This is a genomic window from Paenibacillus etheri, assembly GCF_001012825.1.
GTDB lineage: Bacteria > Bacillota > Bacilli > Paenibacillales > Paenibacillaceae > Paenibacillus_AQ > Paenibacillus_AQ etheri.
In genome coordinates this window covers 382,789-440,459 of the sequence record NZ_LCZJ02000026.1, presented here as the reverse complement: position 1 = coordinate 440,459, position 57,671 = coordinate 382,789, and the positions used below count along the sequence as shown (strand labels likewise).

Annotated in this window: 58 protein-coding genes and 3 pseudogenes (2 of these 61 only partly in view); 42 read left to right on the top strand and 19 right to left on the bottom strand. The window is 41.8% G+C overall.

Annotated elements, in window-relative coordinates; all coding sequences use genetic code 11:
• Together UQ64_RS17130 and UQ64_RS17125 are read right to left on the bottom strand one after the other, a co-directional pair.
• Window positions 1-946, bottom strand: partial view of a DUF7507 domain-containing protein gene (locus UQ64_RS17130; RefSeq protein WP_156417586.1) — the 5' end (the start) only. 5,792 nt of this gene lie to the left of the window's left edge; the window shows 946 of its 6,738 coding nt (coding positions 1-946); it begins with the start codon at window positions 944-946; its stop codon lies beyond the left edge, outside the window.
• 120 nt (window positions 947-1,066) lie between these two features.
• Window positions 1,067-1,711: a methyltransferase domain-containing protein gene (locus UQ64_RS17125; RefSeq protein WP_060624644.1), complete on the bottom strand. Its 645-nt coding sequence runs from the start codon at window positions 1,709-1,711 to the stop codon at window positions 1,067-1,069.
• Between the two features lie 206 nt (window positions 1,712-1,917).
• Between UQ64_RS17125 and UQ64_RS17120 the strand changes: the two genes are divergently transcribed.
• A complete protein-coding gene (locus UQ64_RS17120; RefSeq protein WP_060624642.1) occupies window positions 1,918-2,385 on the top strand; it encodes a hypothetical protein in 468 nt (155 codons plus the stop codon).
• Between the two features lie 87 nt (window positions 2,386-2,472).
• On the opposite strand, the gene UQ64_RS17115 is transcribed toward UQ64_RS17120, so the two are convergent.
• Complete coding sequence (locus UQ64_RS17115) at window positions 2,473-2,934, bottom strand: hypothetical protein (protein WP_060624640.1); 462 nt, start codon at window positions 2,932-2,934, stop codon at window positions 2,473-2,475.
• 169 nt (window positions 2,935-3,103) lie between these two features.
• Here UQ64_RS17115 and UQ64_RS17110 point away from each other — a divergent pair, with 169 nt between their 5' ends.
• Window positions 3,104-3,490 carry a DUF423 domain-containing protein gene (locus UQ64_RS17110; RefSeq protein ID WP_060624638.1) on the top strand — a complete coding sequence of 129 codons (387 nt, stop codon included), beginning with the start codon at window positions 3,104-3,106 and terminating at the stop codon, window positions 3,488-3,490.
• A 78-nt stretch (window positions 3,491-3,568) separates the two neighbouring features.
• Here UQ64_RS17110 and UQ64_RS17105 read toward each other — a convergent pair whose 3' ends face one another.
• Complete coding sequence (locus tag UQ64_RS17105; RefSeq protein ID WP_060624635.1) at window positions 3,569-4,096, bottom strand: hypothetical protein; 528 nt, start codon at window positions 4,094-4,096, stop codon at window positions 3,569-3,571.
• Between the two features lie 216 nt (window positions 4,097-4,312).
• On the opposite strand from UQ64_RS17105, the gene UQ64_RS17100 reads away from it, so the two are divergent.
• From UQ64_RS17100 to sufB, 7 genes are all read left to right on the top strand, one after another.
• Window positions 4,313-4,615: a YunC family protein gene (locus tag UQ64_RS17100; protein ID WP_060624633.1), complete on the top strand. Its 303-nt coding sequence runs from the start codon at window positions 4,313-4,315 to the stop codon at window positions 4,613-4,615.
• A 243-nt stretch (window positions 4,616-4,858) separates the two neighbouring features.
• Window positions 4,859-5,320 carry a Dps family protein gene (locus UQ64_RS17095; RefSeq protein ID WP_042125852.1) on the top strand — a complete coding sequence of 154 codons (462 nt, stop codon included), beginning with the start codon at window positions 4,859-4,861 and terminating at the stop codon, window positions 5,318-5,320.
• 285 nt (window positions 5,321-5,605) lie between these two features.
• Window positions 5,606-6,388: a Fe-S cluster assembly ATPase SufC gene (gene sufC / locus UQ64_RS17090; protein ID WP_042186351.1), complete on the top strand. Its 783-nt coding sequence runs from the start codon at window positions 5,606-5,608 to the stop codon at window positions 6,386-6,388.
• A 27-nt stretch (window positions 6,389-6,415) separates the two neighbouring features.
• Window positions 6,416-7,717 carry a Fe-S cluster assembly protein SufD gene (sufD, locus tag UQ64_RS17085; RefSeq protein ID WP_042186353.1) on the top strand — a complete coding sequence of 434 codons (1,302 nt, stop codon included), beginning with the start codon at window positions 6,416-6,418 and terminating at the stop codon, window positions 7,715-7,717.
• Window positions 7,714-8,940: a cysteine desulfurase gene (locus tag UQ64_RS17080; protein WP_060624630.1), complete on the top strand. Its 1,227-nt coding sequence runs from the start codon at window positions 7,714-7,716 to the stop codon at window positions 8,938-8,940. The genes sufD and UQ64_RS17080 overlap by 4 nt, the downstream gene beginning before the upstream one ends.
• On the top strand, window positions 8,927-9,358 hold the full coding sequence (gene sufU / locus UQ64_RS17075; protein ID WP_036684339.1) for a Fe-S cluster assembly sulfur transfer protein SufU: 432 nt from the start codon (window positions 8,927-8,929) through the stop codon (window positions 9,356-9,358). Before UQ64_RS17080 ends, sufU begins: the two co-directional genes overlap by 14 nt.
• 24 nt (window positions 9,359-9,382) lie before the next feature.
• Complete coding sequence (gene sufB / locus UQ64_RS17070) at window positions 9,383-10,780, top strand: Fe-S cluster assembly protein SufB (protein WP_042186357.1); 1,398 nt, start codon at window positions 9,383-9,385, stop codon at window positions 10,778-10,780.
• 64 nt (window positions 10,781-10,844) lie between these two features.
• Here sufB and UQ64_RS30170 read toward each other — a convergent pair.
• Window positions 10,845-11,054: pseudogene (locus UQ64_RS30170) on the bottom strand (tyrosine-type recombinase/integrase); the annotation flags it as partial.
• Between the two features lie 223 nt (window positions 11,055-11,277).
• Window positions 11,278-11,571 (bottom strand): annotated as a pseudogene (locus UQ64_RS17065) (ATP-dependent DNA ligase); the annotation flags it as partial.
• A gap of 315 nt (window positions 11,572-11,886) precedes the next feature.
• Here UQ64_RS17065 and UQ64_RS17060 point away from each other — a divergent pair.
• The 4 genes from UQ64_RS17060 to UQ64_RS17040 all read left to right on the top strand — a co-directional run bounded on the left by UQ64_RS17060 (window position 11,887) and on the right by UQ64_RS17040 (window position 14,816).
• The gene (locus tag UQ64_RS17060) at window positions 11,887-12,318 is read left to right on the top strand and encodes a DUF7689 domain-containing protein (RefSeq protein ID WP_060624625.1); all 432 of its coding nucleotides are present in this window, start codon (window positions 11,887-11,889) and stop codon (window positions 12,316-12,318) included.
• Window positions 12,319-12,404: 86 nt separating this feature from the next.
• Window positions 12,405-13,085 (top strand): hypothetical protein, encoded by a 681-nt coding sequence (locus UQ64_RS17055; RefSeq protein ID WP_060624624.1) that lies wholly within the window; start codon window positions 12,405-12,407, stop codon window positions 13,083-13,085.
• A gap of 1,018 nt (window positions 13,086-14,103) precedes the next feature.
• The gene (locus UQ64_RS17045) at window positions 14,104-14,337 is read left to right on the top strand and encodes a hypothetical protein (RefSeq protein WP_209445819.1); all 234 of its coding nucleotides are present in this window, start codon (window positions 14,104-14,106) and stop codon (window positions 14,335-14,337) included.
• A gap of 11 nt (window positions 14,338-14,348) precedes the next feature.
• Window positions 14,349-14,816 (top strand): YhjD family protein, encoded by a 468-nt coding sequence (locus UQ64_RS17040; protein ID WP_060624620.1) that lies wholly within the window; start codon window positions 14,349-14,351, stop codon window positions 14,814-14,816.
• Window positions 14,817-14,863: 47 nt separating this feature from the next.
• Here UQ64_RS17040 and UQ64_RS17035 read toward each other — a convergent pair whose 3' ends face one another.
• The 4 genes from UQ64_RS17035 to UQ64_RS30930 all read right to left on the bottom strand — a co-directional run bounded on the left by UQ64_RS17035 (window position 14,864) and on the right by UQ64_RS30930 (window position 16,021).
• On the bottom strand, window positions 14,864-15,286 hold the full coding sequence (locus UQ64_RS17035) for a type II toxin-antitoxin system HicB family antitoxin (protein ID WP_060624619.1): 423 nt from the start codon (window positions 15,284-15,286) through the stop codon (window positions 14,864-14,866).
• A gap of 37 nt (window positions 15,287-15,323) precedes the next feature.
• Complete coding sequence (locus UQ64_RS17030) at window positions 15,324-15,512, bottom strand: type II toxin-antitoxin system HicA family toxin (RefSeq protein ID WP_060624618.1); 189 nt, start codon at window positions 15,510-15,512, stop codon at window positions 15,324-15,326.
• A 119-nt stretch (window positions 15,513-15,631) separates the two neighbouring features.
• Window positions 15,632-15,838, bottom strand: a complete 207-nt coding sequence (locus UQ64_RS17025) for a hypothetical protein (protein ID WP_060624617.1) — start codon at window positions 15,836-15,838, stop codon at window positions 15,632-15,634.
• A 6-nt stretch (window positions 15,839-15,844) separates the two neighbouring features.
• Window positions 15,845-16,021, bottom strand: a complete 177-nt coding sequence (locus UQ64_RS30930) for a hypothetical protein (protein ID WP_156417585.1) — start codon at window positions 16,019-16,021, stop codon at window positions 15,845-15,847.
• Window positions 16,022-16,731: 710 nt separating this feature from the next.
• Here UQ64_RS30930 and UQ64_RS17020 point away from each other — a divergent pair.
• Both UQ64_RS17020 and UQ64_RS17015 read left to right on the top strand, forming a co-directional pair.
• The gene (locus tag UQ64_RS17020) at window positions 16,732-18,492 is read left to right on the top strand and encodes an ABC transporter ATP-binding protein (RefSeq protein ID WP_060624616.1); all 1,761 of its coding nucleotides are present in this window, start codon (window positions 16,732-16,734) and stop codon (window positions 18,490-18,492) included.
• A gap of 5 nt (window positions 18,493-18,497) precedes the next feature.
• Window positions 18,498-20,357 carry an ABC transporter ATP-binding protein gene (locus tag UQ64_RS17015; RefSeq protein ID WP_060624615.1) on the top strand — a complete coding sequence of 620 codons (1,860 nt, stop codon included), beginning with the start codon at window positions 18,498-18,500 and terminating at the stop codon, window positions 20,355-20,357.
• 69 nt (window positions 20,358-20,426) lie between these two features.
• Here UQ64_RS17015 and UQ64_RS17010 read toward each other — a convergent pair whose 3' ends face one another.
• The 3 genes from UQ64_RS17010 to UQ64_RS17000 all read right to left on the bottom strand — a co-directional run bounded on the left by UQ64_RS17010 (window position 20,427) and on the right by UQ64_RS17000 (window position 23,104).
• On the bottom strand, window positions 20,427-20,675 hold the full coding sequence (locus UQ64_RS17010) for a DUF7667 family protein (protein WP_060624614.1): 249 nt from the start codon (window positions 20,673-20,675) through the stop codon (window positions 20,427-20,429).
• A 597-nt stretch (window positions 20,676-21,272) separates the two neighbouring features.
• Window positions 21,273-22,313 carry an HD-GYP domain-containing protein gene (locus UQ64_RS17005; protein ID WP_060624613.1) on the bottom strand — a complete coding sequence of 347 codons (1,041 nt, stop codon included), beginning with the start codon at window positions 22,311-22,313 and terminating at the stop codon, window positions 21,273-21,275.
• Between the two features lie 77 nt (window positions 22,314-22,390).
• Window positions 22,391-23,104, bottom strand: coding sequence for a molybdenum cofactor biosynthesis protein (locus tag UQ64_RS17000; protein WP_060624612.1), 714 nt, complete (start codon window positions 23,102-23,104; stop codon window positions 22,391-22,393).
• Between the two features lie 136 nt (window positions 23,105-23,240).
• Here UQ64_RS17000 and UQ64_RS16995 point away from each other — a divergent pair, with 136 nt between their 5' ends.
• The 16 genes from UQ64_RS16995 to UQ64_RS16925 all read left to right on the top strand — a co-directional run bounded on the left by UQ64_RS16995 (window position 23,241) and on the right by UQ64_RS16925 (window position 38,060).
• The gene (locus UQ64_RS16995) at window positions 23,241-24,680 is read left to right on the top strand and encodes a bifunctional metallophosphatase/5'-nucleotidase (protein WP_060624611.1); all 1,440 of its coding nucleotides are present in this window, start codon (window positions 23,241-23,243) and stop codon (window positions 24,678-24,680) included.
• Between the two features lie 72 nt (window positions 24,681-24,752).
• Complete coding sequence (locus UQ64_RS16990; RefSeq protein WP_060624610.1) at window positions 24,753-25,580, top strand: undecaprenyl-diphosphate phosphatase; 828 nt, start codon at window positions 24,753-24,755, stop codon at window positions 25,578-25,580.
• A 145-nt stretch (window positions 25,581-25,725) separates the two neighbouring features.
• Window positions 25,726-26,829 (top strand): HD-GYP domain-containing protein, encoded by a 1,104-nt coding sequence (locus tag UQ64_RS16985; RefSeq protein ID WP_060624608.1) that lies wholly within the window; start codon window positions 25,726-25,728, stop codon window positions 26,827-26,829.
• Between the two features lie 230 nt (window positions 26,830-27,059).
• Complete coding sequence (gene yfkAB, locus UQ64_RS16980; RefSeq protein ID WP_060624607.1) at window positions 27,060-28,196, top strand: radical SAM/CxCxxxxC motif protein YfkAB; 1,137 nt, start codon at window positions 27,060-27,062, stop codon at window positions 28,194-28,196.
• Between the two features lie 51 nt (window positions 28,197-28,247).
• Window positions 28,248-29,567 carry a hemolysin family protein gene (locus UQ64_RS16975; protein WP_060624794.1) on the top strand — a complete coding sequence of 440 codons (1,320 nt, stop codon included), beginning with the start codon at window positions 28,248-28,250 and terminating at the stop codon, window positions 29,565-29,567.
• 130 nt (window positions 29,568-29,697) lie between these two features.
• Window positions 29,698-30,378: a response regulator transcription factor gene (locus UQ64_RS16970; protein ID WP_060624606.1), complete on the top strand. Its 681-nt coding sequence runs from the start codon at window positions 29,698-29,700 to the stop codon at window positions 30,376-30,378.
• Window positions 30,375-32,129 carry a sensor histidine kinase gene (locus UQ64_RS16965; protein ID WP_060624605.1) on the top strand — a complete coding sequence of 585 codons (1,755 nt, stop codon included), beginning with the start codon at window positions 30,375-30,377 and terminating at the stop codon, window positions 32,127-32,129. The genes UQ64_RS16970 and UQ64_RS16965 overlap by 4 nt, the downstream gene beginning before the upstream one ends.
• A gap of 40 nt (window positions 32,130-32,169) precedes the next feature.
• Entirely contained in the window at window positions 32,170-32,694 is a 525-nt protein-coding gene (pssA, locus tag UQ64_RS16960; protein ID WP_060624604.1) for a CDP-diacylglycerol--serine O-phosphatidyltransferase, read from the top strand.
• Between the two features lie 7 nt (window positions 32,695-32,701).
• Window positions 32,702-33,196: a DedA family protein gene (locus tag UQ64_RS16955; protein WP_060624603.1), complete on the top strand. Its 495-nt coding sequence runs from the start codon at window positions 32,702-32,704 to the stop codon at window positions 33,194-33,196.
• 48 nt (window positions 33,197-33,244) lie between these two features.
• A complete protein-coding gene (locus UQ64_RS32210; RefSeq protein WP_245238044.1) occupies window positions 33,245-33,817 on the top strand; it encodes an AI-2E family transporter in 573 nt (190 codons plus the stop codon).
• Window positions 33,818-33,820: 3 nt separating this feature from the next.
• The gene (locus UQ64_RS32205; RefSeq protein ID WP_342447592.1) at window positions 33,821-34,270 is read left to right on the top strand and encodes an AI-2E family transporter; all 450 of its coding nucleotides are present in this window, start codon (window positions 33,821-33,823) and stop codon (window positions 34,268-34,270) included.
• A gap of 210 nt (window positions 34,271-34,480) precedes the next feature.
• Window positions 34,481-34,699, top strand: coding sequence for a spore coat associated protein CotJA (locus tag UQ64_RS16945; RefSeq protein ID WP_036684070.1), 219 nt, complete (start codon window positions 34,481-34,483; stop codon window positions 34,697-34,699).
• Window positions 34,700-34,702: 3 nt separating this feature from the next.
• Window positions 34,703-34,969 carry a spore coat protein CotJB gene (locus tag UQ64_RS16940; protein WP_060624601.1) on the top strand — a complete coding sequence of 89 codons (267 nt, stop codon included), beginning with the start codon at window positions 34,703-34,705 and terminating at the stop codon, window positions 34,967-34,969.
• 50 nt (window positions 34,970-35,019) lie between these two features.
• Window positions 35,020-35,589, top strand: a complete 570-nt coding sequence (locus tag UQ64_RS16935; RefSeq protein ID WP_060624600.1) for a manganese catalase family protein — start codon at window positions 35,020-35,022, stop codon at window positions 35,587-35,589.
• 189 nt (window positions 35,590-35,778) lie between these two features.
• Window positions 35,779-36,438, top strand: a complete 660-nt coding sequence (locus UQ64_RS16930; RefSeq protein ID WP_060624598.1) for a histidine phosphatase family protein — start codon at window positions 35,779-35,781, stop codon at window positions 36,436-36,438.
• Window positions 36,439-36,620: 182 nt separating this feature from the next.
• Window positions 36,621-38,060, top strand: coding sequence for an amino acid permease (locus UQ64_RS16925; protein WP_060624596.1), 1,440 nt, complete (start codon window positions 36,621-36,623; stop codon window positions 38,058-38,060).
• Here the strand turns inward: UQ64_RS16925 and UQ64_RS16920 are convergent.
• The 4 genes and pseudogenes from UQ64_RS16920 to UQ64_RS16910 all read right to left on the bottom strand — a co-directional run bounded on the left by UQ64_RS16920 (window position 38,057) and on the right by UQ64_RS16910 (window position 40,299).
• A complete protein-coding gene (locus UQ64_RS16920) occupies window positions 38,057-38,689 on the bottom strand; it encodes a LysE family transporter (RefSeq protein WP_060624594.1) in 633 nt (210 codons plus the stop codon). The two genes, UQ64_RS16925 and UQ64_RS16920, sit on opposite strands and share 4 nt — an antisense overlap.
• A 115-nt stretch (window positions 38,690-38,804) precedes the next feature.
• Window positions 38,805-39,305, bottom strand: a complete 501-nt coding sequence (locus UQ64_RS16915) for a spore coat protein (RefSeq protein WP_060624592.1) — start codon at window positions 39,303-39,305, stop codon at window positions 38,805-38,807.
• Window positions 39,306-39,384: 79 nt separating this feature from the next.
• A pseudogene (locus tag UQ64_RS30165) lies at window positions 39,385-39,627 on the bottom strand (manganese catalase family protein); the annotation flags it as partial.
• A gap of 156 nt (window positions 39,628-39,783) precedes the next feature.
• Window positions 39,784-40,299, bottom strand: coding sequence for a DUF3231 family protein (locus tag UQ64_RS16910; RefSeq protein ID WP_060624591.1), 516 nt, complete (start codon window positions 40,297-40,299; stop codon window positions 39,784-39,786).
• A 300-nt stretch (window positions 40,300-40,599) separates the two neighbouring features.
• Here UQ64_RS16910 and UQ64_RS16905 point away from each other — a divergent pair, with 300 nt between their 5' ends.
• From UQ64_RS16905 to UQ64_RS16865, 9 genes are all read left to right on the top strand, one after another.
• Window positions 40,600-40,959 carry an MmcQ/YjbR family DNA-binding protein gene (locus tag UQ64_RS16905; protein ID WP_060624793.1) on the top strand — a complete coding sequence of 120 codons (360 nt, stop codon included), beginning with the start codon at window positions 40,600-40,602 and terminating at the stop codon, window positions 40,957-40,959.
• Window positions 40,960-42,339: an MATE family efflux transporter gene (locus UQ64_RS16900; protein ID WP_060624590.1), complete on the top strand. Its 1,380-nt coding sequence runs from the start codon at window positions 40,960-40,962 to the stop codon at window positions 42,337-42,339. It begins immediately after the preceding gene.
• A 453-nt stretch (window positions 42,340-42,792) separates the two neighbouring features.
• Window positions 42,793-43,041, top strand: coding sequence for a phosphopantetheine-binding protein (locus UQ64_RS16895; protein WP_060624589.1), 249 nt, complete (start codon window positions 42,793-42,795; stop codon window positions 43,039-43,041).
• Between the two features lie 283 nt (window positions 43,042-43,324).
• A complete protein-coding gene (locus UQ64_RS16890; protein WP_060624588.1) occupies window positions 43,325-45,154 on the top strand; it encodes a DUF1611 domain-containing protein in 1,830 nt (609 codons plus the stop codon).
• Window positions 45,155-45,173: 19 nt separating this feature from the next.
• Window positions 45,174-45,962, top strand: coding sequence for a hypothetical protein (locus UQ64_RS16885; RefSeq protein WP_060624587.1), 789 nt, complete (start codon window positions 45,174-45,176; stop codon window positions 45,960-45,962).
• Window positions 45,963-46,018: 56 nt separating this feature from the next.
• On the top strand, window positions 46,019-47,821 hold the full coding sequence (locus UQ64_RS16880) for an ABC transporter ATP-binding protein (protein ID WP_060624586.1): 1,803 nt from the start codon (window positions 46,019-46,021) through the stop codon (window positions 47,819-47,821).
• A gap of 96 nt (window positions 47,822-47,917) precedes the next feature.
• Window positions 47,918-49,609, top strand: a complete 1,692-nt coding sequence (locus tag UQ64_RS16875) for an ABC transporter ATP-binding protein (RefSeq protein WP_209445818.1) — start codon at window positions 47,918-47,920, stop codon at window positions 49,607-49,609.
• Window positions 49,610-49,651: 42 nt separating this feature from the next.
• Window positions 49,652-50,731 carry a hypothetical protein gene (locus UQ64_RS16870; RefSeq protein WP_060624584.1) on the top strand — a complete coding sequence of 360 codons (1,080 nt, stop codon included), beginning with the start codon at window positions 49,652-49,654 and terminating at the stop codon, window positions 50,729-50,731.
• Between the two features lie 229 nt (window positions 50,732-50,960).
• Window positions 50,961-51,551: a manganese catalase family protein gene (locus tag UQ64_RS16865; RefSeq protein WP_060624583.1), complete on the top strand. Its 591-nt coding sequence runs from the start codon at window positions 50,961-50,963 to the stop codon at window positions 51,549-51,551.
• A 40-nt stretch (window positions 51,552-51,591) separates the two neighbouring features.
• Here the strand turns inward: UQ64_RS16865 and pgmB are convergent, their stop codons facing one another.
• Together pgmB and UQ64_RS16855 are read right to left on the bottom strand one after the other, a co-directional pair.
• Window positions 51,592-52,284 (bottom strand): beta-phosphoglucomutase, encoded by a 693-nt coding sequence (gene pgmB, locus UQ64_RS16860; RefSeq protein WP_060624582.1) that lies wholly within the window; start codon window positions 52,282-52,284, stop codon window positions 51,592-51,594.
• 20 nt (window positions 52,285-52,304) lie between these two features.
• Window positions 52,305-54,593: a glycoside hydrolase family 65 protein gene (locus UQ64_RS16855; protein ID WP_060624581.1), complete on the bottom strand. Its 2,289-nt coding sequence runs from the start codon at window positions 54,591-54,593 to the stop codon at window positions 52,305-52,307.
• Between the two features lie 111 nt (window positions 54,594-54,704).
• On the opposite strand from UQ64_RS16855, the gene UQ64_RS16850 reads away from it, so the two are divergent.
• Window positions 54,705-55,454 carry an AraC family transcriptional regulator gene (locus UQ64_RS16850; RefSeq protein WP_060624580.1) on the top strand — a complete coding sequence of 250 codons (750 nt, stop codon included), beginning with the start codon at window positions 54,705-54,707 and terminating at the stop codon, window positions 55,452-55,454.
• 1,931 nt (window positions 55,455-57,385) lie between these two features.
• Window positions 57,386-57,671: the beginning of a hypothetical protein gene (locus tag UQ64_RS16845; RefSeq protein WP_156417583.1), read on the top strand. 287 nt of this gene lie beyond the right edge of the window; only the first 286 of its 573 coding nucleotides appear in the window; its start codon is at window positions 57,386-57,388; the stop codon falls past the right edge of the window.

Sequence of the window (57,671 nt, the reverse complement as noted above, 5' to 3'; positions counted from 1 at the left end):
CTGACACGTCAACATTGGTGATATCCCAACCTTGTCGCCCACCGATGATGTTGGTTCCTGGATTCCCGTTCGTTTGATTGCGTGTTCCAAATGTTCCAGTTGTATTGAGATTACCTGAATCATTGTTGATTTGTGATGCGAAAAAGTTGTTAGCAAAGTTATTGGGTCCAGATAACGCGACAAGTGTAGCCGATGTCGGGCCAAATAATGCCTGATCACCTGAACGATTTGCATCTCCCTCCTGTGCGCTGAATAATGCTCTACCTCCAAGCGCACCTGTTATTGGTGTTGCGAATCCAGTTATCGTAGTTGAAACCGGAGCTGATGTTGCCTGTACAAGTATTGCACCTGCTCTAAGAGATATATTACGGAAAGGCAAGGATGTATTTTGATAGATTACACCAAGTGTCCACCCTGCATGATTGGCTGTGGAGTCTCCTGGAATTACAATTGTGCCTACAACGCCGCCTGTAGTATAGGTGCCGGCCCCACCCTGTTGTATAATACTGGTTACATTGGAGGAACGGACATATGCGGAAGCACCACCTCCCAAATCGACTACGTTACTCGTTGCAGAATCAGGATTAACGCTGAATGTAGTCCCGGCAGGGGTTATGAAGGAGACAGGGTTGTTTATCGCCGAACTGAGGTTTACAGTTCCGTTTATATAGGTGCCGCCCCATATCAGCTCTGCATACAGCACTGTGCTACCTGACGGAAGGACCAGTATGGCTGCTGAACTATTGCTTGTATGAAGACTAGTCGTTCCGCTAGGATAGGTGCCAAAAATAGACGATGTATTGACAGTGGTAAAGCCACCGATGCTGTCCTGTGTCCCAGGTATTCCGACTGTATCAGAGCGACTAAGCCCAAGTGTGTTGCCCGTAAATGTGATAGCACCGGTCGCATTGATCGTTGCCCGTACGACTAGTGGAATGATTCTCACCTCCTTCGAGGTTAATTAGATGGAAAAAAGTGAACCGTCCCTTAATCAGGACGGCACAGTTAATACCTGTATGTTAGCCTATGAGTCAAATCGGGTATAATTGTATGTCCCATCAATAAATTATAGGGAATTTTGTCTATCGTGTGATTTTAGCCTGCGTTTCATCAGAACACGGGGTTCAGCGTAATGCCCTCTACTCATCAATTCCAGCTCGTGGAAGGAAATATCTTCTTTGATTACGGTGAAATGGTACATGATTTCATGCACAACATTGGCTTGAAGCATCTTTAGTATTTCTAGTTCTTCTGATTCATATAGAGGATCTTCATAAGGGTATTGATAGAAAAGCTCCATCCGCAGCAGCCGATAATCGAACGGCGGTACGGGTATGGGATAATCTGGAATTGGTGGACATACTGGACCGGATGGGGGCTGGAAAAAAGATCCTGTCAAATATCGCGGAGTATATTCATCAAACTTCTGCTTAAAGGCAGGATTGGACATATGGGCAAAGCTGTGGGCATAGGGAGCCAGAATGCAAACAATGGCTTTGTGGATGCTAATTCTGTGAATTTCCGACATAACCGCGAATAAATCATCCATATAAGGTAATACACGACTAGCCATAACAAACTCGGCGGTATTGTCCGGCAAAGGGATGCCTTGGGTAATGTCACAGACAATATCCACATCGGGACCCGCGATACGATCGATCCCGAGATAACCTGCTTCTTTACTGGATCCGCAGCCGATATCGATTCTCAAGGGGACCACTCCTTAGGGATAAATCAGGCTCAACATTATTGTATTAACCCCGCTTCAGCCTGCATCCGGCGGATGCCTATTAAAGAATGGAAGTTATTAAAAATTAACGTATTCTGAAACCTTAGCAGAGTTGATAACGTTTATAGGAGTAGGCTTATGGAAAATGACTTTAAAAACAACCGCTAAACATAGAGGAGGCAGTCAACATGAAAAAACAACGTTCCTTACCCGCCATAGCTGCAATCGCAGCATTAACGCTAGCCTTAACCGCTTGCGGTGCTACTAATAATTCGGCACAGCCATCTGCAGAACCAACTGCAACAGCTTCTCCAGTACCAACTGAGGAGAGCACAAGCACGCCCGTACCTACAGAAAGTACGAGTACAACTGCACCAACTGAGAATCCAAGTACTTCAGCACCAAAACCTACTGCAAATCCAGAAGCCAAAATTCTTAAAGGAACAGGCGTTTACGTCGGACAAATAGATAGTCATTCTGTTGAGATTGAGACCAAAGAAGGGCCTACGGCTTTTGAGATTACAGCTGGGATGGAAAGCGTTCTTGAAAAATTAAATACGGATGATCCTGTAGTTTTTGAATATGTAGAAAAAGCAGTGGAAGGCGATGCTACAGTTAAACAGCGGGTACTTTCGAAGCTGTCACTTGCAAAGTAAAGGAACTCTATCATTTATGAATAGCAAAAGGGCTGTCCCTGATTGATTTCAGGAACAGCCCTTTTGTCTTGGGATTTGGAATGAACGTTATAACGTCCCGGCATTGACTAAGAAAATAGTAATAAGCAACATAAAAAGTAGGATGATCACACCGTTGATGATTGTGCCTATAACGCCGAATACCTTACGTCGCTTCCGGATGGAAAGTCCGATAATGCCGATGACAACACCAATAACATTAAGAGCTGAAAGAATAATAACACTCATGCCGAGAAGCATGATGGACTGCGAAGATTCGGCTAGTAGATTCGAGTTCTCGTTAACCATGGAAGAAGCCTTCATAATAATGAAGATAAAGAGGGCGGCATAACCCATAATGGTCACAAGGCTAATGATGAAAGAAGCAATACCAGGTCCAGAGTGTTGTAAGTCATGATCTACTTTCTGGTACGTAGACGGCGAACCAACACTTGGCTGACTCCGATCAGGTTGGGGATTTCCTACCTCTGCTGTAGGCACGTTAGATTTTGAGAGAGAATTAAGGTCCATAGGTTGCACTCCTTGAGAGATAAGAATGAAATGTTGTTAATATCCACTTTTTCATATTGATGCTAAAAAAGCAACCCCTGATTGTGGCTAATTCGTAAATGGCTGCTGGAAAAAGCAATCGGTAATCGTTTATGATAGAAGAAGTCTAATAATAAGGAGTTGTAATCGTATGCAACGGAAACTTATGGCCTGGGGGGCTTTGCTAGCGATGCTGGGAGTAGGAGTAGGTGCATTTGGCGCTCATTTATTAAAACCTGTGATCAGTGAAGAATATATGAAGGTATATGAGACGGGTGTTCAGTATCACTTGGTACATGCGCTAGGTATAATCCTTATAGCACTAGCTGTAGGTCAATGGGGAGAAAGCACCCGGTTACGCTGGGCAGGACGGCTGTTAATAGCAGGCACCATTTTGTTCTCAGGTAGCTTGTATGTTCTGAGTATTTCCGGGATTAAAGTGCTTGGAGCGATTACACCTATTGGTGGAGTATGCTTCATAGCAGGCTGGTTATGTTTGGCTTTGGAAGCATTCTCTCGCAGTAAGAAGGCATCCTAAGCAATCAAGTACAGAAGTTGACAAATAAGCATCCGTTCCTTAAAGGGGCGGATGCTTATTTATCTCTAACGTATACGTTTACAGAAATTCGTCGATCTCATTTAGATTAAAGCTGTATACCTGTTTTTCATCCACGTGATAGACACTAATAGAGTTGGCTGCTTCATCAAAATTTAAAATACGACAGGGCATGGACACTTGTTTTCCGTACCGGTTCGCTCGTAAACGTACTAATTGATTGTTCTGAATGTACTGGCGAATCTTCCCATATGCATCAGCTGGCGTCTCAATCGTTGACTGCTGTGCAGGCAATTCTGCCTGTTTATCAATCGGTTTATCGAGCTGCTTTTTAGTGGTCTTTGGTGGCAGCTTTAATGAAGTGGGAGGAGCAGAGCTTTGATTCAAGGCTAGTTTGGCAGAACGAAGCAAGCTGTCGATGGTTCTCCCCAATTCAAGACCGGAGTTAATGTTGAAATCTGTGATTTTGTCATTATTGTTCAACATTTCAAGCAGATATTGCAATGCAAGCGGGTTGGTACGGGCATTAATCAGGATGTCGACATTAAATAAATAGTTGCCGTCTGTGTGTTGTAGTTTCTTGTCCATAGATCCCCCAGCTTTTCGTTTGAACATTTCTTTACGATTATAAGAATGTAAATAAACTATAACATTAAACAAGTAATAATCATATACCTGACACTAGAGAAAATGGGACCAAGGTACTGTGCTTTTTTCCGAAAAGCCTAGGACTACCAACTGCACATCAGCAGGGAGTGAAGCATACATATACAACGTGGGTCGTGAATAAAGGAGGTGCTGCTATTGGTTACCATGGAGCCTATTACCGTAGGTGAACATACGCTGATCGGAGTAGAGGTTAGGCTTCCGAAAACAACGCTGCTCTCAATCAGCACAAGCCGAGGTTATATTATGTGTGGCGCGCTGGATGTTGGCCTGCTCAATGAGAAACTCAGTGATCGGCATATTATCGCAGCTCGGGCGGTGGGTGTGCGTACATTGTCACAGCTGTTAGCTGCCCCATTGGAGTCTGTAACCATAGAAGCGGAGCGTTTAGGTATCGTACCAGGCATGACAGGTGCGGATGCATTACTTCTTATGGTCTGACTGAACAATCTTACAAAATCCAAAACACAAGAGGCCAATGGCCTCTTGTGTTTTTTGCACGGATTAGAATTTAACTTAATGGAGAAAGCGTTACTATTGTTATTATTTTCAACTGCAGTTTTATGGAAGGGTTCTCCTTGTTTCGTCGTACATGCTAAGGGGTAAATTAAGAATAGACAAGTTGCTGCCGGACGAAGGATTCAGTAGCCCGGTAAATATAAAGGATAAGGATGGGATCATCTCATGGCTAAAGCATCTAATAAAGTAAATACAACTTCACTGGAACAGATTTTGAACCGTCAGGTTGCTAACTTAAATGTACTGTATGTTAAAATTCACAATTTTCATTGGTACGTAAAAGGAGAACAATTTTTCTCTCTTCACGTGAAATTTGAGGATCTATATAATGAAGTGACGCTGCAAATGGATGAAGTAGCAGAACGACTGCTGAGCATCAAAGGAAGTCCCGCTGCGACGATGAAAGAATATCTGGAATTGGCAACAATTCAAGAAGCTACTGGTAAAGAAGATACGCGGGGGATGGTTCAGTCTTTGATTGAAGACTTCGCTACCATTTCTGAAGAGCTGACTGAAGGTATTGAGCTTGCCGAGGAAATTAAGGATCAGCCAACATCTGACATGTTTATTAAAATTCGTGGTGATCTTGAGAAACATCAATGGATGCTGCGCTCCTACCTTAGCTAAATGATAAAGCTTATGAAATAAGGCTTCCTGCGGGAGGTCTTATTTTTTGCGTTAGGTGGTTACGGAAAATAGCGAAACATGCGGTGTATTAAAGGATAAATAAAAAGAGATATTTGTAAAAAAACAGGGTTTGTTATAAAATTGTTGAGAATCATTGATAATCATTGTGATTCAATTTATAATAATTATAATGTGATATAGAATCTAATTGTGCTGGGAATCAGGATCATCCTGTTTCAATACAACTTTTGATTTCGCAAATCGATCAATGGAGGGAATATTATTATGGCAGCAGATTTTGTCATTGAGGGACTTAAAGCGACGATTGAGGGAAAAGAGATTTTGAAGGGGATTAACCTTCAAATGAAAGGTGGCGAAATTCACGCCATCATGGGACCAAACGGTACAGGTAAGAGTACCTTGGCGTCCGCTCTTATGGGTCACCCTAAATATGAAGTAACTGAAGGAACGGCAACACTTGAAGGTGAAGATCTTTTGGAGATGGCGGTTGATGAACGCGCACGTGCAGGACTTTTCCTTGCTATGCAGTACCCAAGTGAAATTTCCGGGGTAACAAACTCCGATTTCTTGCGCTCTGCCATTAATGCCCGTCGTGAAGAGGGAAGCGAAATTTCTTTGATTCGTTTTATCCGTCTGATGGAAGCGAAGATGAAAGAACTGGACATGAATCCTGAGTTCCTACACCGTTACCTGAACGAAGGCTTCTCCGGTGGTGAGAAGAAACGTAACGAAATTCTACAAATGATGATGCTAGATCCAAAAATCGTGATTCTGGACGAAATTGACTCTGGCCTTGATATTGATGCTTTGAAAATTGTTGCCGAAGGCGTAAACTCCATGCGGAGTGAAGATCGCGGCTTCCTGGTTATTACCCACTATCAACGTCTCTTGAACTACATCAAACCTGATTTTGTACATGTTATGATGCAGGGCAGAATTGTGAAATCCGGTGGTCCTGAGCTTGCACAGCGTCTGGAAGCTGAAGGCTACGAATGGATCAAAGAAGAACTTGGAATTGAAGACGAAACAGTAGGGCAAGACGCGTAAGAAACGCCAGGAAGGAGGAGAACACTTATGACGACACAGACCATTCTTCCGGTGGATGCCGAGCGCTTGAGCGAATTATCGCATAGTAGCGGCGAACCGGGTTGGCTGAAAGAAAGCCGCTTGAAAGCACTTGAACTGGCAGCTACTCTGACACTGCCTAAATTAGAGAAGACACGGATTGATCGTTGGAACGTGAACAATTATGGTAGCTACAAAGCAAGCGAAACCATTGCTTCACTGAAGGATGCACCTGCTTCCATTTCCTCCTTGATCAAGGATCAGGAAGAAGGCAGTCTGATTATTCAACGTAACTCTGGTGCAGTATATACACGACTAGCTCCTGAACTTGCAGCACAAGGTGTTATTTTCACCGATCTGCAAACGGCTGTTAAAGAGCACGGAGATTTGGTACAACGTTACCTGCATAAGGCAATTCAGCCTGACGAGCATTCTATCGCTGCGCTTCATGCAGCACTATGGAACGGTGGAGTATTCCTCTATGTTCCTAAGAATGTAGTGGTTGAAACTCCACTTCAGGCGGTGCTGTTAACAGATGATGCTGAAGCTTCATTTGTTCCTCACATTCTGATTGTAGCGGATACTAACAGTTCCCTGACATACGTAGACAACTACGTGTCGGATAAAGAGGAAGCTGGATTGCACAATGGTGCGGTAGAAGTATTCGTGGGTGCAGGTGCTAAAGTACGTTATGCTACAGTGCATCAGTTGGGCGTGGATACAACAGATGTGACTTACCGCCGCGCTGTTGTTGAGAATGACGGAACCATCGAATGGATTGTTGGTGAGATGAACTATGGTGATACAGCAAGTGATACCAAGTCTGTACTCAAAGGCAATGGCTCTAGCTCCGACGCTAAAGTAATTGCTGTAGGTACGGGATCACAGAAACTGAATTACACTACTCAAGCTCAGCATTTCGGCAAAAATACCCCAAGTGACATGATCACTCGTGCGGTTATGCGTGATAATGCTACTTCTATCATCAACGGTATTACCAAGATCGAGAAAGGTGCTACAAGAGCTGACGGTCAGCAAACGGAGAAAGTATTGATGCTGAGTCCAAAAGCCCGTGGTGACGCCAATCCGATCCTGCTGATTGATGAAGATGATGTTACAGCAGGCCATGCCGCTTCCGTAGGACAGGTCAATCACGAGCAAGTCTTTTACCTGATGTCCCGCGGAATTACACGGCATGATGCAGAAACTCTGATCATCTATGGCTTCTTGGCTCCTGTTGTGTCGCAAATTCCACTAGAGGGACTGCGCAATCAGCTCCAATCTCTTGTGGAAAGGAAGTTAGGTCAATGATAGGGAGCGCCATCCGGGAGCAATTTCCCATACTGAACCAAAATGTGAACGGACATCCACTGGTCTATCTGGACAGTGCTGCTACTTCACAGAAGCCTCGTCAAGTGATTGAGGCGGTCAAATCGTATTATGAGTGGGATAACGCCAACGTACACCGTGGCGTCCATACTCTAGGCAGCCGTGCAACAGATGCCTACGAGGGAGCCCGGGAGAAGCTAGCTAAGTTTATTAACGCCCGCAGCACTAAAGAAATTATCTTTACGCGTGGTACAACCACTGCTCTAAATCTTGTCGCCTCTTCTTACGGGCCATCTGCAGTGGGGGAAGGCGACGAAATTGTCATCACCCTGATGGAGCATCATAGTAATTTGATTCCTTGGCAGCAGCTAGCTAAGAAGACAGGCGCTACTTTAAAATATATACCGTTGCAACCCGACGGAACGATTACACTTCAAGATGCTGAGGAGACGATTACGGATAAAACCAAAATCGTTGCTATCGCTTATGTATCTAACGTTATGGGAGTAACTCATCCGATTAAAGAGCTTGCGGCTATTGCTCATCGTAACGGTGCGGTCATTGTCGTAGACGGTGCTCAGAGCACACCTCATATGAAGGTCGATATGCAAGATCTGGATTGTGATTTTTATGCACTTTCCGGACATAAAATGTTGGCACCGACTGGAATTGGAGCTTTGTACGGCAAAAGAGCACTACTCGAAGCCATGGAGCCTATAGAGTTTGGTGGCGAAATGATTGATGATGTGGGTCTCTATGAATCGACATGGAAAGAACTTCCTTGGAAGTTTGAGGGAGGCACGCCGATCATTGCTGGAGCTGTTGGATTAGGCGCAGCCGTAGATTTCTTACAGGAAATCGGCATGGATGAGATTCACAGCCATGAGAAGAAGCTTGCAGCATACGCAGAGCAGCGTCTATCTGAAATTGATGGCTTGACCATTTATGGTCCCAAGAGTCGTGAGGTTGGCGTTGTCACCTTTAATCTAGGTGACGTTCACCCACATGATGTCGCTACAGTACTAGATGCGGAGGGCATTGCCATCCGCGCTGGTCATCACTGCTGTCAGCCGCTGATGCGCTGGCTGGAAGCTAGCTCTACAGCACGTGCGAGCTTTTACCTGTATAACACCGAGCAGGATGTAGATCGACTGGTGGACGCTTTAATCAAGACAAAGGAGTACTTCGGCTATGAACTTGGATGACTTGTACAGACGCGTAATTATGGATCATTATAAAAGTCCCCGGAATCGTGGTTCATTTGAAGATGATGCTCTGAAAATTGAACTGAATAACCCAACTTGTGGTGACCGTATTACACTTCAGCTTAAGGTAGAAGATGGGATCGTAAAAGATGCCCGTTATAACGGTGAAGGCTGTTCGATCAGTATGTCATCGGCTTCGATGATGACTGAGGCGATCAAAGGACAAACGGTAGAACGTGCGCTTGAACTAGCCGATAATTTCTCCTTACTGATGAAGGGTGAAGATGTGGATTTTGGAGATTATGAAGATATTGAAGCCCTATCGGGTGTGAATAAATTCCCTGCACGGATCAAATGTGCAACACTGGCTTGGAACGCGCTTCGTAAAGGAATTGACGAAGAAGAGCAACATAAATAACAGTAGAACAAGGAGGCTGACACCATGGCTAAGAAAGCGCCTGATATGGAAGAATACCAGTACGGGTTCCGTGATGAACATAAGTCGATATTCCAGTCTGGTAAAGGTTTGACGGCCGAAATTGTTAAAGAAATTTCAGCAATCAAGAATGAACCACAGTGGATGCTTGACTTCCGCTTAAAATCCCTTGAACAGTTCCGTAAAATGCCGATGCCTACATGGGGCGGCAATATGGATGATTTAGATTTTGAGGATATTCAATATTATGTAAGACCTTCAGAGAAACAAGGCAAGACTTGGGAAGAAGTTCCTTCCGAAATCAAGGAAACCTTTGATAAGCTGGGTATTCCTGAAGCGGAACAGAAGTTCCTCGCCGGCGTATCGGCACAATATGAATCTGAGGTTGTATACCACAGCATGCAGAAGAGCCTTGAAGATCAAGGGGTTATTTTTACAGATACCGATACTGCACTGCGTGAACATCCAGAGCTTCTTAAGAAGTTCTTCGGGACGATCATCCCTCCAACCGATAATAAATTTGCAGCACTTAACAGTGCAGTTTGGTCAGGCGGAAGCTTCATCTACGTTCCTAAAGGTGTGAAATGTGAAGTTCCTTTGCAGGCTTACTTCCGAATTAACTCCGAGAACATGGGACAATTCGAGCGTACCTTAATCCTCGCTGACGAAGATAGCTTCGTGCATTATGTAGAAGGCTGTACAGCGCCAATCTACAGCACGAATTCTCTGCACAGTGCGGTTGTTGAAATTTTGTGTATGAAGAACTCACGCGTTCGTTATACTACAATCCAGAACTGGGCTCCTAACATCTACAACCTCGTTACTAAACGTGCGGTTGCAGAAGAGAATGCTACGATGGAATGGGTCGATGGCAACATCGGTTCCAAGCTGACGATGAAATACCCTGCGGTTGTTCTTAAAGGCCGTGGAGCTAAAGGTTCAGTACTGTCCATCGCGGTAGCGGGTAAAGGCCAGCACCAGGATGCGGGTGCCAAGATGATCCATTTGGCTCCAGACACAACATCCACCATTGTATCGAAATCGATCAGTAAGCACGGCGGTAAAGTAACTTATCGTGGTCTTGCTTCCTTCGGTCGTCAGGCAGAAGGTGCGAAATCGAACATCAAATGTGATACGCTCATTTTGGATAATGAATCCACTTCGGATACGATTCCTTACAATGAAATTATGAACGATAACATCGTGCTTGAGCATGAAGCAACGGTGTCCAAAGTTTCTGAGGAGCAGCTGTTCTATCTGATGAGCCGTGGGCTAACAGAAGCTGAAGCGACTCAAATGATCGTCATGGGCTTCATCGAACCGTTCACGAAAGAACTGCCGATGGAATATGCGGTCGAAATGAACCGTTTGATCAAGTTTGAGATGGAAGGAAGCATAGGATAACCTTTATTTACAAGGGTTTTCTGGCTTAAAAGGTGGTGACTGCCCCCTTTTTGCCCCCCTTTGCTTAAATTACGTAGTTTTCGTAAAGAGTAAGAGCATCATCTTCAATCTTTTCAGTAATATGCAGATACGTGTCCGCTGTGATCTTGACACTCTTGTGTCCAAGACGAGCGGACACGTATTTTATTGTTGCCCCAGCTTCCAGTAGATGCACAGCGTGGGTATGCCGGAGGGCATGAGGTGACAATATGGGTAGATCAACACGTTTACAAATACATAGCGTTGTTGTAGACCGGCATAATTACAGAAATTTTGGGCACCAGGCATTCCTCCTAAGTACTTGTCTCTGATTACACGATATGTTGAAACACTCTTATGCGCGACTGGAGAACCGAAAAAGGGCGTATTCCGAAGTAGGTCACGTCCAAAAATAATAACAAAACAAAATAAAACATGTAAAATAGCCGCCAATGTAATTGATCCTGGGCGGCTATCTTTTAAACTAAAAACTCTGTAAATACTGGACTCCGCAGCATGCCAGATTTGGTCCAGTTCCTCATTCGCACCTTTGCCCGCAATCTAGGCTCAAGATGTACAAACTCTTTGTCCTCGCCTTTTACAAGTTGCTGAGCAACACCTCTGAATGCCTGCTTATGAATCGGTGACGCGCCGAGTTCAATGATCCCAGCTGGACGTAATTTACCAGAGGGATCGGGAACCGCAGCAAGCCAACCGAATTCCTGTTTACGAAAACCTGTGATATATACATCCGCATAAGTCCAGTTGATGACAGGGGATATGAACATAACAAAACCTCCTGTATCTCATTATAGATGTTGGCTACTACGGATAGAGGAGGTAATTGATGGGAGTAAATACGAATTTTAATATTTTTGAGTTTTGTAAAAAGGTCATGATAATTTTCATAAACAATATAATATTGTCAAGTATCGAAATGGATACCACTGTTTCGGTCTTGTCTAAATTGGAAAATGCTTAATTTATTGTCGAAACAAAAGTTCTTATTAACTATTGAAAATATTTACTGGAATAATATAGTAAATTGTAAATTATTAATAAATTAAATATGAGAGGAAGGTTAGTTTATGAAGTTTAAGAAACACATAGCAACTGGACTTGTGGCTGTTGCAGTTTTCTGTGCAGGGGGGATGACCGCCTTTGCAGGCTATCAAAGCAATTTTTACGCTCCACAATCGTCATATGATGCCATGGTTAAAACGCCGGGAAATTATAATTATCTGGCTGCCGCAACAAATAACTATAACTGCTTAGCATATGCGCTAGGGGATACAAGTCAATGGGTATGGCCATGGGGAGGAAGTAACCCTACACTGCAACAAGCCAATAGCTACATGACTTCCCAAATGTATAATCCCTACCCATACAGTTCTGGTGCCTCCAATGTAAAGATTATTGCATATGGCACATCAACCAACAGTGTCACCCATTTTGCTAAAGCTGAAGGAACTAACTACTCAAACGCAAAATGGGGGGGGGGGAGAGACTTCAATCTTTAGGATGGGATCCTTATTCATCTTCCGTATACGGACCGGCATTGCAAGTATATAAATAATGAATACAATATATAATTGAGGTGATCAAAATGAACAAAAAATTAGTTGTCGGAATTTTCGTTCTCGGTTTTGCTGTTACTTCTTCTTTATACGCGGTACGTGCTAATGCATCCGTTGAGAAACAAATTGACCAGAACCTTAACGGCCTTGCCAAACAGCTACAAACGGAAGTCGTTAATAAAACTGACCTTTCCATGAGCAGTAACCCTTATGATTACATCAAAAACAGCACAGAGTATTCAAAAATTGTAAATCTCGGACCAGATGCTATTCCAATTTTAGAAAAGAAAATCGATGAAAGTGAAGGAAGTGGTCTTTTTGATTACATTTTTGCGACCGCTATCGAGGAAATATCGAAAGTTAACTTGAAAGAAGAACAAAGTACAACTTGGGATACTGGAAACAAGTTCTCTGAGAAATGGAAGGTAAAACTGAGTACTCTTCCTGGAGAAGTTGAAAAAATTGCTAATTCTGATCTATCTGGAGACGAGAAAATTACTTCTTTGAAAAAGCTGGGACTTCCTGCGGTACCATTTATTATTGATCAAGTGGAAGGCGGTAAAACTGAACTCTTCCCAGTAGTTCAGTCATTGGTTCCAGATAGCCAAGCGGAGTCCCTAGCAGCTACTGACGAAGTACAATGGGCAAAAGAAAACAAAGATAAATTTGATGACCTTAAAAAGTATGTTTTATCCAAAAATAATCTATAAGAAGCCCCCTTTAAAGAGAGCACTAAAAAATTCTCTAAAACCTAAAACGAGGTAGTTCCTCAGTTATTGAGGCGACTGCCTCGTTTTCGCTATATTTAAAGTATCTAAATAAAGGCTGGTGTTACCGATGCATCTAAAGCAGTCAAGCTTAACTTAAGTCCGTATATAAAACTGTACAATTGTTGATTCCCCAAGACATCTACAGCGGAGAATGAACGAGTTGGTGGATTTTAGCTTCGTCTACGAGGAACTGAGCTAAAACTTAAGACAACGGACGTTCAGCGGTAGAACTGGTTCTGATGTTTAAGAATCTCATGCTCAATCCTTCTTTGACTTGTCCGACGTGATCTCGTGGAGCCCAAAATTTTCCCCTCATCCTGGGCTCTAGATGTACAAAAATTTATTCTCACAAGGTCATACACTAGACCTATGCTGAGTTGTATATTACCGGTTATCGTAAGCAGGAACTCGGCTGTTTGGTCGAGTTCTCGAACCGTCCGGCAGGCTCCGCTCGATCGAACTCTTGAGTTTGGCGCTTCACCACTTCATAAGCATGCGTTTAGAGGTGTGCCGATCAACTGACAACAACAGCACTGGGGATATAAACATAGTTTCACCTCTTCACAATTATAATCTTTTGATGGATAGGAGAGGGCAGGTAAGTCTTGGATTATGGGACATGATGTCTCTTTTTTCCATTGCTTAAATTTCCCTAATACGGTTATAATACAAACAAATGTTCTCATGAGTGGAGGCGATCACATGAAAATGAATGCCGGCCAAATAGTTGAAATTATATACCAAGACAAGTCGGAGAAGATAACGCAACGCAAGATCGAGATCCTCGGCATTCGTGCCGGCCGTATTAGGGCTACTTGCCTGACCACTGGGGCACCGCGTGTGTTCTTGGTAGCGAGTGTCCTCTCGTGGCAGCCTGTGGCGGAGAAGCGTCATGCTTGATGATACTTCGCGCAAACTGCTGCGGATTATATCTCAGTTTAGATATCACTTCAGGCGAATGCCAAACATCAAAGAGTTGGGACGATTGAGCGGACGCCACCCTGCAGAGATAATCAAGGGTTTTAAGGTGCTGGCTGCGGAGCATTATATAGTTTGGGATGTGTCTACGCCTATTGAGACAACAATTATTATCGATAATTGGGAACGGAACGTGCCGTACGAAAAAACGCCACAACAAGGCACAGAGAACGAAAGAAGCGGTACTAATATTGATTACTGGCTTTATCATTAGGAGGGGTCACTGTGACCAAACTTGAGGGAAATGAACGCTGGAAAACGAAAATGATCATGACCGAGCATGTTGAGCAGTACGAGGAACAACAGCGTGAGAAATCAGATAAAATGATAACTATGGAGGAGCGTACGATGGTTCGAGACCTCATTTTGCTTCCCTACATAGATACGATGGTCGGCAAGAGCCTGAAGGAGCTCGAACACTCCAGCAACATTCTTAAACGTACCTTTTTGATGGCTGGCGAAGCCATACAGCGCCGGATCGTGCAGTATACCTATCGACTACAGAAAGAGCTGAAGCAGCGGAATATTAAAATGCTGGCGGATGAGCAAGACGAATTTATCACGTATTACAAAATCTTTTGCCGGGGATATCAGGAACGCTTTGGATTAACTCGAGATGTGATGCGGACAGAAATCAGCCTACGACTAACCAAATACACAACAGAACTTGGAAGCATTTTAAAGACTACCTGAAATAACGAAATCCCGTCAACCATAATTGGTCGGCGGGATTTATCTAATTAAATGCGTTGCTTTTCGATTCCAAGACTTCGTTTCAATCCCTCTTGCAATACTTGGCTAAAGTTCAGATGCTGTTTTTCTGCCTCATCGTTTAACCACTTTGGTACCGTAAGTGTTTTTTTTACAGCCTTAGCTTCCATTGCATCCCTAACAGTTGGCATATAGACCTGCACTTCACAGGCAGCCTCTGTCGGATCAGCTTGCTTCAAAATATCACCGAGCGCAGACGGTGAAGGAATAGGGTCATTGTCTTGCTCCATCACATACATAAACCCCTCAAGAGCTTCACGTGCTGCGGCGTGTGCTTCTTCAGCTGTATCACCAGAAGTCAGACATCCGGGCAGATCGGGAAAACGAACAGAGATTCCTTCGTCTGCCGTGTCTAGCAACGCCCAGTAGCGATAAACATCTTTCTTGCTCATTTATATTAACCTCCTCGGGGGAGAGGGGCTTGTGCCCCTACAACCCTGCTGATTTTAGAATACTCTTTTGTGTCTTGGGAGGAAAGCTGCTTCTAGGGTGTGGCACCGTAATCTTACCGGGCTTTGTAGGATGTTTGAAGTAATGATGACTGCCATGTACTCCGATTATATACCATCCGTCCTCTTCAAGAATTTTTATGATTTCTCTTGAACTGTAAGCCTTCATCTCAACCCTCCTTATATCTATATTATACACGTGTTAATAGTGCGTGTCAACGTATTAATTATACGTATCAATAAGTTTTATTTTTTTAATTTTTAAAGGTTTGATGGTTATAAGTCTTTTTATATCTCGACTTCTTCCCATCCTGGAGGTAGCGGATCTTCTGGCACCACTTCTAGCGCTTCCGGACCTACTCTGAGCAGCAGCGGTTCTCCTATATCTACTATTACTTCAATAGCTACTAATCTACCTGTACGGCTGCCGTATCCGTTGGGTTGACCATCTTTAATGCGGATCCGTCTACCTTGGCTCAATTCTTCAGATTTCATATTTATCTACTCTCCTTTAATCTTTTTCAGAGCCGACTTTGCATCCTTTAAAGATAATCTGCTTAACTCAGCTATAGGTGTTCCTGTGAATATTACCAAGTCTCTTTCATACTGATGGATGGCATCTGACAGAGCTCTTTTTATTACCAACACTTCAGAAGGTGTTAATTCCTCAGTTTTCATAATCATCTACCTCCAGGAAAATTTCCTAACCCCATATTTTAAAAAATTCTTAAGTCCAGTTCAGCATCTGGCGGTTAGCTCTCCTAATCATCATTGGGTTCGAGTTCTGCCATTAATGATTCCTATTGGAGTCCAAAGTTGAAGGCGGCAATATTTGCCCCTTTTTTGCCCCCTTAGATATGAAATGCTATGATATAGCATGACATGACATTAGCTATTTATAATAGTAGAAACACGATTTGAATAGATGTGAAAGCCAAAAATAATTAAGTTTGAAATGGAGGGAAGCATCGGTTAACCTGATTTATAAGGTACCGGCTTCACTCAATAGGTAATAGCAAATACGTATTCGCAGTGATCTTGATGCTTTATGCTCAAGTCACTCGGATACGTATTTTTTATTTGGAAATTGAAGTGAGGTTTTTATTAGAGAGGGTAAAATCCGAATTTTAAGCAAAAAAATCCTGATAAAGGTTTTCTTTGGAGGGGGCGATCACATCAAGGATCATGATGTTTCTTAATTCAACAGCATTAAGGAGGAAACTCGAGTATTTTAAGACAATGATGGTCGTTTATCACCTATATATGGGTCTTTTTTCCGAAATAACAGGATAAACGCTCAATTCTACCCTTTGCCGCTTTAAATTAGGGATGATACACTGCTTAAAGTCACTAAAATTGTAAGCGCTAAAATAGTTAGGAGGAGAGATATGGATGTTCTCAGGCAACTGCGAGGCTATTACCGAGAGAAACTGCATTATTTGATTCTTTCGATTGTATGCTTGGCCGCCGCAACTGCAGTGGGGCTAATTACCCCCAATTTGTTAAGGAAGCTGATCGATGATGTAATTGTTCCACTCAAGTTTAAAGAGGTGCCCGTGTTGGCGCTCAGTGTGTTAGTAGTAGTAATCGTAAAGGCATGCCTGCAATTTGCACATGGTTTTTACGGAGGGCGGTTAGGTAATTTTCTAGCATACCGGCTACGTAACGCTTGTTATGAGAAATTGCAATTTCTATCTTTCCGTTATTATGATACCGCGAAAACAGGAGATCTGATGTCCCGGCTGACCGGGGATTTAGAAGCGATCCGGAACTTTATCGGTTTTGGTTTCGCTCAGCTGCTTAATGTATTTTTTATGGTGCTTTTTGGTTCTATCATGATGTTCACCATTAATTGGCAGCTAACATTGGTTACCTTGATTACTATGCCATTTCTTGCAGCAGTAGCTTTAAGATTTGAGTCGAAGATTCATCCGGCCTTTCAAGAGATGCGCCTTGCGCTGAGTTCTCTGACAACGGCTGTACAGGAGAATATCACCGGTGTGCGTACTGTCAAATCGTTTGCTAGAGAGGCTCACGAAGTTGAAAAATTCTCACACCGTAACGAACGTTATAAGAATAATCAGATTTTTGCCGCAGAGCTCTGGAGTAAGTTTTTTCCTATCATGGAGCTTTTAGCATCGGTTAGTATAGCTATTCTGTTAGGCGTAGGTGGGACACTCGTCATTAACGGGAAAATGTCACTAGGCGAATTGGTTGCCTTCTTCAGTTTGATTTGGTACATCATTGGACCGGTATGGGGCCTTGGTTTCCATATCAATAACTATACACAGTCCAAAGCTTCGGGAGAACGTGTACTTGAAGTACTTAATCAAACCATTGATGTGAAGGATAAAGAGAATGCCCGTGAACTGGTACCTTCCGAGGTTAAGGGGGATGTTGCCTTTAATCATGTCACCTTTGCGTACGGGAACAAAATGCCTGCAGTTACTGACATCCATTTTGAAGCTAAATCAGGGGAAATTATCGGATTTCTTGGGGGCACAGGTTCAGGTAAATCCACTATTACTCAACTGATGATGCGTGCTTACGATGTCAATGAAGGTAGTATTACGCTGGATGGTATTGATATTAGAGAATACAATGTGCGCAGCCTGCGGTCACAGATTGCCACCGTATTCCAGGAAACGTTCCTGTTCTCCTCATCCATCCGCAACAACATTTCATATGGCTTGAAAAATGTAAGCATGGAAGAGATTATCCGTGCTGCGCAGTTGGCTAAGGCGCATGATTTCATTATGGAGATGGCAGACGGCTATGACACTGTAGTGGGTGAACGCGGGATGGGTCTCTCTGGCGGACAAAAGCAGCGGATTGCCATCGCAAGAGCCCTGCTTAAGAATCCGCGTATCCTCATCCTCGATGATGCGACCAGTGCTGTCGATATGGAAACGGAGCATGAGATTCAAGCGGGGTTCCAAGAGGTCATGAATGGACGTACAACACTTATAATCGCCCATCGGATATCCTCCTTGCGTCATGCGGATCAGATCATTGTCATGAACGAAGGTCATGTTCAGCAGCGTGGTACTCATCAGGAGCTAATTGAAGTTCCGGGTCCCTACCAGGATGTATACCGGATACAATATGCTGACTATCTGGCAAGAGCTACCGGAAGAGGGGAGGAGTGAGGCATATGAAACTTGAAGCCAAACAGAACACCGCTACGGGAGCAAAGCGTAAAGCAGCCGAGCAGAAGACACTTGATGAACGCTTCGTGTACAAAGATGATGATGTAATCGACAAAGCGTTTGACTGGAAGCAGTTTACCAGATTATTCAGCTATATGAAGCCTTACGCCAAACAGATGCTTCCACTGGTTTCTATCATGATGATTCTGGGAACCATTACGAAGCTGACCGTTCCCTTCTTGACAAGCTTAGCTATCGACCGTGCTATAGCGCCTAAGGTTGGGAATCCAAGCTTAACACTTCTTTATTCGCTCACGGCAGGTGTGATTGTCTTATATCTCATTCAATGGATTGCTGGTGTGTACCGAATTAAGTACACGAACATCATTGGACAAAGAGTCATTTATGACTTGCGTTCTGACTTGTTCAAGCATATTCAGAAGCTCTCGTTTAACTTCTTCGATAAACGCCCGGCAGGATCGGTATTAGTACGTGTGACGAATGATATCAACTCACTGCAGGATTTGTTCACGAACGGGGTAGTCAATCTGATGATTGACTGTGTGCAGCTTCTAGGGATTACCATTATTCTGTTATTGATCAACTGGAAACTTGGTCTTGCTGTAATGGTTACGGTTCCGATCATGTTCTTTATTTCTACTAAGCTGCGCCAGAAGATTCGGATCGCTTGGCAGGATGTGCGGATGAAGAACTCTAGAATTAATTCCCACTTGAATGAATCGATTCAGGGGATCAGAGTCACACAAGCTTATACACAAGAACGTGAAAATATGAATTATTTCGATTTTATGAATACAGATAGCAAAAAATCTTGGAATAAAGCATCTGCGATGAACCAAGCTTTCGGCCCAATGATCGAGATCACTGGTGGTTTTGGAACGATGATCCTCTTTTGGTTAGGGGCATATCTTATCCAATCTGGCGAGCTTACAGTCGGTTTGCTGGTAGCGTTCAGCTCTTATGTCAGCAACTTCTGGGACCCGATCAACCGTCTGGGCCAGATGTATAACCAGCTGCTGGTAGCGATGGCCTCCTCAGAACGGATCTTTGAATATTTGGATGAGCAGCCTTCTATTCAAGATAATCCAGGGGCTAAACCACTAGGAACGATTCGTGGAGATATTAACTTTAATAAGGTCGTTTTTGAATATGAAAAAGGTCGGGCGGCTTTAAAAGGCATCGATCTGGATGTAAAAGCTGGACAATCGATCGCGCTTGTGGGTCATACTGGCTCAGGTAAAAGTACGATTATTAACCTGATTGGCCGGTTCTATGATATTAAGAGCGGAAGAATTACGATTGACGGTGAAGATATCCGTGAAGTTACACTGGATAGTCTGAGAAGGCAGATCGGAATCGTGTTGCAGGATACCTTTATTTTCTCAGGAACAATTCGTGATAATATTCGGTTTGGTCGACTGGATGCTACCGATGAAGAAGTGGAAAATACCGCGAAAGCAGTAGATGCCCATGACTTTATTATGAAGCTTCCTGGAGGGTATGAGACAGAGGTAGAAGAGCGTGGTAGTGCCTTATCTATGGGACAGCGTCAGCTGCTCTCCTTTGCCCGTGCACTATTGGCGAATCCACGGATTCTGATCCTTGATGAAGCTACAGCTAGTATCGATACAGAGACGGAGCTGAAGATTCAGGAGGCACTCAAAATCTTACTCCAGGGTCGGACCTCCTTTATCGTTGCCCATAGACTATCTACCATCCGACATGCGGATAAAATAGTCGTTCTGGACCACGGTGAGATTAAGGAAGAAGGAACCCACCGAGAACTGACATCACGTGATGGTGTATATAACGGTTTGATAGAAGCGCAATTCCGCTTCCTATAGCTCAGAACAACAGCTCATTCCCTTTGCGAAAGCAAATGAGGAGTGGGCTGTTTTATATCGTACGTTTAATTACTTCGGGCGCTTGGGCAACCTTCCCGTTATACGGAGCTCAAACATTTGGGCACAAATATCCTGATGCCACTGTGTATCCGTTGTTTGTTCCGCTAACAAGATTTCATTCTGTAGTCGGGCCATCTCCCAACAGTAAGTGGCATTCACTTGAAGGCATTGCTGTTGTTCCATTTCTTCGGAGGCTGTAAGCTGGCGTAGACGACTTAGAGTGAATAGCTCGGCAAGACGTTCATGGACTGGAAGCATACTTTTACCCTCCTAGAAATATTTAAGCCACATATTAGTCTCGCCAAAAAAATTGTAAATCAGTCATCATGAGAATAATGATAGGAAGGTTAAGAATGACTAAGGATTTCGAGCAATGGGAGGATCTGTGGGATATTTAAAGGAAGGTTTGATAAAGGAAGGTACGGAATTAGACATCCAGGATTCGGAGCTTCTATTGTAGTATATACAATAGAAAGTTCTTTTACCGCTCACAAAATAACATCTATTGCACTTTGTGCAACTGTTATTCAAAAAATGTGCTATTAAAGGGCATGTTACTATTATTGATTGCACAAAATACAACAGAACTACATTCCAGCTCAATATACATAAATTCTGTTTCACAAAATACAACAGAAAAAATCCCCCGAAAGAAAACGGGGGATCATGGAATACGAAAGATAGCTTTGAGGTTCCGAGCTTTGCGCAGCAAAGCAGGGGCCTCAAGACGAGATCGCGCTCGGAGTTCCTTCTATCCACACCATCACAAGTTTCCACCAAACTTCCAGGTATCCAGAGCGTGGAACCCTTGTGACCCTTCCTTGGAAGAGAGGGTATGGGAGGAATCGAAACGCCTTAGTCCATGTAAATCTCTACAATAGCAACATTTCGCTCACGGGATAAATCGACAAACAGTCCATCAACCTTGACCAGTGGCCGGAAAATATCGACCGGATTGTTCATGATAATCACACCTGTATCATCCGTACTCAGCAACACACGCTTGCCGATGAAATTGGGCATTAAATGCTGGATAAAGGCTTGCACAGTTTTAGCGTTCAGTTTACCGAAACTTAGATTGTTTATTTCACGCAGGACGGAAATAAGCTCTTGCTTCGACTGATAGACTCGTTTAGAAGTCATCGCACTATAGATGTCAGCTACAGCTGCAATTTGTGCATAAGGATGAATATCGACTTTGCTTAGACCGCTGGGATAACCAGAGCCGTCCTCACGTTCATGATGCTGGAGAGCAGCCAAAGCTGTATAAGAATCGTCCATGGAATTGCGTATGATTTCGTAGCCGTACTTAGTATGTAGTTTGATTTCCTCGAACTCATCTGGCGTTAACTTCCCTGGTTTGTTCAAGAGAGAGGGTGAAATTCGGCATTTTCCAATATCAATCAAATATCCTGCACGACCAATTTCATAGCATTCTTGTTTGGAATAACCAAGCCATATCGCAATATAATAAGAGAGCATGCCTACCTGAAGGGAGTGATTGTAGGTATAGTTATCTTCGCGATCTAGCAAAAGCAAGAGGGATACTACATCTTTATGCTTGTCCAAAGTTTGAAGCGAAGGCTGAAGAATATCATTTACCACGGATTGATTGAAGCTTCCTTTTAATAATGCTTCCATATAAAGAGACTCGAAGCCCTCAATCATGGTATCAAAACTAGTGGTCACCGTCTGAATAATTGAAGGTCTGCTGAGGGAGGATGCCTCTTCCTCCAACGTCTCGATATCGACATAATCAACTCCAAGCTGCATCAGCTTGGCGATATCATTTATTTGGAGCAGTGATCCTTTTGGTAATACATGTAAACCCCTAGAACTATATGCGTCCGCGTTAAGGTGATTACCAGGTTTTAGATCCGAGACGTGTACTCTCAATGCCTATGCCACCTTTTATCCGATTTTATCCAGAATATCAACAAAGTTCAGATTTTTCAATGAAAAAGGATAAAAGATTATTTGTGGATTGAATCGGTAGCTTTTTGATCAGAGTCCACCCAATGTTGGCCCGATTCATTAATATCTTTTTTCCAAACGGGAACCGTCTGTTTCAACCGTTCAATGGCAAAGCGACTGGCTTCGTAGCAGGTATCGCGATGAGGTGTGGAGATGGCAATGATAACACTTGCTTCCTTTAAACCTACAAGCCCAATGCGGTGAGATATTGCGCAGTTTGCGTTCCAGCGATTCTTGACCTCTTTGCCAATCTCCTCTAGTTTACTTAAGGCCATAGGAATATAGGCTTCATAATGAAGTGCGGTTGTACGCTGTTCTCCTGTCATTTCACGTGTAGTGCCGATAAATAATAAGGATGCTCCGTGATTGACGTCAAGAACATCATCTAGAAGCTTCTCTGCATTTATAGGCTGGTCCGTTATGCTATAGAGACCATCAGTAGTACTTTCATATATAGTGCCATTCTCTCCCCCGGAAACTGGAGGAATAAGAGCAACTTCGGAAGACGCTGTGATGATAGAATCATCAGGAGCATATTCCCGGTCAACGGCAATTAAAGAAGCTCCAATTTGGGATGCTGCATCCGGATAAGAGGCAGACAGAAGTTCCTTCAGCTTTCCAGCTGTTAAGGGAATCTCAGTCGCGTGGAAGGACAGAGATGAAGAGCCGATTGTCTCAGCTAGACCCGCGAAAAGTCGGATAGTAATATGCATTTTTATTCTCCTCTGGTGTATGTTCTGATGTCTTCAATATACCATAATGTGTCTGATAATGTTATGCTAGACTCTACAAGATCACGCACCGGCTGCTTCATTAAAGAGCAGTTCTAGGGTAGGAGGAATGTTGCTTATGGGGCACTTGCCGCAAAGACTGACCATACTTCATACCAATGATATACATAGCCATTTTGAGATGGTAAGTCCGGTGGCAGCGGAAATCGCCGCACAAAGGGCTGCAGCGGGAGACGAACCTGTACTGCTGCTGGATATTGGTGATCATATGGATCGTGCAGCTGTCGAGACAGAAGGCACTATGGGTAAGGCTAACATCGACGTATTAAACTTAACAGGATATGATGCTGTAACCATTGGCAATAATGAGGGGCTTACGTTCTCACAGGAGATGTTGTCATCTATTTTTTCCGGGTTACAGTGTCCGGTAGTATGCTGTAATTTTGTGGAGTCTTCGACAGGAGAACCGCCAAGCTGGATGAAGCGTCATACGATCTTGGAGAAGGATGGAATTAGAATAGGAGTAACCGGAGCAACAGCGGCATTTACTTCGTTCTATTCTCTTTTGGGCTGGGATGCTTTAGATCCTGAGACTGCGCTCCGGGAACAATGCCTACTTCTGGCGCCACAGGTGGATATTTTAATCGTTCTATCACATCTTGGACTTCCTACTGATAAAATTCTGGCAGAGCGGCTAGAGGGCGTTCATGCCATTCTTGGTGGACATACGCACCATTTGTTAGAGGAGCCTATTATGATTAATGGTACTGCTGTATGCGGTGCTGGGAAATTTGGTCGGTATCTCGGGCGCCTTCAATTTGAGCGACTAGATCCTCAGTCTGATTTCAGTTTGGTGACGGGTGATTGTATTCCTATTGACCCCCTTCTGAAGGAGGATGTTATAGGCCCTGCCGTCGCTATTCATTTGAAGCATGGTCGTGAATCTCTTCAGACGATCGTTGCAAAGACTGACCGTGAGCTTCCTCTGAGCATGCGTGGAGAGTCTCCCTTTGGCAATCTTTTGGCACAAGCTGTACGTAGATTTACAGGAACTAGTTTGTCATTGGTTAACACGGGTCAGCTGCTAGGTCCATTGCCGGAAGGCGAGGTTACGACAGGGATGCTGCATGCACTATGTCCTTCTCCCATCAATACTTGCATAATTAAGCTGAAGGGTATAGATATTCGCACAGCTCTGGAACAGAGTCTTACAGAGGAGTTTTATAATAAGGTCATTTACGGGTACGGTTTCCGAGGGAATCATCTGGGCAGTTTGGCAGTAGATGGATTAAAAATCTTGTACGACCCACTGATGATACCGTATGATAAGAGTGTTGCAGTTTTTGTCGAAGGAAACCCACTGGAGGATGAAAGAGAGTATAATGTTGGTACGCTGGACATGTTTACTTTCAGGGCCGGCTATGAGACGATCGCGAATGGGAAGGATGCTTTGTTTCTATTGCCTCATTTTTTGCGCGATCTCTTAAGGATGGAGTTACAACGTCCAAACAGCCTCGATGAATGCAAGCTCACTCGCTGGGAGGCTAAGTCTGAATAAGGCAAACAGCTCACAATCTACACTTATTGACTCCACTTAACAGTGCTAGATTCCCAAAAATAGGAGGACATTATGGACACGATTACAGCTATTATTTTAGCAATTGTCGAAGGGATCACTGAATTTATTCCTGTATCTTCGACCGGACACATGATCTTGACTACGAAGCTATTAGGTTTCGCTGAACAAGATTCGATTATGAAGACTTATGAAATTGTAATTCAATTAGGGGCGATTTTGGCAATTGCACTTGTTTACCGCAAGCGAGTGCTCAATTTGCTAGGGATTGGACGTAGTAGCTCGGTAAGAGGAGGCGTTATGCCTGCATCTCGTCTGAACTTAATCCATGTGATTCTTGGGATTGCCCCAGCACTTGCTGTGGCATTTTTTGCCCGCGACTTTATCAAAAGCCTCTTTGGAGCTTCGACTGTGCTCTGGGCGCTTGTCGCCGGAGGGATTCTAATGATTGTTGCAGAATGGGTGAACAGACGAAAAATACGAATTACTGCCCACGAACTGGATGATTTGTCTTATGGACAGGCGCTGGCAATTGGATTGTATCAGATTATTTCGGTACTCTGGCCGGGCTTCTCCCGTTCCGGATCTACGATTTCTGGGGGGATGTTAAGCGGGGTAAGCTATAAGGCTTCTGCGGATTTTTCTTTCCTCATAGCTATTCCTATTATGTGTGCGGCTTCCGGGTATGAACTGCTGGATTCGTACAAAAACTTCACAAGTGAGACGATTGGTTATTTTGTAATTGGATTTCTGATTTCTTTTGTAGTGGCATATTTAGTAGTCATTTTGTTTATGAAATGGATTCAAAAGATTCGATTAACGCATTTCGCGATCTATCGATTTATTCTTGCTGCTGTATTCTGGTTGTTTATTATGCGTTAATGCCCATTGGCATAGACCTAGACACATCTGATTTTCTTTAAGGTACACCTGTCTGAATTTCCATAGAAACGGTATAGACAAAGCGTGTGACCCAAGGATTTCAATACAGAATAGCATTTTACCGTTAAGGGCAGGAGTGAGTTTAGTGCGTTTAGTATCCGTGAATCAGCTTCAAGCAGGCATGAAATTAGGTAAAAAAATATATAATGATGAAGGTCTAACTCTACTTGCGGATGGGGTGGAGCTTACTGATGCATTGATCAAGCGTCTCGCTAGAATTGATATCGGCTATATCTACATAGAGGATTCTGTCACGGACGATATTGTGATTACTGGTATTCTACAGGATGAGACGCGTAATCAAGCCCTGAAGGTGATTCGTAATCAATTTCAGCAAATGTCTGGGGCTTCAGGAATTACCAAGGGTCTATATCATCTGGACAAGAAATTTTCTAAGATCATGGACAACATTTTAGACGATATGTCTTTACAAGAAGATCCGATGATCATGCTGATGGATATGCACACTGCTGATAACTATTTATATGTCCATTCCCTGAATGTCTGCTTGTACACTTTGGTGCTTGGCATTGCTCACGGGTATAGTAAAGAGGAGCTTCGAGTAATTGGGCTAGGTGCACTGCTGCACGATATTGGGAAGACACAAATCCCGATAAAAATCATACAGAAACCCGGCAGGCTCAGTGATGAAGAATTCCGGCACATGCAGGCTCATACCGAGATTGGATTTCAGATTCTAAAAGAGGAGCCGAACATCCCGCTGCTCGCAGCACATTGTGCCTTGCAGCATCATGAACGCATTGACGGTTCCGGATATCCTCGTGGATTAACAGGACCCCAAATCCATGAATATGCCAAGTGGCTGGGTGTAGCAGATTCCTACGATGCCATGACCTCCAATAGAGTCTACAAAAAGGCTATGTTGCCACATCAAGCCGTTGAAGCACTCTATGTTGGTTCCGGTACATTGTATGAGCAGAAGCATTTAGAGTTATTTAGAGATCGCGTAGCTATCTATCCGCTGGGTCTTACGGTGAAGCTCAGTACGGGGGAGAGCGGGGTTGTGGTCAAAATAGAGCCAAGTACGCCTCACAGACCCACCGTACGTGTGCTTACGGGTCCTGAAGGAGAGAAAGTCGCACCGTTTGAACGAGATCTTAGTAAAGCCCTCTCCGTTGTAATTGTTGACGTCGCAGAACAAGGCGATTCTCTGGAAATGCCAAATTGATTATTATAGCAGCGTGGAGAGAAGATTAGGCTTGTCCGAAGATATGTCGGAAGCCTATTTTTCGTCTCGCTGCTTTTATTTTTTTGAAATGTAAAGTAAGTAAAGATAGCCAGAAAGACATCAAAAGTGCAGTTTTTTTGACGATCGTGGTATGATATAGGGTAAGTCATCGTTCATTCTTCATGATTTTGGGTTAATAATAGGAATAAGATTTAAAGGAGCTAGTACAAATGAATGTTTTTAGACCATTAACATCTTCACCGAGGGAGCTGTCGCCAAGTTACGATCCATGGGATCCAATCACTTCTCTACGTAAGCATGGCCGCCATGTGCTAACGAGTGTGGAATTCACTGTAACCAATTTATGCAACATGCGTTGTGAGCACTGTGCTGTAGGTGATAGTCTAACCTCCAAAGAAGGAGATATGCTACCGCTTAAGAATATGCTAGACCGTTTAGAGGAAGTTGAGCATCTCGAGACCATTAGTATTACGGGTGGAGAGCCAATGTTCCGTGCCGGAACGGTGGATAATATCATTGTGCCATTGTTGAAATACGCCAAGGAGCGGGGAATCAGATCACAAATTAATTCGAATCTGACGATGCCGTATTCCCGTTATGAGAAGCTGCTTCCATATCTGGATGTTATGCATATTTCATTTAATTATGTGAACGGTGACGATTTTCATGAAGTCGGTTTTGCGAACAGTGGTCATGCAGTTGCCAAGGAAGCCGCTTACCGGCTATATAATACAATGATTGAGAACTCTCGCCAACTAAGTGAGGATGGTATGTTAATTTCTGCGGAAACTATGATTAATTACCGTACCCACACTAAGCTGCCTGAAATTCATAAGCTGATTCTCGACATGGGAGCAAAACGACATGAGGTTCATCCGATGTACAATTCGAGCTTTGCTTCCGCTCTGCCAGTGTTATCTTTAAATGAAATGCGGACAGCGATCCATTCGTTACTGGACCAGCGTGATCCAGAGGTATGGATGTTGTTCGGCACGCTTCCGTTTTTTGCTTGCAGCTTCTTAGAGGAAGATCAGAAATTGCTAAGAAGAATGCGTGCAGAGAAGAACGTTACACTTCGTAATGATCCGGATGGTCGGAATCGTGTGAACGTAAATATGTTTACTGGAGATGTTTTTGTTACAGATTTCGCTGATATCGCAGCCTTTGGCAATATAGACAACCAAAAACTGGATGATGTATTTATCGATTGGCAGACGAAGCATCCGCTGAACCAGAAGGTGAACTGTCATTGCGATGCAGCAGGTTGTTGCGGACCTAATCTGTTAGTAGCGGATATGTATTATCCGGAAGTTGATTTCAAAACTAGAAAAGCGATCAATCTGTAGAAATGAGGCGTTGTTAAAGTGGCGCATACGGAATTTGAAGTAGGGAGATTGATGCTTAATCTTTTGCTTGTTCTGGTGCTCGTATTATTGAACGGAATTTTTGTAGCAGCGGAGTTCTCATTAGTTAAGGTCAGGCAGTCTCGTCTGACCCAACTTGTCAGTGAAGGTAATAAAATGGCTGGATATGCGCTTAAGGTAAATAAGAGACTGGATTCGTACTTATCTGCCACCCAGTTTGGGATTACACTTGCGTCACTGGGCTTAGGTTGGGTTGGTGAGCCGGCCATTTCGGAGCTACTCGTCGAACCGTTAATGTATAAGATGGGGATTACCGATGGTACTCTGATTTCTACCGTTTCTGTTGTTATCGGATTTTCGATTATTACATTTTTACATATTGTACTTGGAGAGCTTGCACCGAAATCACTTGCGATTCAAAGAACAGAAGGGTCAGCTTTATTGCTCTCGGCACCTCTGATGTTCTTCTATAATCTGTTCATGCCTTTTATCTGGATACTGAATGCATCGGCGAACGCATTGCTTCGTTTAGTGGGTGTTGAGCCTGCGAATGAGAGTGAGGCCGCCCACTCCGAAGAAGAAATTCGCATCCTGATGAATCAGAGTGCTAAGAGTGGTGTTATTGATAAAGATGAGATGAAGCTGATGGATAACATCTTTGAATTCTCAGATTTACTCGCTCGTGAAGTCATGTTGCCTCGTACGGATATGGATGTGCTGTACAGCAATCTATCGCTCGAAGAAAATATGAAGATCATTACCGAAACGAGACATTCGCGTTATCCGGTCGCTTTTGAAGATAAGGACCGTATTATTGGTTTTATTCATATTACCGACCTGTTATTTGCTCCACTGGAGCAGCAGAATGATCTTACGACGCTGGTTCGACCGATCCTTAACGTACCGGAATCGATGGAGATTAGCCATACTCTGCGATTTATGCAGAAGAACAAGGCTCAGCTAACGCTAGTTGTCGATGAATACGGCGGTACAGCAGGTTTGCTGACAGCAGAAGAAATTCTGGAAGAAATCGTAGGCGATCTGCATGACGAATTCGAAGATGAGCGTCCGAGTGTAGAACGCAATGGTGATTACATTTCCGTTGAAGGCCGGATGTTGATTGAAGATGTCAACGATCTTACGGGTGTAGTGATCGAGGATGACGAGGTGGATTCCATTGGCGGCTGGTTGTTTAAGGAGCTGGAAGGAAACCCAGGCAAGGGAAAACGAGTGAAAGTTGAAGATGTTGTTTTTGAAGTAGAGGAATCGACAAGACTGCGGATTACCAGAATTAATATTCATCATGAACCGCGTGTTGAGGATGAAGAAACCTTTTCACAACAAGACGGGTGATCAGGGATAAAATGAACTCCTCCTGCTAGAGCTGCATGGCTCAGGACAGGGGGAGTTTTTTGTGGACACATAAAGGACATAGCGCTCGACTATGCTAATGTTTATAAATTGTTTGAAAGCGGGGTCTAGATTGAAAAAGAAGCTTCTTCTCGTTGAGGATGAAATTCGTATTCGTGAACTGGTGTCTGATTATTTCATACAGAATGATTGGGAAGTACTCGAAGCCGATAATGGAATAGATGCATTGGTTTGGTTTGACTCACTTTTGCCGGATCTGCTGATTTTGGATATCATGATGCCTGCTATGAATGGCTTTGAAGTATGCCGTGAAGTTCGTGAAAAATCAGCGGTACCTATCATTTTGTTAACAGCCAAGTCTACAGATGACGATAAAATCTACGGCTTTGAATTAGGGGCGGATGATTATGTTACAAAGCCGTTTAGTCCAAAGGTGCTGGTAGCCCGGGCAAATGCACTTATGAAGCGGGTTGAAGGATCCCATCAGCCTGAATCTAGCATAATAAAATTTGGTTCCGCGATGTTTAACACCTTAGCTCATCGGTTAGAGGTAGAAGATGCGGAAGTGGAGCTTACCCCTAAGGAATATGATCTCTTATGGCTTTTAATACGAAATAAAGGGATTGTCATTTCAAGGGATACGATCCTTAGTCGGATCTGGGGAATTGAATTTGAAGGAGATTCCAGAGTTGTGGATAGTCATATCAAAAAGCTGCGAAGTAAATTGGGTTATGAATCGCGTTTTATTCGTACGGTAATTGGCACAGGGTATATGTTCGAGGAAGAGGCATGAGAAGACGGGGAATTACCTTTAAACTGTTTGTGATGACGGTTATCTTTTTCCTTTGCTTCTATGGCATGGTAATTCTAAGCCAATTGCTGTTGTTTGACAATTTCTATCAGAAGCAAAAAGAGCATCGCGTGGAGAAACACCTTAAGAGCTTTGCCGCAAGATATATAAGCGAGCCGTGGGGAAGCACTCGAACCTCCCAGGAGCTCGTCCGGTTTATGCTGCGGAATAAAACACAAATGGTTATTTTGAAGCTGGATGGAAAGATGAATTCGGAAGATCCGTTTCATATAAAGTTAATCGATGATGATGGAAAGAGTATGGTTGTTTCTTTATCCCTATTCATGAACCAGTACGGAGATGAGCTTAGAGCAGCAAACATTAAAGTAGATGATCAGCTCAGCATTGAAGGCGAACTTCTGGATGAAGACAGTTCTTCTCCCTTTATACTCTACCCCATAAGTATTACAAAAAAAGGGGGCGGAACAATAGGGGATACGGAAGAGACTGGGATGATTCATGCATCTGGTACAGTTGCAGAAATTGTACTGCCTGATATGAAAATATGGAATCCACGCCAGGGAATACTGTTTGAGGCTCTAGAGGAATGGTTTCCTTTGACGCCGGCGCAGATAGACGATTTTAAAAATTTGAAAATGCAGAAGCAAGATTGGATTGCTCCCTGGAGCGGGAGTCGCAATTCTGTGATTATTTTGCCCCTTAAGCAAAGTACCGGAGAAATTGAACTACTATTCACAGTCACCTCATTACAGGAAGTCAAGGATTCGAACGAGGCGTTGCGTTGGTTCTTTTTATATCTGGGGATTGGCGGCATTGTCCTGATTCTGGTTCTTTCTCTCTTTTTTTCGAAAATGGTAACGCGTCCGCTAATTAAGCTGAACAACATAGCCAAACGGATGGTCTCTCTGGACTTTACAGGAGACACATCGATTCGGCAGAAGGATGAGTTAGGCAGCCTTTCTAAGAGCATGTTTACCTTATCGTTAAGTTTGGATTCTGCTTTACGAGAGTTAAGAGAGGCCAATCAGCAGCTAGTTGAGGACATGGAGCAGAAACAAAGAATGGAGATCATGCAGCAGGACTTTTTTGCCAACGCCTCCCATGAATTGAAGACGCCGCTCAGTATCATCAAAGGTTTTGCCGAGGGATTGGAAGACGGCGTTAGCGCGGGCAAGCAGGATCACTACATTAAGGTGATTATTGAGGAAGCGGATAAAATGGAGTTTCTTGTTAAAAATATGCTAGATCTAGCGCGGTTGGAGTCGGGCACGATTAAACTTCGGAAAACTTCCTTTATGTTAAGTGAACTGACGGAAAAGGTGACGGACAAGCTGGTTCACTTGCTGAGTGAAAAACATTTGGAGGTCATTATTATTCCTGCAAATGAATTACCGGTATATGCTGATGTGAACTGGATCGAACAAGTTGTACTAAATTTTATAACCAATGCTATCAGGCATGCGGAAGAAAGAAGTTCCATCACCGTCAATATTGAGAGTCATGCCCAGATTATTGTATTCACTATTCAAAATATAGGAGAATCAATCCCTGAAGATCAGCTGGAGCAAATTTGGGAACGGTTCTATCGGTCTGAGCCATCCCGCAGTCGAATGACGGGCGGTACTGGCTTGGGGCTTTCAATTGCGAAACGAATACTAGATATGCACGCTTGTCTTTATACAGTAAAAAATACAGAGAATGGTGTCAGCTTTACTGTGACCTTTGAAGGTTAAAGGGATCAACAAAATACTTCAATGAAAGGGGTGAAATCGTATGAAATTGAACTGGTTGCCTTCAACGTGCACACTTGCAAACTTGGGACTCGGTTCATTGTCCTTGTATTTCACGATTCAAGAACGATATAGCCTGGCTTTATTCATGATTTTGCTCGCGGCAATATGCGATGTACTCGATGGGTTACTGGCAAGAATACTTCAATGTACCAGTGAATTCGGTAAGCAATTGGACTCATTGGCGGATATTATATCATTTGGTTTAGCGCCAACCTTCCTTATCTTGTTGTATAGGTTAGAAGATGCTCACTGGATTGGACCTGCAGTTTCGGTTCTATTTTTGATCTGTGGCGCACTTCGTTTGGCCAGATTTAATCTGTCGGCGCCTTCCAAAGGGTTCGTGGGGATGCCCATTACTGCTGCTGGAGTCATTCTGTCGATGATTTCTTTACTAGATGAACGCATGAAACCAGGACTTGTCATCGTAATAATGGCAATACTGTCTGTAATGATGGTCAGTCGTATCCCATTTCCTTCCCTTAAAAAATCCTTCAACAGGAAGTGATACACGCATGCCTTGGATTATTGAGATCATTTCGCAGTACGGATATTTAGCCATATTTGCCCTTATGGCACTTGGGATTATCGGACTTCCTGTACCGGATGAGGTATTAATGCTGTTTGTAGGTTATTTATCCTCCGTTATGGTTTTGGACTTTTCACTTTCGGTATTGGTTTGTTTCATGGGATCTATCACAGGAATGCTTATCAGCTATACCATTGGTTTAAGACTAGGGCAACCTGTGGTAGACAAATTCGGCAAGTGGGTTGGCCTTACACCCAAGCGTTTTGCCAGTATGAAAAGATGGTTTTTGCGGTTCGGCAACTGGGCGATTTTCATTGCCTATTTTATTCCCGGTCTGAGGCATGTATCAAGCTATATCTCTGGTATCAGTGCTATGTCTTTTAAAAAATATATACTCATAACGACTGCAGGAGCGTTAACCTGGTCACTCCTTTTTGTTTCCATCGGCTTTTTTGTGGGGGCTAAGTTTTCTTTTTTATAGCCAACGGATGATCTGCATTATTAATCGCAATTGAATGGAGCAAGATCAATGAATGTATTCAAGCGATTCTACGCGAATATAACCACCAGACGCTTTTTTATTCTCGCAATTATCGGGTTGCTGCTATACAGTGTTCGAGGGATGCTTAATCTGGTGTTGCTGACGTTTTTGATTGCTTTTGTCATGAACAGCTTTCAGACATTGCTTAGTAAACGAATTGGTAAATTTATGAAGGTTAACAGTAAGGTGATTATTGTCATTTTATACCTCGCTTTAATTGCAGCGATTGTACTGGTCCTTGCTAAATATCTTCCTAAGGTATTGGAACAGATTAAGCAATTAACCATCTTCCTTACCCATCTCAAATCAGAAGATCTCCCGCAGAACAAGATTACATTGTATTTGTATGATATGCTCAGGGACCTTAACTATCAGTCCTACATCAAAAGAGGCATCGATTATGTTCTGAAGGTAAGCAACTGGGGTGCTACTTTCGTTGTATCAACCATTCTAAGCTTTGTGTTTATTCTCGAGAAGAACCGGGTCGTCAGTTTCACTTCTAGAATGAGAGGGAGCAGGATTGCCTGGTTTTATATAAAGCTGGAGTATTTCAGCCGGTAATTCATCGTTTCCTTTGGAAAAGTAATTGAAGCGCAAATTCTCATTGCCTTGTTCAACACCTGTCTTACTGTTATTGGCTTATGGTTGCTTAACTTCCCCTATTTATTTGCCCTAACGATCTTGATTTTTCTGCTCAGTCTCATTCCGGTGGTTGGTTTTTTGATTTCGCTCATTCCGCTCTTAATCATCGGTTACAACATCGGCGGTCTGACAACAGTCACTTATGTGCTGGTGATCATTGCGGTGTTGCATTTTATCGAAGGGTATTTCTTGAATCCCAAGTTGATGTCCACAAAAATGAATTTGCCGATGTTCTACACCTTCAGCATGTTGCTGTTTTCTGAGCATTATCTAGGCGTATGGGGACTAATTCTTGGAATCCCTATCTTTGTATTTATGTTGGATATCCTTGAGATTACCCACGAAGATTCGTTCGAAAAAGTGAAGCCCTGATCTTATTACTTGCAAAGATCTAAGTTATAAGCTGTTTCCGGTACTATTCCGAAGACAGCTTATTTGTCGTGCATATTTCATGAAAAATCTTGCTAATGGGCTTTTTTTGTAAATAACGTTTTATATTGTGTCCTTCTGTCATAAGTTAGCTAAGGGATTAATATTCAGAGTCTTTAAAGAAGGATTACGAACAAAGGAGGTAAGAAAAACATGGAATCACAGCTACGGAGGTATACCCCGTTTAGGGGCCCGTTTGATCCTTGCCCACCGGTGCCGTTCAAGACGTATGTAGTTCCACCCAATCAATTTATCACCTTTCAGCCACCCGATTTACCGCAGTTTAGTTTGCAGGAGGCTCTGAAGTATGGAACGCTCTGGCCAGCACTGTTCAGCCCGTATGAATCTAAGTGCAAAGGAGGGGGAAAGTAGACTATGGAGGCAAACCCTTGCGATCAACGATATTATGAAATGCTTGAGCAGCTGCAGACTCTTGATTTTGCGTTGGTGGAGTTAAATTTATATTTGAATACTCATCCTGATGATCTAAGAAGTATTGAACAATTTAATCAGCTGACTCAGGAACGTACCAAGCTCGCGAATCAGTTTCAGGAGTTATACGGTCCGCTGCAGAATTTTGGTCGCGCTTATTCGAAATGTCCGTGGGAATGGAATCAGACTCCTTGGCCTTGGCAGGTATAAGAAGTGTGGACTGTAAGGAACTAAGTTTCTAGAGGAGGGGAAGTTCCCGAATGTGGATATATGAGAAGAAGCTGCAATATCCGGTACGGGTCGGTAAATGTGATATCCGGATGGCGCGTTATTTAAGTGAGCAATACGGAGGAGCGGACGGCGAGCTCGCTGCAGCCTTGCGCTATATGAATCAGAGATACACGATTCCGGATAAAGTAATTGGCGTTTTGAACGATATTTCTACAGAAGAATTCGCCCACCTCGAGATGATTGCCACGATGATCTATAAGCTGACAAAGGACGCGTCTGTATGCGAATTAGAGGAAGCTGGGTTAGGTCCACATTTTGCAGCGCATGATCATGCCTTGTTCTACAATAATGCCTCAGGCGTACCGTTCACCGCAGCTTACATTCAAGCTAAGGGTGACCCGCTGGCGGATCTTTACGAGGACATTGCGGCTGAGGAAAAAGCCCGGGCTACATATCAGTGGCTGATTGACATGACAGATGATGTGGATCTCCAGGATAGCCTCAAGTTCCTGCGGGAGCGGGAGATTGTGCATGCACTAAGGTTTAAAGAAGCGGTGCAGATTATTATTGATGATCGGAATCAGAAGCGGGTATTTTGAGAGAATTTTATTCACCTAACAAAGGCAGCCTTCTGTGAGGCTGCTTTTTTCATTCATATTTTCATCTGTTCATGCAGGTTAGGAAGATATTACTTAGCCGTGATTAAGTATATTTACATAATGTACCACATCTAATATGCTTATCTCTTTAGTATTCTGAAGTACCGACACCCTTGGAGGGGTGTTTTTTTGAAGGTAGTTATATCCATAGGTGAAAGGATGATAAATGTGAAGAGAATCATCATTATTCAACACTGTCAATCTGAGCACCATATCAATAATATGTCGGGGGGCTGGACAGACACTCCATTGACTGACCTTGGTAGAAAGCAAGCCGATCTTATTGGATTAAGTTTGTTGAAAAAAATAAATCATGAAGAATATGTTTTATATTCATCAGATTTGCTTCGTGCAAAACAAACAGCAGAAATTATAGGTATGCAATTAAGCTTAAAAGTAATTGAGAATAGTGATCTTCGAGAAATTAATACAGGAATTGCAGCAGGAAAAACGAAGGACTGGGCAAGAGAAAATAGAAATCCCCGAAAAGGTAGTGAATTTGATCTAGATTATCAAGAATATCAAGATGGAGAGACATGGAGGCAGTTTTATAGTCGAGTCAGTAGTTGTATGGAAAGAATATACGCTGAGGAATCAAAAGATTTAATTATAGTAACGCATGGTGGGACTTTAGGATATATCATTGCGTGGTGGATGAACTTTCAACCAGAGATGTTACGTAAATCATATTTCTCCGCATCAGTAGGAAGTATCTCAATATTAAATCAGAATGGGTTTCAGCAAAATGCCCTAAGTGTATTAAATGATACATCTCATTTATATGATTGATAGCCTCAATGCGCAGTACAATAATGCCTCAGGCGCACCAATGGCTTATATTCAATTGTTGACAGCATAATATAGATTAAAAAAAGTCCGCATGTAGTTAGGAGTATTAGGATAACCTATTGGAGTGTGAGTAAAATCCAGAAGGTGATCTTATATCTTCTTTACAAAAAGGACTGAATTCTTTGAACCAAGCTTCTGATAATTCAAAAAATGAAAAGAAATTGAAATGGTGGCAGTTAAGCTTATTAGGTGTTGCAGGTACAATTGGAACCGGGTATTTCTTAGGCTCAGGCTTAGCGATTTCTATAGGCGGGCCTGCAGTGCTGATCGCTTACATCTTGGCTGCTATTGGAACGTATATAGTATTTGATGCTCTTTCGCGTATGACTGCAGAACAACCAGAGCAAGGATCTTTTCGTTCCTATGCAAAAAAAGCATTCGGTAGCTGGGCGGGTTTCTGCAGTGGTTGGGTTTACTGGTTCTCGGAATTGTTAATCATGGGTAGTCAACTAACTGCTTTATCTATTTTTTCACGCTTTTGGTTCCCTGCGGTACCTATGTGGATATTTGCTGCTGGGTTTGCTTTATTGGGTCTTGTCATTGTCTTTTTTGGGAATAAGGGGTTTGACCGAGTTGAGAATGTGTTGGCTGTAATAAAAATAGCTGCTATTCTCATGTTCTTAATCATTGCGGCTGCTCTATTGGCTGGTTGGATAGGGGGCGGTAAATATACACCAAAGGCTCCATTAAACTACTCCGCGCTGTTTCCTAAAGGAGGGCTGGGCTTGTGGTCTGCTTTTCTATTTGCTTTTTATGCTTACGGGGGCATTGAGGTACTAGGAATTATGTCGAGTAGACTTCAAAAGCCGGAGGATGCACCAAAGGCAGGAAAGGTTATGCTGATCGCCTTGGTTATTGTATACATCTTGTCTATTGGTCTAGCTGTAATCATGGTGCCCTTTAGTGCATTTAACTCGAAAGAAAGTCCATTTGTTCTAGCGCTAAGTAGCGATCACTTGGCTTTCGTGCCACATCTTTTTAATGGAGTATTGATTGTCGCTGGTTTCTCTACAATGACTGCGTCTCTCTACGCTGTAACTTCAATGATGATTACCCTAGCTCAAGAGGGAGACGCGCCAAAGTTATTTTCTCGGAAGTGGAAGGATAAATATCCTTTTTATGCTCTTATTTTGATCACTGTAGGGATTACGGCAGCAGTGGTGATGTCTTTATTGTTGCCGGGAAAAGTGTATGAGTATATCACAACTGCGGCCGGGTTAATGCTGCTGTATAATTGGTCGTTTATCCTGCTGTCTTCTGGAAAGCTGTTAAAAGGCAGTCGATTTAGCACGGTGAAACGTTGGATAGGATTGCTACTCATTGGGCTCGCGGTCACAGGTACTCTTTTTCATTCACTCAGTCGTCCAGGGTTATATATTAGTCTAATGCTTGTCACTCTGATCGCTGTTTGTGATTGGATCGTGACACGTGTTCGTAAGAAACGTACCGTTGATACGGATAAGGAACCGAGTAAAGGAAATTTATTGTTAGAAATTCAGGGAATAATAGATTACTCAGAGGAACCGATAAAAATCATTCGACCGAAAAAAAACAAAACTTAATGAAAAAACAATAGCCTAGCGGCTTGTACACCAAAATAAAGCCCAAAACCAACAAGCGAAAGGCCTGACAGCACGGAGATCGATTTTAAAACACCGGTTGTCAGGACTTTACGGAACATGCTTGAAGCGGCCGCCATAGATACATCCCAGATCAAAATTCCAAGTACAATAGCTCCGCTATAAATCAACAGCTGTTGCATCGGATACTCCATGGCTGCTTTGGCCAAAATGGACCCATATATCCCTAGCCAAAATAATATGGAAAGCGGATTGAATAAAGACATCAGTAAACCGGACCAATAGGACTTGGCTAAAGAAGAATCACTGCTTCTCATACCGGGTTCTGAAATCACACCAGCATTTTTGATGCTCTCTATGCCTGTATACACCAGTACAAAGAAACCAAATAACCACAAGAATGCTTTAATAAAAGGGGATTCGAGCAGATGGATTACCCCAAAGTAAACTAGTAACATGAAAATGATATCTGCACTTATGGCTCCAAGCCCCACCACCCAAGCATGCCAGAAGCCCTTACGAATTCCTTTGTCCAGTTGAGCAGCATTAATAGGACCAATAGGTGCGGATAGCGAAAGACCAAGAAAAATATATCCAATAAAAGTATTCATAGCATTCCCTCCTCTCTAATGTTTGTGTGTAGTACTAGCCTATTCAAAAGGAACAAATTGTAGGACAACCAAAAAGGCCTCCGATTTATCGAAGGCCTTTTCAGGGTACAATCAACTAAAGAGAAATGGCTTTATTCGCTGTTACAATATCATTAGAGAGAAGCTTCGGAAGGTCATAGGATGCATAAAATCCCCGCTCCAACATAAAATAAAAAATTTTGCCGTGGAGTTGGATCGCAGCATTTAATTGCTTTTGTAAGGTTTCTCTTAGCTGCGGTGTAGCCGTTTCAGTGATTCCAATCGCATAGCTGCGAACCGCTGTTTTAGCGAAGCCGAGAAGCAGACCTGCATAGAATGGAGTCAAATCCATCACCTTGCTATTATTTCTTGTTCCCTCCGGTGCTAGCGGGTAATATTGAAGAAGCTCTTTCAGGTTATGTTCGATGCTATTTATGGTCTCCACATATAGAGCATGAAGCTGTGGGTTTTTTACGTCATTCAATACCATTTTAAATAGCATTAACTGATTGCTCTGAAAGGCTGTTAATTCGTGAAGCTCCAAAGTTTCGTGCCAAGCAAGATGTTGATGTTGTTGATTGTTTTCGTAAGTATGCAATGAAATCCCTCCTAAACGGTATGCGTTAGCCTATGCGCAATTGCCTAGGAGGGTACCATATTTTTGGAGAGGATGGATGTTAAGTATTTAAATCTGTTAATCCAGGACTATGCTCGTTAGGCATTTCAGGCATCACAGGTACAGGGAATCCGTCAGGGGGAGGTACGACCTCTAGACTTCCCTTATTGCGACTAGGAGAAGCACCTTGGAAAATTTCCGCCATTCGTGTAGGATCTAAACTAAAGGTGAACTGCACATTATGGTAACCCAAATCCACAAACTTCCGGCATTCTGGGTATTTATTGATGTCATAATTCGGAATCCTTTTGCTGCGGCAGGGTCTGGTTTATCTACTACAATGTCGTTGATTAATCCTTCTTTATAAAAATACAGATTAAAAACCTCCTTAAAAACAGATTCAATATCTAAAATAAAGCTCCGCACCAGCAACGGAACGGAGCTAAAAAAAATTTAAGACTTATTCAGACTCTGGTCTTTTGACCTGTAGTGGTGGAGGAATTAACCACCCTTTTTTCTTGCTCAAATTGAGGATTTTAACGCCTATTGCTGCTTTAGTTAGGTGATATTTTGCAAATAATGCACCGATATCTTCTCTGATAGAAAGCCCCATAACCTGGCTACAAGCTACCAATCCTGCAGCAGAGTCAGCAGCAATTTTAGCAGCAATCTCGGGATCTGTGAATCGTGCACCTACAGGAATATCTTCAAGCTTGGCTTCGGGTCTATTTGGCATCGTTGGCGCTGAAGCAATCCCGTTATCTGCTAGCAGCGTATCACACTCACTAACTTCAAGCTCGGCTTGATCAATTAATGCGCCTAATAATTTTTTGAGATCATTGTCGCCGGCATGATACAAGTAAGCTCGGTAACATGAAAGGGCTCCCTTTGCTACCATCGAAGCTTGCCATACACCAAAGATCTCTCCATAATGCATCGGTTCATCCTTGGAGTTGCCACCTAAAATTCCTGTCATAAGAAAGCTCCTTTATATTTAAATTTAAATCGTATGTAGTATGCCCATAAGTGTTCAAATGTTGCAGTTTTCGTCTGCTTCAAAAAATAAGAGCTATCCCAAAGCTATAAAATAGCTCCATAGGTTAGCTCTTATTTAACAATCCTAGATAAGACTTATCGACGATGTAAAGCACACAACCGGACCATAGGATAAATCATCGCAATGCTAATGCCTGTACGGTGAACAAAATGATATAATTAAGAGACATGTTTAATGGCAGAAATGATCAGATTGTTGATCAACGAAGGAGAGAGAGCTTTGAAGAATAACATCATCGAATACTGTTTAAAAAAGAAAGGAGCGACTCAAGAGCATCCGTTTGGCCCCACTCCATTGGTCATCAAAGTTGCTGATAAAATGTTCGCACTTATTTTTGAGGAAACAGGAAAGGTTGTTCGCTTAAACCTAAAATGTGATCCAGTCATTGCGGAAAACCTTAGAGAGCAACATGAGAGCGTTCGACCGGGATTTCATATGAACAAAAAGCACTGGAATTCAATCATGATTGATGGTTCCTTGCCAGAGTCGGATGTCTTTGACATGGTTGACCACTCCTACGATATGGTCGTCAAAAAGCTTCCTAAAAGCCTCCGAGAATCTATATTGGAAATGAACTAAATGAATAATCAAATGAAGGATCGTTTTGCCAACCAAAGTATTCCCAAGCTGATTTTCTTGTTAGCTATTCCTGCCGTCATAGCTCAGTTAATCAATGCCATGTACAGCGTAGTTGACCGGATGTTCCTCGGAAGAATGGAGGAGGGGGGGACGTTAGCCTTATCCGCAATAGGAATATCTTTTCCGATTATTATGTTGATTTCAGCATTTGCGGCTCTAATCGGAGCTGGAGGTGCCCCCCTAGCGTCTATTAAAATGGGCGAAGGAGAACATAAAAAAGCAGAAGAATTACTAGGAAGTTGTTGTTCTATGCTGCTAATGGCATCTGTAATACTTACAGCTTTGTTTCTTATTTTTAAGTCGCCGTTCTTAACGCTATTCGGAGCGAGTCACGATACATTGCCGCTGGCTAACGATTTTTTAAGCATTTACCTTATTGGAACTGTGGCGGTACTCATTTCTTTAGGATTAAATCCATTCATTGCAGCACAAGGATATGCCAAAACAGCCATGCTCACTGTATGCATTGGTGCGGTTGTGAATATCGTCCTTGACGCCATTTTTATTTTTGAGTTGAATATGGGAATTAAAGGTGCCGCATTGGCTACTGTTATTGCACAATTTATTTCGGCCATTTGGGTATTGGGGTTCTTAATCTCTAAACGAGCTCATCTGCGCTTGCGTCTATCCAACATGCGCATTAAGCCTAAAGAAGCCGCTACGGTACTTGCATTGGGACTTTCTCCATTTATTATGATGTCGACCGAAAGTTTAATTCAAATCGTATTTAACACGTCCTTAGCTAAATATGGGGGCGATATGTACGTTGCTGCCATGGGGATTATGGGAACACTGATGCAAATCTTTGGGACGTTGTTATCTGGTTTTGCGCAAGGGGCACAACCTATTATTAGCTATAATTATGGAGCTCGTAATTTTGCACGTGTAAAATCCACCATTTTATATTGCAGTGTTTTTTGCGCTGCTTTTGGATTGGCGATGTGGAGCATAGCCATTTTTGTTCCGCAGTTGCCCATTATCATATTTACCAATAACCCTGAGCTTGTGGCTCTGACGGCTAGATTAATGAAGATATTTTTCCTTGGAACCTGTATTTTTGGTATTCAATTGGCTTTTCAACAAGTATTTATTGCTTTGGGACAAGCCCGAGTTTCTATTTTTATCGCGATCTTGCGTAAAATTATCTTGCTTATTCCATTGGTACTTTTGCTCCCGACATTCATTACTCCGAAAACAGATGCAGTTATTATAGCTGAGCCTATTGCTGATTTTTGTGCGGCACTGACTTGCTGTGTTTTATTTGGACTCACGATAAAGAAGCTTTTTAAAGATAGATCTGATAAAGCTGGAATGCTGTGAAGGTATCTTCGAATTTCAAGGTATGGGTGATTCACTAACGGACCTTTATAAGGACATTACGGCTGATCTGTACGCATTATTATTGTTGTTGGGAATTTAGAAGCGGCTGTTCTGAGAGTGGAACTAAAAGAATGAGTTATATTAAAAAGGTTCTTGTTAGCTTGGCTAACAAGAACCTTTTTATTGATATGTTTTTTTGGATTCTGGTATTAACACGTACAAGGTGAAGTGAAGACTATTTATCGAGTGATATTTACTTCGATAAAAATTCAAGATAGCAAGGAACTCTATTTTCATTTCTAATGAGAATCAAGGATTAACCAATATGCCTAAAATAATCATGTTTATACTAATTTATTCATATAGTTTCCAAATAATTGTATTGTTAGAATATAAACAACAAATGTTTTTATTAACAATAATGTATCTTACTGAAAGGAAAGGATTTAGGGGGTGGCTAACATTAGAGAGAAGATAATATGTTGCTTAAGCAATATAGGGTGCATTATTAATGAAGATGAAGAAAATTTCACTATCGAAATTGAAGATTCAATAATGCTGATATCTTTCATAGTTGAACTAGAGGTTAATTTTGATATTGAAATACCAGATGAGCTTTTAACCTCTGTGAGATTTGAAAAGTGTAATGATGTGATAGAAATGCTAAGCCAACTTATTGAACGAGTAGATTCTAATTATTGATCGTATAATACACCGAAATAATCATAGGGATTTTGTACATAAACTCATGAATCTATTAAAATCATTTTTTTATGAAAGGAGGGAGTAGTTTGAAGAAAAAGCTGAAGAAACCTGGAATGAAAAATGTTTGTTCTATAAATCAAGTATTTGCGTTTGACGAAGGTATTAGCGATAAAGGCATTAGTGGCTTTAACTTCTAATTATTTATTATGGAGTAATAAAACAAAATAGTTCATGGAATATTTCGGTGTATTATAGGATCAAATTCTAAAGGAGTATTAGAATGAAGAATAAAGTAATTATTATCGATAGTGGAGTTGATATTACCCATCCTAATTTTCGAGCTCTGAATATTGAATCCGGATTGAATTTCTGTAATGGATCAGAGAGGGAAAGAATTGATGATATATTAGGCCATGGTACAGCAATAACTAGTATCATACATTCAATTAACCGAGAAGCTGATCTACACATATTAAAAATTTTCGACTACGAACTAGTAGCATATGAAGGAGTTTTGTTAGAAGCACTGAGGTATATTTTAAATAAAGATTATAAGGATTCAATTATACATATGAGCTTGGGTGTTAGTTATCTTAATGAAGAATTGTTTGATATCTGCTATAAATTACATCAAAAAGGAAATCTTATCATATCGGCTTTTGATAACTCTGGGGGTATATCTTATCCCGCAGCTTTTGATTTTGTAATAGGAGTAGAAGCGGCCCAATATTGTGTAAGAGCGAGTGATTTTTTTCTGCCTGAGGATGAAGTGGTTGATGTCTACTCTAAGGGAGGAGTACACAGAGTAGCTTGGATAGATAATAAGTCATCGATTAGACAAGGTAACAGTATATCGGCAGCGTATGTCACAGGTTATCTCTCTTTATGCCTGAGGGAGCATTCTGAAATAAGCAAGAGCAAAGCTCTTACATATCTGCAACAAGAGACGACACTTACTTCATTTGTAGGATATGATGAAGAACCACAACCACCAAGCAGAGTAATTGAGTCGAATGAATATCAAACTATTAAAAAAGCTGCAGTGTTTCCCTATAACAAAGAAATTTCAAATTTAATTCACTTTTCTGATCTTTTGCCATTTCGAATAGAGCAAGTTTGTAGTAGTAAATATATAGGGAATTTAGGTAAGGAAATAAAAAGTTTTGATGGGGATTATAAATATATCATAGAAAATATTGATAATATTTGTTTTGAAAATATAGATACGCTAATCATTGGGCATTTAACTGAATTGGAGAATATATCTGGTAAAAAAATAAAAGAAAAATTGCTGAACGATTGTTTGCTACATAGAGTAAATGTATTTTCATTAGATTCAAGGGGTCTTAATAATTTTTATGAAAATTTTGAGAGAGAAGGAATTTCTCTAGTTACCCCAACGACTGTGATGAGTATGAAAAATAAAATTATTTTGAAAAAGAAACACGGTAAATTACATAAAATTAATGCACCGGTTATAGGTGTTTTTGGAACCTCAAGTAAGCAGGGGAAATTCACATTACAATTATTTCTTAGAAGTTTATTTTTGAAGAATGGTTATAAAGTTTCCCAGCTGTCAACTGAACCGACAGGGATATTATATGGTATGAATGAGACTATTCCCTTTGGTTTTAATAGTGATAATCAGCTCAATCAATATGAATTTATAAATTTAGTCAATGAATCATTGAGTAAGATGGATCAGAAAAATCCGGATCTGATTATTGCAGGTTCTCAATCTGCTACAGTAGCTCAATCTTTTAATCATTTGGGTAATCTCGCGGTAAAACAATTAGATTTTTTAATGGGTCTACTTCCAGATGGAGTTATTTTATGTATCAATCCAAACGATGAACTAGACTATATCAAGCGAACGATTCAGACGATAGAAAACGTGGTTCCGACAAAAGTAATTTGTATAGTGGTGTACCCATTTTATTATAAAAACGGATGGAATCACTTCAAGGGAACGCCAAATGAGTTGGAATTAGAAGATTTACTGAAAGTTAAGAAATACTATTGTGAAAATTTAGAAATTCCTGTCTTTTCATCGAAGGAGATTAATGAAGTTACGAGTATTTATGAATTAATTATCGATTATTTTTCTTAGATGGGTGGGAGGTTCTTGAGTGGTTTCTAGTACTTTGAATTTACGAGACGATGTTTTCTTTGAAACTCTTATCTTTCCAGCGATTTATTGGGTGCCGATTAGTGCGCTTGGAAAGACTCGATATACTAAACAGGATATAAAAATTAAATTTAGTAATATAGATCCTGAAGAAATTAGTAATATGATTTGTAATCCTTATGAACTTATTCAGTATATCCAGATAAATTGCTTTACAGAAAACCTTCAAGAACATGAATACAAAATAGTTGATAACAATGAATGGGAAATTCATAAAAATGGATACAAGGCGCTTAAAGATAACAATGGGTCTTGTGCATCTTTAGCTTCGATCTTTTATAACATTCTTTCAAAGTATTATTCTAACATAGGTAACCTGTGTGTTATGTCTAATTCTGGTGGAGGTCACGTCATTAATTATATATACACAAATGGATATTATTATTTTATAGATTTGTATGCGCAATTAGGCTGCTATGCTCCATTTATTCCCGTCGAGACAGGTGAGAAAAGAGATTTTGTTAAAACTTCATATATTACGGGTGGGTGCTTAAAAACAAGCTCAATCGACTCTTTTATTAAATACTTTGATAAATATACTAAGTTAAAAAAGAAGGAGTTTTTGTACTACACTTATAACATGCCAGTATGTCCTCCTGCTTCAATAACAGTGGAAAATGATTATTTAAGTTTATTATTACCTTACAATCACAATATAAAAATTATGAATAAAAATACGTTATCTAAGATTAAAGTTAGATTTGTAGAATTTAAAGATGAATCTGATTAATCATAAATATTCTTCAATTATCGAAAAATGCGTTCAGATAAGGGGAAGTTTCCGTAATGAGAACAAAATCTGTAACCTCCACTTGGCCCAGTATTCGCTATGTTCTCTCCACATCTTGGAATTACAGTAAACGTTCCATTATTTATTATTCTACAGTTACGCTTCTTACTGCTATGCAGCCCTTCCTTTTGATTCTATTTCCAAAATTTATAATAGATGAGCTGACGGGACAGCAAAGACCTCAGCAGTTTATCCTCTTAATTTCACTGATGTTTATAATATTGACTTTCGCTGGATATTTTACTGGATATTTGCAAAACCTGGGTTTAACCCAATTAATGAAAGTCGTTTTCAAACAGATCCATGCTCACACAGCACAAAATATGAACGTTGATTTCAAAAACACGGAAGATCCCGTTTATCTTAATCAGATGGAGCAGGCTAAGCGTTCCTTGCAAAGTGTGCAGAACGGATTTCAGGGATTATTTCATACTTTTTTTGCATGTCTGGCTGGATTTCTCGCTTTCATCGGCTATCTAACAGTAATTGGAAGATTGAATTTAGGTGTGATTGTTTTTTTAATTGTAAGTATCGGGTGTTCTTATGGGTTATCTCTTCGTGCTAAACGCTATGAGTATAAACATGAACAACAGCTTTCGGAGTTGGAGAGGAAGAAAAAGTATTATTCAGATATTATGCAAGACTTTACTTTTGGTAAGGAAATCCGGATTAATTCTTTTAATAGTACCTTGGTGTTCCTATACAATTTAAGTGTTCAAAATAGACAGGAAATTCAGTCTGCTATCAGCAACTTTTATTTTAAGAGTGACTCATTGGATATTGTGATCCGTTTGTTCCGTGAGGGAATTGTATATGGTTATTTAGCTTATCTTTACGTTCACCAGAGGATCACTATAGGTGATTTTGTTATGTACACAACTGCTGTCGCTGGATTCTCTGGCGTTCTTCAGGGAATCATGAAAGATTTGGCTCATCTGCGTACACAGAATTTATACATAGAGGGACTTCGTAACTTTTTAGAAATAGAGCAGGGTGAGCAGGATGAAGGAACCTCGCTACCGCTTCCAAAAGGCCCCTATACCATAGAATTTAGAAAAGTCTCCTTTACCTACCTAGGAAATAATCAGCCAGTGTTTAATAAAATATCCTTCATCATACCGCCCCATCAGCGGCTTGCTATCGTGGGTCATAATGGTGCTGGCAAGACAACGCTTATCAAATTATTAAGCAGGTTGTATGAACCCGATAGTGGAGAAATTATGCTAAATGGAATCAATATCAAACGTTTTGCCAAAACGGATTTCTGGAAGTTATTTTCCACGGTATTTCAAGAAATTCACGTACTCGCGTTCTCGTTAGCAGAGAATGTCTCTCTAAGAGAACAAAATGAGTCTGATTCTTTGAGAATTTATGACAGTCTTGAAAAAGCGGGACTTAGCGAAAAAGTGGCCTCATTGAAATTAGGCATACTCACCCCAATGCAAAAGTTATTGGATGATGAAGGTGTTGAGTTCTCTGGTGGGGAAAATCAAAGAATGATGTTGGCAAGAGCACTCTATAAGAATGGAGAATTGATTATTTTGGATGAGCCTACTGCAGCAGTTGATGCAATAGCAGAATTCAATCTGTATACAAAATTTAATGAAATGATTGGAGAGAGAACAGCATTATATATTTCCCACCGGTTGTCCAGCACAAGGTTCTGTGACCAAATACTGTATATGGAGCAAGGTGAAATTTCCGAAGCGGGTACTCACAATGAATTACTGGAACGAAGCGGAAAGTACAATCAAATGTATCAGATTCAAGCACAATATTATAAGGGGAGTGAAGCATAGTCTATGAATCCATTCCCTGCTCTGAAAAGGGACTGGAATGTGACCCTTTACTTTTGGAAGCTGGTACATTCCATGTCAAAATCGTACATCCCTCTGATGGTGTTTGCTTCTTTATGCAGCGCAATCTTCCCGTTTATAAACATAATCCTTCCCAAATATTTGATTGATGAATTGATGGGAGCTGGCCGAGAAATGAATATTATCCTCTGGATAGGAGTTTTGGTGGCAGGCAACGCTGTCTTTGGGTTACTTCACAATTATCTTAACCAACACATTGAATTAGCTAATTTGTTGGTTATGGATAAGTTAGAGCTACATATTGGGCAGCATATTATGAATCTGGATTACGAGAGATTAGAGAATACTAAAGTACTGGATCTTAAAGAACAGGCGCTTGCTCCCATTCGACAGCAGGATGTTATACGTAAAATGTTGGATAGTATGAAGATTTTGCTGCAAACAATACTGTCCCTTTTGGGACTAGCGGCCTTAATCTCAACGTTAAACATTGGAATTATCGTGGTGATTATGGGAATGATTCTACTCAATACGTTTATTTTTAAAAAGTCGCAACAAGCTCAATTCAATTTCCATAAATTATTGGCTCCTCTAAACCGTAAGTTTGGTTATTATTCAAAATTGGCCGTTGACTTTTCCATGGCTAAAGATGTCCGTTTGTTTGGGATGGCTCCTTATTTACTGAATAAAGTGAATACATACCATAATGAAAGTGTTCGTGGTTTTGGCGGGCTATATGAAAAGGTAGGGAGATATAAGGGACTGACTAGCGTTAATCTTCAATCACAAATGGTCATTATATACGCCTACATGGTTGTGAAAGTAGTTACAGGTAAAATACAAATTGGTGGTTTTGTTATGTATATTTCCGCCGCCAATAGCTTTTCTGCTCAAGTGTCGCTGGCAATGAATGCTTATGTTGAGTTTCGACAAATGTGTAAGTACATTGAGGTATTTAGAGAATTTGAGAGCTTAAGACCAGCAATGAGAACCGGGCGAGGTAGAATTGAGAAACTCATGGATGTTGAGATTGAATTTTGCAATGTATCTTTTAAATATGCAGGGAATGAGAATTATTCATTAAAAAATGTGTCACTGACTATAAAGAACGGTGAAAGATTGGCCGTAGTAGGTCAAAATGGTGCGGGTAAATCGACCTTTATTAAGCTACTCTGTCGATTGTATGAACCCGATCAAGGTGAGATTCTTCTGAATGGAAGATCCATTCAAGAATATCGATATGATGAATATATGAAAATTTTAGGCGTTGTTTTCCAAGATTATAAGTTATTTTCATTTTCGATTAAAGAAAACTTATGCTTGAAGGATAGCGGAATATCAGAAAAAGAAATAGAAGAAGTTCTTAATCAAGTAGGACTGGAAGACAAAATGAAGCGCTTGGACAAAGGTATAGATACCCAGGTACATAAAATCTTTGATGAAAAAGGGACAGACTTTTCGGGCGGTGAGAGTCAGAAAGTAGTAATTGCTAGGGCTTTACTCAAAAAGTCACCTATTCTTATTCTGGACGAGCCTACAGCTGCATTGGACCCTTATGCGGAATTTGAGATGTACAACAACTTTAATCTTCTTACGGAAAATCGCACCGTTATTTATATTTCACATCGTTTATCTGCTTGTAAATTTTGTGATAAGATCGCTGTGTTTAACAATGGAGAATTAGTGGAGTATGGTTCTCATCATCAGTTGCTGTTGGATCAGCAGGAGTACAGCTCGATGTGGAAAGCTCAAGCGCAATACTATCAATAGGTTTATGTAAGACAATCCAAGATAAAGTAGGGAGGTACAAAAATGACTAGATATATCTTGCCTGTAAATCTCGATGTAGACATGAATATCAATTGTTTTGATTATTATAAATTGAGTATGATTTTATCTAACAAAGAATTAATACCTTGGTATATTGAACGTTTTATTGGATTACAAGTAGATCAACATTTTGAATGTAGTTACTATGAATTAGGTTCATCCAGTCCGACTGAGTACGAATTTGTATTTGATGAAGTTTTATCAACAACAAGAATTATCCTTGGGAAAGATACAATTTTGGACGCTACACTAAAAGCCCTTAAAGAAAAAAAATATGTACTATTAACACTTAATCAAAAGTACTTCAGAGAATACCACAAATTAAGAAATTTAGATTCTGTGCATGGAACTATGTTCGTCGGTTATGACGAGGAATCTGAATTATTGTATTTTTTGGAGAACGTTGATAATAAGTGGAGTTTGGAAAGTTTAAATTTTTCTGATCTTGAACAATCGTTTCACTCTTCTTTAGAAATTATATTAAAAGATGATTATGTGGACTCATGGTTACTTTTTCTATCGAGGGTAGGCGAACCTGCATCTACTTTTGAAGTTAAAAATAATTTTAATAGACAGGTAAGGTTAAATATAATTTATGATACTTTGATTCATTATTTGAACGGTGTTGAAAATATATCTCGTGATTCAAGATTCTATCGCTGGAATGGAATAGCTATTTATAAAGCTTTTTATCAAAATCTTACTGAAATTCTAATGAACAATGATCTTCACGAATACTTTAAGCCGTTTAGAATACATAATATTGAAAAGGGTATGAGAAGATTATTAGAAAACAAGCGAGGTCTAATATACCGAGCCAATTACTTAGTAGAATCATTGAGTATAGAATGTGATGAGACGCTTTTAAAGGATTTAAGAGATCTCTATAGTTTATTAGAAACTGGAGTTGCATTATACTCAAAGTTTTTTCGAAAACAAGATAAGAAGATAATTGAGAGAGCTAATGTTAATTTGAAGAGAGCTGAAGAATTAGAATGTATTATCCTTTCGCAATTATCAAATAGTATTTTAAATCATATAAAATTAAACATAGGCCATTAAACAAAAGATATGAGCAATATAGTTGCAGTCTGAGGGTTCGAGCTAGGGAGTAATGTTTGTGATGCTCTACCAGGAAGTTGGTCTCTAAGGATTACCTCCAGTTCGTCAGTGGAACGCGGGTTACGTGACGGGTGCCGACTTAAGCACTCTAGACGTGGTAAGGATGCTGGAGGAAGTCAGCAAAGTTTCGACGATGCTGAAAAGATAGTCACTCGTGGAGGATGAGATTTTGTTACAATTCCTGTACAGCCCCATCGGCGTTCACATTGCTGAAATGGGGTTTGAGGATTCGGACGTGCAGCGGATTATGAAGGGATTTCCTGGCTCCACGACAACTTCTCCAGCAAAGGAAAGTTGCAGACTTGGACGAGCTGGTACTATGAATGGGACCTCGTTTCACAAGTATTTTAAGGCATTTACTTCGATGAGCCTGTTACAATACCAAAAAGCGCTGTGTCTCCGTGAAGCGAGAAGTCTGATGCTATCCAGCTTGATGGATGCGACCACTGCATGTCAGATAGTAGGGGATGTGAGCAACTCTCAATTTAGCCGAGATTACAGTCGCTTTTTTGAAAGCCTGCCGATCAGAGATATTGCGAGAATGGGTCTACGGGCTACATACCAGTGGCTGATTGTAATGACGGATGATGTGGATCTACAGGATAGTCTTAAGTTCCTAAGGGAACGGGAGAGTGTGCCTATACTGAGGTTTAAGGAAGTGGTGCAGATTATTATTGATGATCGGAATCAGAAACGGGTGTTCCGAAAAGTATATTTAAACATAAGCCGGCAAGCTTCCCTCAGGAACTTGCCGGCTTAGTTTGTGACTTACATATATTGAGACTGCGATGCTCAATTATTTAGCTTGCTCTATTTTTTGCAGCAGCGAATTGCTGGTTTAACTCGGAGTAATTAAGTTCAGCAGTGTGGTTCAAGTTCATATCAGCGATGGACAAGTTCTCCTGTAAGGAGATATATACAGCGAACATACCCGCTGCTTTGATCGCTTCAACCCCAGCGACTGCGTCTTCGACCCCGACGCAAAATTGCGGATCTACACCAAACGCATCGGCGGCGGTCAGGAACACTTCCGGGTCTGGTTTGTTGCGAGCAAGCTTGGCGGCATCTACAATAACTCTGAAGTCTTTCTCCATACCTAGAAGGCGGATAACTGTAAAGGCATTTTTGCTAGCGGAGGCAATGCCAGTCTTCACTCCGTGGTCCTTCAACTCGGAGAGCAATTCAGAAATACCAGGCAGCACATCGGCCGGGGTTACCTGCTGAATAAGTTGCTGATAAAACTCATTTTTGCGGGTCGCCATCTCCTCCATCTCTTCGGGAGAGTAGGTGTGCGGAGTTGCCGCTTGTCCAAGTAGCAACTCCAGTGAGGCTATGCGCGATACACCTTTGAGGTTCTCATTGAACTCTCGGGTGAACGGGAGGCTCAGCTCTTTCGCAATCATGCCCCAAGCCTGATAATGATATTCTGCGGTATCGGTAATAACGCCGTCTAGATCAAAGATTACGGCTTGAATTTGAGATGTTGCATTCATTGTGTTTCGCTCCTTATGAATTAGGCTTGCAGCGCCTGAGTTACCGGCTTCTCGTTGCCCAGAGTTACCGATTGGCCGTAGAGCGTAAGTTCAAGGGCTTCACCCTCTAGCAATTCAAGCTCTACACCTTCCTCGCGAATGGTTACAGCAATTAGGCGGCCGCGGAAGGTGAGGCGGAAGTTATATTTCTGCCAGCCCGTAGGTAGGGACGGAGCGAGCGACAGGCCATTTTCCTTGAGACGTGTTCCGGCAAAACCGTACACAATGGCCATCCACGTTCCTCCCATATTGGCGAGATGTAATCCGTCTTTAGTGTTTCCGTGCGTATTGTCGAGATCAAGCCGCGCCGTCTCGATAAAATAGTTATACGCTTTGTCCTTATACCCGATCTTCGAAGCCATAATGCTGAATATGCAAGAGGACAAAGAGGAATCATGGGTAGTGATTTGTTCATAATAATCATACGATTTGCGAATAGTTTCGTGGGACTGCTCGTCTTCCAGCAAGTAATGAGCGAGTACAGTATCGGCTTGCTTGCAGACCTGATAACGGTACAGCGTGAGCGGATGGTAATGCAGCAACAACGGATGTTTCTCCGGTGGTGTATTCTCGAAATCCCAGACCGCTTTGCGTAAAAAAGTATCATCCTGCGGATTAATTCCCAGCTTCTCGTCGTAAGGAAGCAGCATGGCATTCGCCGCCTTCAGCCAGCTATCTGCTTCTGGTCCAGTTACATGCAGGCGCACACACAAAGCTTGAAATGCAGCCTCGTCATATTCTTGAAGCCGCGCAAAACTGCGTGCGGCCCATTTTAAATTATGTTTGGCCATTACATTGGTGTAATAGTTGTTGTTCACAAGACATGTGTATTCGTCCGGTCCAGTCACTTCATCGATGTGAAACTTGCCTTCGTAGTAATGACCGATCTCCATCCAAAGCCGCGCTGTCTCAAATAGCACCTCGGCGCCGTATTGGAGCAAGAAGGCGTCATCTTCTTCTGCTAGATGGTATTGGATATAGCTGTAGGCTACATCGGCGCTGATATGATATTGGGCTGTGCCGGAGGGGAAGAAGGAGGAACATTCCGTACCTGAAATCGTCCGCCATGGGAACAATGCACCTTGGGCATGGCCCATCTCTTTAGCACGTTCCCTTGCCTCCTCCAGCTTGGAATACCGGTACAATAGGAGCTGCCGGGCCAAGTCAGGCGAAGTCATTAGGAACACAGGGAATATATAAATCTCCGTGTCCCAGAAATAATGGCCTTCGTACCCTTCACCGGATAAGCCTTTAGCGGAGATGTTGCTATGCGCGTCGCGTCCGGCTGATTGCAGCAGCTGATAAAGGTTGAAACGTATGCCCTCCTGAAGCGATAAGTCGTTCTCAATGACTACATCGGAACGCTTCCAGAAGTCGGCCAAATAATGCTTCTGCTGTTCCAGCATGTCTTCAAAGGAGAGGTGTTTCAATGATTCCTGTACCTGAATACCGGTATCTACAAGTCTTTGTTCATGTCGGAGTGTATCGGTATAGACATTCCATTTGGTCAGCGATAGTGGCCCAGACAAGGAGGTGGTTGCCGTCACTGTAGCATCGGTTTCTCCAGCCTGAGTTTCAACCTGCCAGTCACCGGCCCATTCATGCCGGGTAACACAGGAGGTCCGTAGGGCCGAAGCCATCGTCTCGTTCTCCAGGCATACATATTCACCCCGAGCTTCGCACGCTACTACGCTCAGGCGTTTGGAATGTCCTGCAGCTACACGCGGGTCATTCGGGTTCGTGTAGTTGCTAACATCGCCATTTACACTAGAGACAACCCGGATTGGACCGGTGAAATTGACAGGTTCAACAGTCAGGTGAATGGCAAAAAGTTCACGGGTAGTGAAAGAAACGAGTCTACGGAAATGCAGCTTGAGTTCTTTACCGGAGGGGGATTTCCAGTGGATTTTACGCTCCGAGTATCCCTTGTCTAGATGGAGGTTACGCTCGTAAGCGAGAACACTCTCTGCTGTAAGTGCAAATGGCTCCATATCTTCGCCTATATAAATGTTTATCCCTTGGGAATCTATAATATTAACCAGTTTTTGCTGGGTACCTGGAAAGGCGAATAGCTTCTCTCCATAGGTAATGTCAATCACATCGTGAAAGGCGTTCAAATACGTTCCGCGGATACTGCGGATTTCTTTATCGGAATACCCTTCTTCAAAATTGCCACGCACGCCCAAATATCCGTTCCCCAGCGCAAAAATACTTTCCAAATTCAGCAGGGTATCTGCCGACAATCCCTGATTGGCAATGCTCCAGCTCATGCTTATGTTTCCTCCCTTGATGGTTATGAATTGAATTTTAAGTCTGAAAGGGCTAGAATTATACTAAATTATTTAGGATATTATCAAAATTTTTAGGTGAGGTTAACAAGTATGGATCAATTTAAAGGACAACATAAACTGCCGGAATATTGGCCCACACGTTCTGCGGAACTGTCAGAGGGATTTGTCCATCCTCCACTGGATTATGAACATGAGCTTTTGGAAGCTATCCGACTCGGTGACGAGAACCGGGCACTGGAAGCACTGCATAGAATTAACGCAATGGAAGCTGCTACGCTAGCTCGATATCCGCTGCGCTCCAAGAAAAACGCTATGATTGCATCCTGCACCTTGTTTACACGTGCGATTATCCGGGGTGGTGTTGACCCTGAGACCGCTTTTCAGCTGAGTGATACGTTCATCCGTGCGGTGGAAGCTACGACGGAGCTTGAGGCACTTCATCGATACGAATATGAAATGGTCCTGCAATTCATTACAGTGATGCGCCAGCAAAAGGAGAATCTTCACTATTCACATATTGTCAATCTATCTGTATATTTTATACGCGAGCATTTGTTTCAAGATTTGAACCTTAGCCTGATCTCTCGGCATGTCGGTGTGCATCCCAGTTATTTGTCCGACCGCTTCAAGCGCGAAACGGGTATGCCACTCACGGAATTTATCAACCGGCGTAGAATTGAGGAATCGCAGTCGATCCTCATTCACACGAATCAGTCTATTTCCGAAATCGCTTTGATGTTTAAATTTTGCAGCCAAAGTTACTATACACAGTTATTTAAAAAATACACTGGCTTGACCCCCAAGCAGTTTCGTCGGGACGGTGGAGCAAATACGAAATGAGAGAAGTTGAATCATTAACGATCCCTAAAATTTGCTGTCCATGCTCCCTGGTTGGGTAATGGATAGCTCTTTTTACGTTTCAGCTTCAATAGCCAAACTCGCCTTTGTCCGCTATAAATGAGATTATAAATCCACTAAATAAGTAAGAGAGATGATCAGATGGCCATTTATTTGGAATTCCCACGACTGGATAAAGCCTTTCCGTACCGCTGTATTGAGAACGATGGCAGTATATTAACTACACCACATTGGCATAAGGAAATGGAAATTATCTGGATTGTTAAAGGGAAGGTGAACCTTGGAGTAAATGACCAGCCGATCCGGTTTTTAAGGATAGGCTCTTTGCTTTGTTACTGGAAGAGGTGCCGCTGCTAAAGTTGATCTCTCCGTATAATTGTAAAGAGTACAAATATATGAGGGGACGGCTACTATTTTCGATTAATAAGTGTAATTCGTACAACTAAAAGTCCCGATCACACTAAATTCTGTTCATTTTCTATTAAATAAGTGTAGATTGTGCAACTAAATAGGTGTTGAAGTCAAATAGAGAAGTTTTAGCTGTATAAAGTGCAACTGAGGGCTACCTACACAGTTACGACTAATCTAACTTTACATAACCTGTCACGAAGAGAAGACCGATATCTGTTATGAGACATCGATCTTTTATCCTCGATTAAGCAGTTATCATAGCTGATTGATGGTATTGCAAACTGCGCTCCTACTCATACCGTTAGATAATTCATCCAAGCGTTCCCAATCGAGCACGACAATTTCTTGCTTAACTTTATATAAGATCTCCATGTCGGTGAGCCGCTTAATAACACGGTTTAATGGCGGGGAGTAGTCCCAATCAAAGAGGCTATATCTGGGATGTATGGCGTCTTAATTTCTTTTCCAAACTCACGTTGGAGTTGAACAGTCAATAAATAACTTGCAAACCTTTCCTCTACAGAGCCCAGCAAGTTCGTTCGGGATGCGGATGTGTGTGATTGGACCTCAACCTCCTGCACGTATTCAATGTCCCCGAATAAAGACAAGGGTGAGCAGAAACGTAATAACAAGGAGTTTCCTGTTCCCACTAGAAGAAAGGCTTAGTGCGCCCCTCCACTTGAAAATAAATTTCGTCCAGCTCATCGCCCTCACGCAAAATGATTTCATTCTGCTCATAGACACGTATTTGGATTAAAGAATATATCAGGCAGCCTCTTATGAGTCTGTCTGTTTACATTTGCTTAAACACATATGAGATTTGATACCGGGAAATAGTTCGAGTTAGCAGGGATTTCCTAGTTTTTTCACGGGTTAATTCCTTCCAGAAGTATGAATTCTCTCCAGTTTGGTAGAAATGGTCTGATACATAGGATCTAAAATGGAATATTGGATGCAAAGAACTCGTAATTTTACACTCCTGAGAAGTAAGATGAACAAAAAGAAATAAAAAAATAAATGTGCCAAATGACTTAAATTAAACTAAAACAAAAGTACAGTTAGGTGACCTTAGAACTGGATCTATATACACTAGTAATTTTACTTTTATAAAAATAATGGTAATTTATTGGGGATCTTTGAACCATTTTAGCAAAAAATGTTATGGAAAATATAAACTATTTAGTCGTTGAACCGATAATGCAGTATGTATATCCTAAATTGGAAAATAATTTATTTTTTATTTAAAATTTACACTATTGATTCTTGTTAATCCAAAATTCCTATCCAGTGGTGATGAAAAAGATGAGTACTCAAGAAATGCTAACCAATCAGGTACAAAGAACCCCTCGAATTAAACCGAATTACCCGGAAGGTGAATTGGTTTTGGAGGATCCTGCCCGACCATCGGGAAAACCAACCTTCTCATGGTTGACGATTATAGTCCCCCCATCGGGATGTTAGTCATCTCCATATTTATGTCAACATTGACCAGGTCGTTTACCATGCTGATATCAACCACGGGTATGACTGTTCTAACGGTCATGGTTTCAATTTTGAATTATAGATCCAGTGTGAAAAAACATCATGAACAGAACAAAAAACTTGAAAAGAAATATCTCAACTACTTATTCCAGGTTCGTAATGATTTACAAAGTGCCGCCAGTACGCAACGAGAAGCCTATACATATATCCATCCAAGTATTCAATCCTGCGTAGAAATCGTACGGGGGAGAAGCAAGCAGTTGTGGGAAAAAACCGGAATTGAAGATGACTTTTTGAATCTCAGGG

Bases quoted from the DNA above. Each gene is read 5' to 3' on its own strand.
- UQ64_RS17080 (WP_060624630.1), top strand. From the start codon at position 7,714: ATGATAGGGAGCGCCATCCGGGAGCAATTTCCCATACTGAACCAAAAT.
- UQ64_RS17060 (WP_060624625.1), top strand. From the start codon at position 11,887: ATGAAGTTTAAGAAACACATAGCAACTGGACTTGTGGCTGTTGCAGTT.
- UQ64_RS17105 (WP_060624635.1), bottom strand. From the start codon at position 4,096: ATGGACAAGAAACTACAACACACAGACGGCAACTATTTATTTAATGTC.
- UQ64_RS16940 (WP_060624601.1), top strand. From the start codon at position 34,703: ATGGAGGCAAACCCTTGCGATCAACGATATTATGAAATGCTTGAGCAG.
- UQ64_RS16910 (WP_060624591.1), bottom strand. From the start codon at position 40,299: ATGACAGGAATTTTAGGTGGCAACTCCAAGGATGAACCGATGCATTAT.
- pssA (WP_060624604.1), top strand. From the start codon at position 32,170: ATGAAATTGAACTGGTTGCCTTCAACGTGCACACTTGCAAACTTGGGA.
- UQ64_RS17025 (WP_060624617.1), bottom strand. From the start codon at position 15,838: ATGAAATCTGAAGAATTGAGCCAAGGTAGACGGATCCGCATTAAAGAT.
- UQ64_RS17015 (WP_060624615.1), top strand. From the start codon at position 18,498: ATGAAACTTGAAGCCAAACAGAACACCGCTACGGGAGCAAAGCGTAAA.
- yfkAB (WP_060624607.1), top strand. From the start codon at position 27,060: ATGAATGTTTTTAGACCATTAACATCTTCACCGAGGGAGCTGTCGCCA.
- UQ64_RS17045 (WP_209445819.1), top strand. From the start codon at position 14,104: ATGCCAAACATCAAAGAGTTGGGACGATTGAGCGGACGCCACCCTGCA.
- UQ64_RS16870 (WP_060624584.1), top strand. From the start codon at position 49,652: ATGACTAGATATATCTTGCCTGTAAATCTCGATGTAGACATGAATATC.
- UQ64_RS30930 (WP_156417585.1), bottom strand. From the start codon at position 16,021: ATGAAAACTGAGGAATTAACACCTTCTGAAGTGTTGGTAATAAAAAGA.
- UQ64_RS17055 (WP_060624624.1), top strand. From the start codon at position 12,405: ATGAACAAAAAATTAGTTGTCGGAATTTTCGTTCTCGGTTTTGCTGTT.
- UQ64_RS16935 (WP_060624600.1), top strand. From the start codon at position 35,020: ATGTGGATATATGAGAAGAAGCTGCAATATCCGGTACGGGTCGGTAAA.
- UQ64_RS16975 (WP_060624794.1), top strand. From the start codon at position 28,248: ATGCTTAATCTTTTGCTTGTTCTGGTGCTCGTATTATTGAACGGAATT.
- UQ64_RS17020 (WP_060624616.1), top strand. From the start codon at position 16,732: ATGGATGTTCTCAGGCAACTGCGAGGCTATTACCGAGAGAAACTGCAT.
- UQ64_RS16990 (WP_060624610.1), top strand. From the start codon at position 24,753: ATGGACACGATTACAGCTATTATTTTAGCAATTGTCGAAGGGATCACT.
- UQ64_RS16920 (WP_060624594.1), bottom strand. From the start codon at position 38,689: ATGAATACTTTTATTGGATATATTTTTCTTGGTCTTTCGCTATCCGCA.
- sufU (WP_036684339.1), top strand. From the start codon at position 8,927: ATGAACTTGGATGACTTGTACAGACGCGTAATTATGGATCATTATAAA.
- sufD (WP_042186353.1), top strand. From the start codon at position 6,416: ATGACGACACAGACCATTCTTCCGGTGGATGCCGAGCGCTTGAGCGAA.
- UQ64_RS16995 (WP_060624611.1), top strand. From the start codon at position 23,241: ATGGGGCACTTGCCGCAAAGACTGACCATACTTCATACCAATGATATA.
- UQ64_RS16855 (WP_060624581.1), bottom strand. From the start codon at position 54,593: ATGAGCTGGAGCATTGCCAATCAGGGATTGTCGGCAGATACCCTGCTG.
- UQ64_RS17030 (WP_060624618.1), bottom strand. From the start codon at position 15,512: ATGAAGGCTTACAGTTCAAGAGAAATCATAAAAATTCTTGAAGAGGAC.
- UQ64_RS17115 (WP_060624640.1), bottom strand. From the start codon at position 2,934: ATGGACCTTAATTCTCTCTCAAAATCTAACGTGCCTACAGCAGAGGTA.
- UQ64_RS17110 (WP_060624638.1), top strand. From the start codon at position 3,104: ATGCAACGGAAACTTATGGCCTGGGGGGCTTTGCTAGCGATGCTGGGA.
- sufB (WP_042186357.1), top strand. From the start codon at position 9,383: ATGGCTAAGAAAGCGCCTGATATGGAAGAATACCAGTACGGGTTCCGT.
- UQ64_RS17095 (WP_042125852.1), top strand. From the start codon at position 4,859: ATGGCTAAAGCATCTAATAAAGTAAATACAACTTCACTGGAACAGATT.
- UQ64_RS16850 (WP_060624580.1), top strand. From the start codon at position 54,705: ATGGATCAATTTAAAGGACAACATAAACTGCCGGAATATTGGCCCACA.
- sufC (WP_042186351.1), top strand. From the start codon at position 5,606: ATGGCAGCAGATTTTGTCATTGAGGGACTTAAAGCGACGATTGAGGGA.
- UQ64_RS17120 (WP_060624642.1), top strand. From the start codon at position 1,918: ATGAAAAAACAACGTTCCTTACCCGCCATAGCTGCAATCGCAGCATTA.
- UQ64_RS17000 (WP_060624612.1), bottom strand. From the start codon at position 23,104: ATGCATATTACTATCCGACTTTTCGCGGGTCTAGCTGAGACAATCGGC.
- UQ64_RS16900 (WP_060624590.1), top strand. From the start codon at position 40,960: ATGAATAATCAAATGAAGGATCGTTTTGCCAACCAAAGTATTCCCAAG.
- UQ64_RS16965 (WP_060624605.1), top strand. From the start codon at position 30,375: ATGAGAAGACGGGGAATTACCTTTAAACTGTTTGTGATGACGGTTATC.
- UQ64_RS16945 (WP_036684070.1), top strand. From the start codon at position 34,481: ATGGAATCACAGCTACGGAGGTATACCCCGTTTAGGGGCCCGTTTGAT.
- UQ64_RS16890 (WP_060624588.1), top strand. From the start codon at position 43,325: ATGAAGAATAAAGTAATTATTATCGATAGTGGAGTTGATATTACCCAT.
- UQ64_RS16875 (WP_209445818.1), top strand. From the start codon at position 47,918: ATGGTGTTTGCTTCTTTATGCAGCGCAATCTTCCCGTTTATAAACATA.
- UQ64_RS16955 (WP_060624603.1), top strand. From the start codon at position 32,702: ATGCCTTGGATTATTGAGATCATTTCGCAGTACGGATATTTAGCCATA.
- UQ64_RS16880 (WP_060624586.1), top strand. From the start codon at position 46,019: ATGAGAACAAAATCTGTAACCTCCACTTGGCCCAGTATTCGCTATGTT.
- UQ64_RS32210 (WP_245238044.1), top strand. From the start codon at position 33,245: ATGAATGTATTCAAGCGATTCTACGCGAATATAACCACCAGACGCTTT.
- UQ64_RS17035 (WP_060624619.1), bottom strand. From the start codon at position 15,286: ATGAGCAAGAAAGATGTTTATCGCTACTGGGCGTTGCTAGACACGGCA.
- UQ64_RS17010 (WP_060624614.1), bottom strand. From the start codon at position 20,675: ATGCTTCCAGTCCATGAACGTCTTGCCGAGCTATTCACTCTAAGTCGT.
- pgmB (WP_060624582.1), bottom strand. From the start codon at position 52,284: ATGAATGCAACATCTCAAATTCAAGCCGTAATCTTTGATCTAGACGGC.